The organism is Enterobacter sp. SST3 (assembly GCF_000286655.1).
In the GTDB taxonomy this organism is placed as follows: Bacteria; Pseudomonadota; Gammaproteobacteria; order Enterobacterales; family Enterobacteriaceae; genus Enterobacter; species Enterobacter roggenkampii.
Window position 1 is genome coordinate 114878 of record NZ_ALNS01000014.1, and the last position, 57314, is coordinate 172191.

The 57314-nt window shown below is 56.1% G+C and carries 54 protein-coding genes and 5 tRNA genes (2 of these 59 running past the window's edge); 40 read left to right on the forward strand and 19 right to left on the reverse strand.

Annotated features, from left to right (window positions below; all coding sequences use genetic code 11):
* From speF to kdpF, 8 genes are all read right to left on the reverse strand, one after another.
* Positions 1-19: the start of an ornithine decarboxylase SpeF gene (gene speF, locus B498_RS12550; protein ID WP_008501073.1), read on the reverse strand. 2180 nt of this gene lie to the left of the window's left edge; only the first 19 of its 2199 coding nucleotides appear in the window; its start codon is at positions 17-19; its stop codon lies off the left edge, out of view.
* A 254-nt stretch (positions 20-273) separates the two neighbouring features.
* A complete protein-coding gene (gene speFL / locus B498_RS22720; RefSeq protein WP_003858645.1) occupies positions 274-378 on the reverse strand; it encodes a leader peptide SpeFL in 105 nt (34 codons plus the stop codon).
* Positions 379-656: 278 nt separating this feature from the next.
* Complete coding sequence (gene kdpE, locus B498_RS12545; protein WP_008501074.1) at positions 657-1334, reverse strand: two-component system response regulator KdpE; 678 nt, start codon at positions 1332-1334, stop codon at positions 657-659.
* Positions 1331-4018: a two-component system sensor histidine kinase KdpD gene (gene kdpD / locus B498_RS12540; protein ID WP_008501075.1), complete on the reverse strand. Its 2688-nt coding sequence runs from the start codon at positions 4016-4018 to the stop codon at positions 1331-1333. The genes kdpE and kdpD overlap by 4 nt, the downstream gene beginning before the upstream one ends.
* Entirely contained in the window at positions 4019-4594 is a 576-nt protein-coding gene (gene kdpC / locus B498_RS12535) for a potassium-transporting ATPase subunit KdpC (RefSeq protein WP_008501076.1), read from the reverse strand.
* Between the two features lie 12 nt (positions 4595-4606).
* Complete coding sequence (kdpB, locus tag B498_RS12530) at positions 4607-6655, reverse strand: potassium-transporting ATPase subunit KdpB (protein WP_008501077.1); 2049 nt, start codon at positions 6653-6655, stop codon at positions 4607-4609.
* Between the two features lie 18 nt (positions 6656-6673).
* Positions 6674-8353, reverse strand: a complete 1680-nt coding sequence (kdpA, locus tag B498_RS12525) for a potassium-transporting ATPase subunit KdpA (protein ID WP_008501078.1) — start codon at positions 8351-8353, stop codon at positions 6674-6676.
* Positions 8353-8442 carry a K(+)-transporting ATPase subunit F gene (gene kdpF / locus B498_RS22240; RefSeq protein ID WP_014069365.1) on the reverse strand — a complete coding sequence of 30 codons (90 nt, stop codon included), beginning with the start codon at positions 8440-8442 and terminating at the stop codon, positions 8353-8355. Before kdpF ends, kdpA begins: the two co-directional genes overlap by 1 nt.
* Before the next feature lie 309 nt (positions 8443-8751).
* Here kdpF and B498_RS12520 point away from each other — a divergent pair, with 309 nt between their 5' ends.
* The 7 genes from B498_RS12520 to nei all read left to right on the forward strand — a co-directional run bounded on the left by B498_RS12520 (position 8752) and on the right by nei (position 14599).
* The gene (locus B498_RS12520; protein WP_008501079.1) at positions 8752-8958 is read left to right on the forward strand and encodes a YbfA family protein; all 207 of its coding nucleotides are present in this window, start codon (positions 8752-8754) and stop codon (positions 8956-8958) included.
* Positions 8959-9298: 340 nt separating this feature from the next.
* Positions 9299-10711 (forward strand): deoxyribodipyrimidine photo-lyase, encoded by a 1413-nt coding sequence (phrB, locus tag B498_RS12515; protein ID WP_008501080.1) that lies wholly within the window; start codon positions 9299-9301, stop codon positions 10709-10711.
* 10 nt (positions 10712-10721) lie between these two features.
* Positions 10722-11465 carry a type 2 GTP cyclohydrolase I gene (locus B498_RS12510; protein WP_008501081.1) on the forward strand — a complete coding sequence of 248 codons (744 nt, stop codon included), beginning with the start codon at positions 10722-10724 and terminating at the stop codon, positions 11463-11465.
* Between the two features lie 14 nt (positions 11466-11479).
* Positions 11480-12136 carry a 5-oxoprolinase subunit PxpB gene (gene pxpB, locus B498_RS12505; protein WP_021241020.1) on the forward strand — a complete coding sequence of 219 codons (657 nt, stop codon included), beginning with the start codon at positions 11480-11482 and terminating at the stop codon, positions 12134-12136.
* Complete coding sequence (gene pxpC, locus B498_RS12500; RefSeq protein WP_008501083.1) at positions 12130-13062, forward strand: 5-oxoprolinase subunit PxpC; 933 nt, start codon at positions 12130-12132, stop codon at positions 13060-13062. The genes pxpB and pxpC overlap by 7 nt, the downstream gene beginning before the upstream one ends.
* Positions 13049-13789 carry a 5-oxoprolinase subunit PxpA gene (gene pxpA, locus B498_RS12495; protein WP_008501084.1) on the forward strand — a complete coding sequence of 247 codons (741 nt, stop codon included), beginning with the start codon at positions 13049-13051 and terminating at the stop codon, positions 13787-13789. Before pxpC ends, pxpA begins: the two co-directional genes overlap by 14 nt.
* Positions 13790-13807: 18 nt before the next feature.
* Positions 13808-14599 carry an endonuclease VIII gene (gene nei / locus B498_RS12490; RefSeq protein WP_008501085.1) on the forward strand — a complete coding sequence of 264 codons (792 nt, stop codon included), beginning with the start codon at positions 13808-13810 and terminating at the stop codon, positions 14597-14599.
* Between the two features lie 85 nt (positions 14600-14684).
* Here nei and B498_RS12485 read toward each other — a convergent pair whose 3' ends face one another.
* Complete coding sequence (locus tag B498_RS12485; RefSeq protein WP_008501086.1) at positions 14685-15968, reverse strand: citrate synthase; 1284 nt, start codon at positions 15966-15968, stop codon at positions 14685-14687.
* 639 nt (positions 15969-16607) lie between these two features.
* Between B498_RS12485 and sdhC the strand changes: the two genes are divergently transcribed.
* The 8 genes from sdhC to sucD all read left to right on the forward strand — a co-directional run bounded on the left by sdhC (position 16608) and on the right by sucD (position 26273).
* Positions 16608-17012, forward strand: coding sequence for a succinate dehydrogenase cytochrome b556 subunit (sdhC, locus tag B498_RS12480; protein WP_020684965.1), 405 nt, complete (start codon positions 16608-16610; stop codon positions 17010-17012).
* Positions 17006-17353: a succinate dehydrogenase membrane anchor subunit gene (sdhD, locus tag B498_RS12475; RefSeq protein WP_008501088.1), complete on the forward strand. Its 348-nt coding sequence runs from the start codon at positions 17006-17008 to the stop codon at positions 17351-17353. Before sdhC ends, sdhD begins: the two co-directional genes overlap by 7 nt.
* Positions 17353-19119 (forward strand): succinate dehydrogenase flavoprotein subunit, encoded by a 1767-nt coding sequence (gene sdhA, locus B498_RS12470; protein WP_008501089.1) that lies wholly within the window; start codon positions 17353-17355, stop codon positions 19117-19119. The genes sdhD and sdhA overlap by 1 nt, the downstream gene beginning before the upstream one ends.
* 15 nt (positions 19120-19134) lie before the next feature.
* Positions 19135-19851, forward strand: coding sequence for a succinate dehydrogenase iron-sulfur subunit SdhB (sdhB, locus tag B498_RS12465; RefSeq protein WP_008501090.1), 717 nt, complete (start codon positions 19135-19137; stop codon positions 19849-19851).
* Positions 19852-20099: 248 nt separating this feature from the next.
* Positions 20100-22907 carry a 2-oxoglutarate dehydrogenase E1 component gene (sucA, locus tag B498_RS12460; RefSeq protein ID WP_008501092.1) on the forward strand — a complete coding sequence of 936 codons (2808 nt, stop codon included), beginning with the start codon at positions 20100-20102 and terminating at the stop codon, positions 22905-22907.
* A 14-nt stretch (positions 22908-22921) separates the two neighbouring features.
* Positions 22922-24142, forward strand: coding sequence for a 2-oxoglutarate dehydrogenase complex dihydrolipoyllysine-residue succinyltransferase (gene odhB, locus B498_RS12455; RefSeq protein WP_008501093.1), 1221 nt, complete (start codon positions 22922-22924; stop codon positions 24140-24142).
* A gap of 95 nt (positions 24143-24237) precedes the next feature.
* Positions 24238-25404 (forward strand): ADP-forming succinate--CoA ligase subunit beta, encoded by a 1167-nt coding sequence (gene sucC / locus B498_RS12450; RefSeq protein WP_006809579.1) that lies wholly within the window; start codon positions 24238-24240, stop codon positions 25402-25404.
* Positions 25404-26273 (forward strand): succinate--CoA ligase subunit alpha, encoded by an 870-nt coding sequence (gene sucD, locus B498_RS12445; protein WP_008501094.1) that lies wholly within the window; start codon positions 25404-25406, stop codon positions 26271-26273. Before sucC ends, sucD begins: the two co-directional genes overlap by 1 nt.
* 83 nt (positions 26274-26356) lie before the next feature.
* Here sucD and B498_RS12440 read toward each other — a convergent pair whose 3' ends face one another.
* Positions 26357-27073: a GntR family transcriptional regulator gene (locus tag B498_RS12440; RefSeq protein ID WP_008501095.1), complete on the reverse strand. Its 717-nt coding sequence runs from the start codon at positions 27071-27073 to the stop codon at positions 26357-26359.
* A 170-nt stretch (positions 27074-27243) separates the two neighbouring features.
* Between B498_RS12440 and mngA the strand changes: the two genes are divergently transcribed.
* The 20 genes from mngA (at position 27244) to pnuC (ending at position 44016) form a co-directional block, all read left to right on the forward strand.
* Positions 27244-29160, forward strand: a complete 1917-nt coding sequence (gene mngA, locus B498_RS12435) for a PTS 2-O-a-mannosyl-D-glycerate transporter subunit IIABC (RefSeq protein ID WP_008501096.1) — start codon at positions 27244-27246, stop codon at positions 29158-29160.
* Between the two features lie 23 nt (positions 29161-29183).
* Positions 29184-31814 (forward strand): mannosylglycerate hydrolase, encoded by a 2631-nt coding sequence (gene mngB, locus B498_RS12430; RefSeq protein WP_008501097.1) that lies wholly within the window; start codon positions 29184-29186, stop codon positions 31812-31814.
* Positions 31815-32494: 680 nt separating this feature from the next.
* On the forward strand, positions 32495-34063 hold the full coding sequence (gene cydA / locus B498_RS12425) for a cytochrome ubiquinol oxidase subunit I (RefSeq protein ID WP_008501098.1): 1569 nt from the start codon (positions 32495-32497) through the stop codon (positions 34061-34063).
* Between the two features lie 15 nt (positions 34064-34078).
* Positions 34079-35218 carry a cytochrome d ubiquinol oxidase subunit II gene (cydB, locus tag B498_RS12420; RefSeq protein WP_008501099.1) on the forward strand — a complete coding sequence of 380 codons (1140 nt, stop codon included), beginning with the start codon at positions 34079-34081 and terminating at the stop codon, positions 35216-35218.
* Positions 35219-35232: 14 nt separating this feature from the next.
* A complete protein-coding gene (cydX, locus tag B498_RS12415) occupies positions 35233-35346 on the forward strand; it encodes a cytochrome bd-I oxidase subunit CydX (protein WP_003858598.1) in 114 nt (37 codons plus the stop codon).
* A complete protein-coding gene (gene ybgE / locus B498_RS12410) occupies positions 35346-35636 on the forward strand; it encodes a cyd operon protein YbgE (protein WP_008501100.1) in 291 nt (96 codons plus the stop codon). The genes cydX and ybgE overlap by 1 nt, the downstream gene beginning before the upstream one ends.
* Positions 35637-35784: 148 nt before the next feature.
* On the forward strand, positions 35785-36189 hold the full coding sequence (ybgC, locus tag B498_RS12405) for a tol-pal system-associated acyl-CoA thioesterase (protein WP_003858593.1): 405 nt from the start codon (positions 35785-35787) through the stop codon (positions 36187-36189).
* Complete coding sequence (tolQ, locus tag B498_RS12400) at positions 36186-36878, forward strand: Tol-Pal system protein TolQ (protein ID WP_008501101.1); 693 nt, start codon at positions 36186-36188, stop codon at positions 36876-36878. The genes ybgC and tolQ overlap by 4 nt, the downstream gene beginning before the upstream one ends.
* Before the next feature lie 3 nt (positions 36879-36881).
* Positions 36882-37310: a colicin uptake protein TolR gene (tolR, locus tag B498_RS12395; RefSeq protein WP_003858589.1), complete on the forward strand. Its 429-nt coding sequence runs from the start codon at positions 36882-36884 to the stop codon at positions 37308-37310.
* Between the two features lie 28 nt (positions 37311-37338).
* Positions 37339-38607 carry a cell envelope integrity protein TolA gene (gene tolA, locus B498_RS12390; RefSeq protein ID WP_008501102.1) on the forward strand — a complete coding sequence of 423 codons (1269 nt, stop codon included), beginning with the start codon at positions 37339-37341 and terminating at the stop codon, positions 38605-38607.
* A 134-nt stretch (positions 38608-38741) separates the two neighbouring features.
* Entirely contained in the window at positions 38742-40034 is a 1293-nt protein-coding gene (tolB, locus tag B498_RS12385) for a Tol-Pal system beta propeller repeat protein TolB (protein WP_008501103.1), read from the forward strand.
* Between the two features lie 35 nt (positions 40035-40069).
* Positions 40070-40591, forward strand: a complete 522-nt coding sequence (pal, locus tag B498_RS12380; RefSeq protein WP_003858578.1) for a peptidoglycan-associated lipoprotein Pal — start codon at positions 40070-40072, stop codon at positions 40589-40591.
* A 9-nt stretch (positions 40592-40600) separates the two neighbouring features.
* Positions 40601-41398, forward strand: a complete 798-nt coding sequence (cpoB, locus tag B498_RS12375; RefSeq protein WP_008501104.1) for a cell division protein CpoB — start codon at positions 40601-40603, stop codon at positions 41396-41398.
* Between the two features lie 161 nt (positions 41399-41559).
* Positions 41560-41635: transfer RNA gene (locus B498_RS12370), tRNA-Lys, on the forward strand.
* Between the two features lie 27 nt (positions 41636-41662).
* Positions 41663-41738 (forward strand) — tRNA-Val (locus B498_RS12365).
* Between the two features lie 3 nt (positions 41739-41741).
* Positions 41742-41817, forward strand: a tRNA-Lys gene (locus tag B498_RS12360).
* A 46-nt stretch (positions 41818-41863) separates the two neighbouring features.
* Positions 41864-41939, forward strand: a tRNA-Lys gene (locus tag B498_RS12355).
* A 24-nt stretch (positions 41940-41963) separates the two neighbouring features.
* Positions 41964-42039, forward strand: a tRNA-Lys gene (locus B498_RS12350).
* A 191-nt stretch (positions 42040-42230) separates the two neighbouring features.
* A complete protein-coding gene (gene nadA / locus B498_RS12345) occupies positions 42231-43274 on the forward strand; it encodes a quinolinate synthase NadA (protein ID WP_008501105.1) in 1044 nt (347 codons plus the stop codon).
* Between the two features lie 22 nt (positions 43275-43296).
* Positions 43297-44016, forward strand: a complete 720-nt coding sequence (pnuC, locus tag B498_RS12340) for a nicotinamide riboside transporter PnuC (RefSeq protein WP_008501106.1) — start codon at positions 43297-43299, stop codon at positions 44014-44016.
* Here the strand turns inward: pnuC and zitB are convergent.
* Both zitB and B498_RS12330 read right to left on the reverse strand, forming a co-directional pair.
* The gene (gene zitB, locus B498_RS12335) at positions 44013-44945 is read right to left on the reverse strand and encodes a CDF family zinc transporter ZitB (protein WP_008501107.1); all 933 of its coding nucleotides are present in this window, start codon (positions 44943-44945) and stop codon (positions 44013-44015) included. The two genes, pnuC and zitB, sit on opposite strands and share 4 nt — an antisense overlap.
* A 106-nt stretch (positions 44946-45051) precedes the next feature.
* Positions 45052-45429, reverse strand: coding sequence for a YbgS-like family protein (locus B498_RS12330; protein ID WP_008501109.1), 378 nt, complete (start codon positions 45427-45429; stop codon positions 45052-45054).
* Positions 45430-45733: 304 nt separating this feature from the next.
* On the opposite strand from B498_RS12330, the gene aroG reads away from it, so the two are divergent.
* On the forward strand, positions 45734-46786 hold the full coding sequence (aroG, locus tag B498_RS12325; protein ID WP_008501110.1) for a 3-deoxy-7-phosphoheptulonate synthase AroG: 1053 nt from the start codon (positions 45734-45736) through the stop codon (positions 46784-46786).
* A 61-nt stretch (positions 46787-46847) separates the two neighbouring features.
* Here aroG and gpmA read toward each other — a convergent pair whose 3' ends face one another.
* From gpmA to modE, 7 genes are all read right to left on the reverse strand, one after another.
* Entirely contained in the window at positions 46848-47600 is a 753-nt protein-coding gene (gene gpmA / locus B498_RS12320) for a 2,3-diphosphoglycerate-dependent phosphoglycerate mutase (protein WP_008501111.1), read from the reverse strand.
* A gap of 206 nt (positions 47601-47806) precedes the next feature.
* Positions 47807-48847: a galactose-1-epimerase gene (galM, locus tag B498_RS12315; RefSeq protein WP_008501112.1), complete on the reverse strand. Its 1041-nt coding sequence runs from the start codon at positions 48845-48847 to the stop codon at positions 47807-47809.
* The gene (gene galK, locus B498_RS12310) at positions 48841-49989 is read right to left on the reverse strand and encodes a galactokinase (protein WP_008501113.1); all 1149 of its coding nucleotides are present in this window, start codon (positions 49987-49989) and stop codon (positions 48841-48843) included. The genes galM and galK overlap by 7 nt, the downstream gene beginning before the upstream one ends.
* A gap of 2 nt (positions 49990-49991) precedes the next feature.
* Complete coding sequence (galT, locus tag B498_RS12305) at positions 49992-51038, reverse strand: galactose-1-phosphate uridylyltransferase (RefSeq protein ID WP_008501114.1); 1047 nt, start codon at positions 51036-51038, stop codon at positions 49992-49994.
* Between the two features lie 9 nt (positions 51039-51047).
* Positions 51048-52064: a UDP-glucose 4-epimerase GalE gene (galE, locus tag B498_RS12300; protein ID WP_008501115.1), complete on the reverse strand. Its 1017-nt coding sequence runs from the start codon at positions 52062-52064 to the stop codon at positions 51048-51050.
* 201 nt (positions 52065-52265) lie between these two features.
* Positions 52266-53738 (reverse strand): molybdate ABC transporter ATP-binding protein ModF, encoded by a 1473-nt coding sequence (gene modF, locus B498_RS12295; protein ID WP_008501116.1) that lies wholly within the window; start codon positions 53736-53738, stop codon positions 52266-52268.
* A gap of 67 nt (positions 53739-53805) precedes the next feature.
* On the reverse strand, positions 53806-54594 hold the full coding sequence (gene modE, locus B498_RS12290; RefSeq protein ID WP_008501117.1) for a molybdenum-dependent transcriptional regulator: 789 nt from the start codon (positions 54592-54594) through the stop codon (positions 53806-53808).
* 127 nt (positions 54595-54721) lie between these two features.
* Here modE and B498_RS12285 point away from each other — a divergent pair, with 127 nt between their 5' ends.
* The 4 genes from B498_RS12285 to modC all read left to right on the forward strand — a co-directional run.
* Positions 54722-54871 (forward strand): AcrZ family multidrug efflux pump-associated protein, encoded by a 150-nt coding sequence (locus B498_RS12285; RefSeq protein ID WP_008501118.1) that lies wholly within the window; start codon positions 54722-54724, stop codon positions 54869-54871.
* A 178-nt stretch (positions 54872-55049) separates the two neighbouring features.
* Positions 55050-55823 (forward strand): molybdate ABC transporter substrate-binding protein, encoded by a 774-nt coding sequence (gene modA, locus B498_RS12280; protein WP_008501119.1) that lies wholly within the window; start codon positions 55050-55052, stop codon positions 55821-55823.
* Entirely contained in the window at positions 55823-56512 is a 690-nt protein-coding gene (modB, locus tag B498_RS12275; protein WP_008501120.1) for a molybdate ABC transporter permease subunit, read from the forward strand. The genes modA and modB overlap by 1 nt, the downstream gene beginning before the upstream one ends.
* Positions 56513-56514: 2 nt before the next feature.
* Positions 56515-57314 carry the 5' portion of a molybdenum ABC transporter ATP-binding protein ModC gene (gene modC, locus B498_RS12270; RefSeq protein ID WP_008501121.1) on the forward strand. 259 nt of this gene lie beyond the right edge of the window, so only the first 800 of its 1059 coding nucleotides appear in the window; it begins with the start codon at positions 56515-56517; its stop codon lies off the right edge, out of view.

The following is a 57314-nucleotide window of genomic DNA, read 5'->3' on the forward strand; positions in this document are numbered from 1 at the left end:
CGATTTTTAAACTTTTCATCTTTCTCTCTTTATTTTAGGTAATAAGCGTCCCTCGATTTCTTGCAAAAAAGAAATCGATAATTTTCCGGAAAAAAAGCAAAGGGTGGCCGCTGATTAAAATCAGTACATTGCTTTTTTGATGATTGAAATTCAGTCCGCCCGGTGAGGATGGGTCTGAATCAAAATGAATGAGCGCACGCGTTCACAGGCAATGGCCTGTAAAATAAGATGTTTCAGGGTAACCTGTAAGCGAATGCGCCAGAAGTCGAAGGACTACCGGGCATTAAAGAGATGAAAGTCAAAGCAGTTTCGGTGGGCAAACATCATGATATGTGTTGTCCGCCTTATATGGGGCATTAAACGATTGTTGTTTTCCATGATTTATTTTCCTTTCAGTAATTGAAAGCACGGTCATTTTATCCAGGAAAACGCGATTAACTGTGAAGGAGATCACTGTTAACCGATCATTTTAGAAATAAATAGTCGTTTTTGATGAATATCGCAGATCAAAATTCTGATTTGTTGGTATCGGGTTAACAGAATGTATTGCAAATGTTTTGAATGGGCATAAATAACCCAAAAAATATCGAGTGGATTATTTATGAAATATTTTCTGAGAGGTTTTTATTTTATTTAAAAATAAACTGAATAGTTATTCAGAGCATAAACCGATAACCGATACCGGTTTCAGTTAATAAATGGCGAGGGCGAGCGGGGTCGACTTCGAGTTTCTGACGAAGGTGCCCCATATATATGCGTAAATAGTGACTATGTTCCACGGCGTTGGGCCCCCACACCTGACTTAACAGCTGGCGCTGGGTGAGAACCTTGCCGTGATTGTTGAGCAGCACGGCGAGCAGGCGAAATTCGATGGGCGTGAGGTGAATTTCCTCTTCGCCGCGCACAATGCGCCGCGCGGCCAGGTCAACCCGGATATCCCCAAACGTGTAGGTTGGATCGGCAGGCGTGGTGGCGCTGTGGCGACGCAGCGCCACGCGCAGGCGAGCCTGTAGCTCGCCGATGCCAAACGGTTTAATCAGGTAGTCATCCGCCCCGGCATCCAGCGCGGCGATTTTATCCGTCTCTTCAGTACGGGCGGAGAGCACGAGGATCGGCATCTGGCTCCACTGACGGACTTCACGAATAAAATCGATGCCGTCACCGTCCGGGAGACCCAGATCGAGGATCACCAGGTCCGGCTTGCGGGTGGCGGCTTCAATTAACCCCCGCTGAAGCGTACCTGCATCATGGACGCGCAGACCGTCTCCTTCCAGCGCAGCGCGCAGAAAACGGCTAATGGCGATCTCATCTTCAACAATCAGAACGTTGATCACAAATCCTCTGGTAATTCATTAAGTTCTGGCGGGGTTTCCAGAGGAAGTGTAACACAAAAACGCGCACCGCCTTCCGGACGATTCTCCGCGGAAATGGAGCCGCCATGCACGTCAATGATCGCCTGGCAAATGGCCAGCCCCAGCCCCACGCCCGGAATGGCCGACTCCTTATTGCCGCGCGCGAATTTCTCGAAAATAGCCAACTCCTGCCCGGCAGGAATGCCCGGGCCGGTATCCCAGACGTTAAGGCGAAGCGCGCCGTCGTCCACCGTCGCATCCACCCCAATCTGCGCGCTGGCGCCCGCATATTTGGCGGCATTTTCCAACAGGTTGATCAGCACCCGTTCAAACAGCGGACCATCAACATGAATTAAGGTCAGGGGCTCGGGCATGTTCAGCGCAATATGTCGCCCGCCCAGGCCGGGTTCGAGCATTTTCAGCGCGCTGCCCACCACCTCTTCCAGCGTGAGCCACTCTTTTTTGAGGTTAAATCCGCCCGACTGGATACGCGCCATGTCGAGCAGGTTATTCACCAGGCGTGTGGTATTCAGCACGTGCTGGCGGATCTCGCTGGCCTGAAGTGCATGCTTCGAGCCTTCCGCCGCCAGGTCCAGCGTCAGAATTTCTGACTGACCGAACAGGACGGTGAGCGGGGTACGCAGATCGTGAGACAGCGCCGCCAGCAGCGAGTTACGAATGCTTTCACGCTCGCTCGCCAGCCGGGCCTGTTCCTCGCTGGCGGTGAGGGCCAGTCGTTCCAGCGCGCTGGCAACCAGCAGCGTAAACGTCTCCAGTAAACGCTGCTGTTCGGGGATCATCAGCTGGCGCAGGTTGGAAGGCTCCACGATGACCAGCCCCTGATTTTTATCGGCGCTGCGCAGAGGCAGAATTTGGTAGGGCACGCCGGGGAGGGTGTCGGTCCCTGCGCCCGCCGGTAAGCCTTTGTCAAAGCTCCAGCGCGCGATGGCTTCGTCCCAGGGCGTCATGCCTGTGGCGGACGTCAGCGGGCGCAGCTTGCCGTGTTCGTCCGGGAGTAAAATCAGGTTGCTGGCATGAAACGTCGAGCGAATAAACTGCTCGCTGGTCTGCACGATATCCAGCGGCGTGCGGCCCACCGCCAGCGATTTCGACATCTCATAGAGATGGCGCGTGCGCTGTTCGCGATAGCGGGCGATGCGCGCCTGATAGCGCACGCCCGCCGTCAGATTGCCGATCACCAGCCCGACGGTGAGCATGACGGCAAAGGTGAGGATGTACTGCACGTCCGAGACGGCGAGCGTCCCGCGGGGGGCAATAAAGAACAGATCGAAGCTGATGACGTTGATCACCGTCGCCAGGACCGACGGCCAGCGCCCGTAGAAGAGCGCCACCACCACCACGCCCAAAAGGTAGATCATCACCAGGTTGGCGGCATCAAACGCGATCAGCCACTGGCTGGCAATCACGGTAATCAGGGCGCAGAGCACGACGGCGACGAGACAGCCGCGAAGCTGAATGCGCCATTTATCGCTGAAGGTACGGCTGTCCGGCGCGCGATTGGGTAAAGGGGTAGGTTTGTCGTCCAGCGCCACGATCACCAGATCCAGATCCGGCGCGCGACGGGCCAGCTTGTCGGCAAAGGATTCTCGGCTAAACCAGCGCCGATGCTGACGACGGCCAATGACGATTTTCCCCAGGTTATGCTCGCGCGCGTAGCGCAGAATGGCTTTATCTTCCTGCGGATCGGAAAGGGTGGCGGTTTCCGCGCCCAGCTCCTGCGCCAGGCGCAGCGAACTCAGGATCGCGCGGCGCTGGTTTTCGGGCAGCGCGTGCAGCTGCGGCGTTTCGACATATACCGCATGCCAGACGCTGCCAAATTTGGCCGCCAGGCGCGCGGCGGTGCGGACAAGCTTTTCATTGCCGCTGCCGTGCCCCACGCACAGCAGGATGGCGTCCCGCGTGTGCCAGACGCGTTCCTGTCCCTGTAAATCGCGCCAGGCGCGCATCTGATCGTCCACACGGTCGGCGGTTCGGCGCAGAGCCAGCTCGCGCAGGGCAATCAGGTTGCCTTTACGGAAGAAATGTTCGATGGCGCGCTCGGCCTGGCCGGCGATGTAGACTTTGCCTTCATGCAGGCGCTGGCGTAAATCATCGGGGGGCAGGTCGACCAGCACCACCTCGTCCGCGGAATCAAAGAAGGGATCCGGCACCGTCTCTCGCACCTGAATGCCGGTCACGCCGCTGACCACGTCGTTCAGGCTTTCCAGATGCTGAACGTTAACCGTGGTGAACACATCGATACCGGCTTCAAGTAATTCTTCAACGTCCTGCCAGCGTTTGGGGTGGCGCGAGCCTGGCGCATTGCTGTGCGCCAGCTCGTCCATCAGGATAAGCGCGGGGCGGCGGGCGAGGGCGGCATCGAGATCGAATTCGGTGACTAACCGACCGCGGTGGCTGATGCGGCGGGGCGGCTGGGTAGCCAGCCCCTTCAGCAGTGATGCCGTCTCTTTACGTCCGTGGGTTTCAACCACGCCGATCAGAATATCGAGCCCCTGCGCCCGAAGCCGCTGGGCTTCCGTCAGCATGGCGAAGGTTTTCCCGACGCCCGCGCAGGCGCCGAAGAAAATTTTCAGTTTGCCGCGATGGGCTTCAGCTGTTTGTTCGAGCAGCCTGTCCGGATCCGGGCGCATGGGCTCGTCGGTCATTTAGTTTTTCCTTAGCGCGTCCAGCGCCAGATTCAGCTCAACAATATTAACCACGGGCATGCCGATGAAGCTGACCAGCGGCTTTTGCGTATGCTCTGCCACCAACTGGCTCAGCTGTTCGATGGTCAGCTGACGGGCAGCGGCGACGCGCGGGATCTGCCATGCCACGGCTGCCGGGGTCAGGCTGTAGTCCAGCCCGCTGGCCGAGGCGGTTACCAGCTCCACGGGAACGTCACGGCTGGCCTGCGGATTGGCGGCGCGCAGGGCTGCCACGCGCTCAGCGACGGCTTTGTCCAGCTCGGGGTTGCTGCCCGCCAGGTTGCTGCCGCCGGATGCCATCGGATTATACGGGCTTTCGGCAGTGGCGGAAGGGCGTCCCTGGAAGTAGCGGGCATCCGTAAAGTTCTGACCAATCAGGCGAGAGCCGCGGTTTTCACCGTTTTGCAGTATCAGCGAGCCGTTGGCCTGATCCTTAAACCACCACTGGCCCAGCGCGGTGGTCACCAGCGGGTACAGCCCGCCGGTAATGAGAGACAGCAGTATGAACAGAAGTATAGCGGGGCGTAACATGGTCATTTGATTCACCTTTTAAACCAGGCCGAACAGGGTCAACAGCAGATCGATAACCTTGATACCGACGAAGGGCACCACCAGCCCGCCCAGGCCGTAAATCCACAGGTTGCGGCGCAGCATGGCGGCCGCCGTGAGCGGCTTATAGCTCACGCCCTTCAGCGCCAGCGGGATCAGGAAGACAATAATCAAGGCGTTAAAGATGACTGCGCTCAGAATGGCCGAGGCCGGAGAGTGCAGGTGCATCACGTTCAGGGCGTTTAATTGCGGATAGGTCGCAGCAAACGCGGCCGGAATGATGGCGAAATACTTCGCCACGTCGTTGGCGATACTGAACGTGGTCAGCGAACCGCGCGTCATCAGCATCTGCTTGCCGATGTGCACCACTTCAATCAGCTTGGTCGGGTTAGAGTCGAGGTCGACCATGTTGCCCGCCTCTTTTGCGGCCTGGGTACCGGAGTTCATCGCCACCGCCACGTCGGCCTGCGCGAGGGCAGGAGCATCGTTGGTCCCGTCGCCGGTCATCGCCACCAGACGGCCTTCCGCCTGATACTGACGAATCAGTGCCAGCTTGGCTTCCGGTGTGGCTTCGGAAAGGAAATCATCCACGCCCGCTTCGGCAGCAATCGCCGCGGCGGTAAGACGGTTATCCCCGGTGATCATCACCGTTTTGATCCCCATTTTACGCAGTTGGGCAAAGCGCTCCTTGATGCCGCCTTTGACGATGTCCTTCAGGGCAATGACCCCGAGCACGCGCGCGCCTTCGGCCACCACCAGCGGCGTCGCCCCCTGACGGGCCACGCTTTCGACCAGGCTGTCCACTTCCGGCGGGAAATGACCGTTGTTGGCCTCAATGTGGCGGCGGATCGCGTCAACCGAGCCTTTACGGATCATGCGATCCTGAATGTTAATGCCGCTCATGCGGGTTTGCGCCGTGAAGGGCACGAACGTGGCGTGCAGGCTCTGCACGTCGCGCTGGCGCAGGTTAAAGCGCTGCTTGGCGAGGATCACAATGCTGCGGCCTTCCGGGGTTTCATCGGCAAGCGAGGAGAGCTGGGCGGCATCCGCCAGCGTTTTTTCATCCACGCCCGGGGCGGGTAAAAAATCCGACGCCTGGCGGTTACCGAGGGTGATGGTGCCGGTTTTATCCAGCAGCAACACATCCACGTCACCGGCGGCTTCCACCGCACGCCCGCTGGTGGCGATGACGTTGGCACCGAGCATACGGCTCATGCCGGCCACGCCGATGGCCGACAGCAGGCCGCCGATGGTGGTGGGGATCAGACAAACCAGCAGCGCCACCAGCACCGTGACGGTGACCGCGGTGCCGCCATAGGCAGAGAACGGCCACAGCGTCGCGGTTGCCAGCAGGAAGACAATGGTCAGGGCCACCAGCAGGATGGTCAGGGCAATCTCGTTTGGCGTTTTACGACGCTGTGCGCCTTCCACCATGGCGATCATCCTGTCGAGGAAGGTTTCACCCGGGTTAACGCTACACTGGATCACCAGCCAGTCGGAGAGAATGCGCGTCCCGCCCGTCACGGAGGCGAAATCGCCGCCGGACTCACGGATCACCGGCGCGGATTCGCCGGTGATGGCGCTCTCATCCACCGATGCGCCCCCTTCAATGACTTCGCCGTCGCAAGGGATGATGTCACCGGCTTCCACCAGCACCACATCGCCTTTACGCAGTTCATCTGCCGGAACGTGGTCCATCTGGGCACCGTACTTCGGTTCACGTAGCTTGCGTGCGAAGGCGGTCTTTTTCACCCCTTTCAGGCTGTTGGCCTGGGCTTTGCTCCGGCCTTCCGCCAGCGCTTCCGCAAAGTTGGCGAACAGCACGGTAAACCACAGCCACAGGCTGATGGCGCCGGTAAACATCGCATTTCCCGGCATATGGCCCGTTCCCATGGCAATCGCCAGGGCGGTGGTCAGGACGCTTCCCGCCCAGACGATAAACATCACCGGGTTGTGCCACTGCACGCGCGGGCTCAGCTTTTTCACCGCATCCATGAGCGCCTGGCGAACTAATGACGGTTCGAACAGGGCCAGTTGTTTACGACTCATGACAATTTCTCCGCAAAATCAGCGTAAAGAGAGGTATTCCGCGACCGGGCCTAACGCGAGGGCGGGGATAAAGGTCAGGGCGCCGACCAGCAACACGGTGCCCGTCAGCAGGCCGATAAACAGCGCGCCGTGGGTCGGTAACGTTCCGGTGGTGGTCGGTTGGATTTTTTTGTTCACCAGCGATCCGGCTATCGCCATAACCGGCACAATGATCCCGAAGCGGCCCACGAACATGCAGAACGCCAGCAGACAGTTCCAGAATGGAGAGTTGGCGCTTAGGCCTGCAAAGGCGCTGCCGTTGTTGTTGGCGGCAGAGGAGACGGCATACAGCACTTCGCTAAAACCGTGAATGCCAGGGTTAAAGATGCCGCTGCGTCCGGCCTCGGTCATCAACGCCAGCGCGGTGCCGAGCAGCACGAGGGCTGGGGTGACCAGAATTGCCAGCGCGGTTAATTTCATTTCGCGAACGTCGATCTTTTTACCCAGATACTCCGGGGTGCGGCCAATCATCAGACCGGCAATAAACACCGCCAGCAGCACGAACAGCAGCATGCCGTAAAGACCGGAGCCCACGCCGCCAAACACCACCTCGCCAATCTGCATCAGCCACATCGGGATCATGCCGCCCAGCGCCGTAAAGGAATCATGCATGGCATTGACGGCCCCGCACGACGCTGCCGTGGTGACCACCGCATACAGGCTGCTGGCGAGAATGCCAAAGCGGCTCTCTTTACCTTCCATGTTGATTGCGCTATCTGCACCCAGTGAGAGGAAGTGCGGATTACCCTGCCATTCGGCCCACATCACCAGCGCAACACAGACCACAAAGATCAGCGACATGGTCCAGAGCAGGGTGCGCCCCTGACGGCGATCGTTGACCACGTCGCCAAAGGCAAAGCAGAGCGCGGCGGGGATCAGGAAAATCGCCAGCATCTGCACAAAATTGGTCAGGGCGGTCGGGTTTTCGAACGGGTGCGACGAGTTGGCATTGAAGAAGCCGCCGCCGTTCGTCCCGAGCATTTTGATGGCTTCCTGCGACGCCACTGGCCCCATCGGCAGGAGCTGTTTTGCGCCTTCCAGCGAGGTATAAGGTGCGTAAGGCAGCAGGTTTTGCAGGCTGCCCTGCTGAATGAAGAACAGCGCGATCAGCAGCGCAATCGGCAGCAGGATCCACAGGGTAATGCGCGTCAGATCCACCCACGCGTTACCCAGCGTGCTCACTTTCTGGCGCGCAAACGCACGCGTTAGCGCGAAGATCACCGCAATACCGCTGGCGGCAGAGAGGAAGTTCTGCACGGTTAGCCCGACCATCTGGCTGAAGTAGCTGAGCGTGGTTTCACCGGCATAGGACTGCCAGTTGGTGTTGGTGACAAAACTGACCGCCGTGTTTAGCGCCAGATGCCAGGACAGGCCCGGTAACTGCTGCGGATTCAAAGGCAGGACACCCTGCAACATCAGCATGGCAAAAAGCGCGATGAGGCCAACAATATTCAGCAGCAGAATAGCGATCAGATAGTCACGCCAGTTCATCTCCCGATCGTCTATACCCAGTACGCGCCAGATCCCTTTTTCAACGCTTCCCGTGCCGGGCAGGGGAACGTTATTGATGAGCCGTGCCATCCCCGAGCCCAGTGGCCTTGCCAGGACGAACAACACCACTAAGAAACTGGCAATAAGCAAAAACGCCTGAGCAGCCATCAGAATGCCTCCGCATTAATCAGGGCATAAACCAGATAACCCAATAACAGGAACACCAGCACGATGCCGGCAATAAGACCTGCACTCACAATCCACCTCCGGGTGACTTTTGTTGTTGTGCTAACGGTAGGATTTATGGCGCAAAGATTTCGCAAAAATGAGAAGGGCGGGTGTAAAAAAAGTATAAAAATGGCAAAGCCCACAATTTAACTATTGATAAGTAAATCGTTAACTTTTTTGTAACTTAATTACGGCGTGAATGTAAATTTTGGCTAAACGGACGAAAATAAGTGGTCGGATGAGTAGTAAAATTACAAACAAAGCGATATTATTTTAGCCAGGTCACAGATTTTGAATTTTCCGGATGACGTTTCCGGCCAACTATAGGGGAGAAAAATATGGATCTTTATAAAGAGTTTCCGGCTCATATCGTGTTCATGCGCCGCGCTTTCGCCGTAGTGGCTGGCGTGCTGGCTCTGCCGGTGATGCTGTTCTGGAAAGATCGTGCACGTTTTTATAGCTATCTGCACCGCGTCTGGGCGAAAACCAGCGAGAAGCCGGTGTGGATGGATCAGGCCGAGAAAGCGACCTGCGATTTTTACTGATACTAAGACGACACCCAGAAAAAAACGCCGGGGGAGCGATAGCCCCTCGTCAGGGTTTACAGGCACATATTTGCCGTCTTTCTTGCCGGGTGACGCTGCGCTTACCCGGCCTACACAGGGCAAAGAGATCAATGCATTGCATGTTTCATTGTAGGCCCTTGCAAGCGTAGCGCCGCCGGGCGAAATGCACAGCATGCACCTTGTCATCAGTCTGTAAGGCCGCCTTGGGCGGCCTTTTTTATTTCATCCCGTCTACACTTCATGGCAAAGTAGTTCAATGCATGCTTTTTCCTTTTACGGCATGCCCTTATGGACATAATGGACAATAGCCTGGAGTTTTATGCCCACCCATCTGGTTTGGTTTCGCGCGGACCTGCGCGTACATGACAACTTCGCACTCGCGGCAGCCTGCCGTTCCGATGACGCCAGCGTGCTGGCGCTGTTTATCGCTACGCCTGAACAGTGGCAGCAGCATGATATGGCCCCGCGGCAGGCGGCTTACCTCAAATCGCATCTGAACGATCTGCAACACTCACTTGCTGAAAAAGGTATCCCGCTGATCTACAAAGAGGTCAGTGATTTTGCCGCGCAGCTTAAGATGTTGCGGGAGGTATGTCAGCAGAACGGCGTCACGCATCTTTTTTATAACTACCAGTACGAGCTGAACGAACGGCTGCGGGATCGCCAACTGGAGAACATTCTGGGCGAGGTGGTTTGTGAAGGATTTGATGACAGCGTAATGCTGGCACCGGGCAGCGTCATGACCGGCGGCCATGAAATGTATAAAGTGTTCACGCCGTTTAAAAATGCTTTTGTTAAACGTCTGAAAGAGGCGCTGCCGGAGTGCGTACCCGCACCCGCAGCCAGAGGGGAAGCTATAACCACGCTGCCTGAATTAACGTTTAACTATCCCCAACAGGCATTCGATGAGCTTCTGTTCCCCGCAAACGAGAAGGCAGCAATTGCGAAGCTGCGCCAGTTTTGCAAACAGGGCGCGGGAGAGTACGACGCGCGCAGGGATTTCCCGGCGATTGAAGGGACAAGCCGCTTATCGGCAAGCCTGGCGCTGGGCGTACTCTCTCCTCGCCAGTGTTTACATCGTCTTCTGGCCGAGCAGCCGCAGGCGATGGACGGTGGGGCGGGTTCGGTGTGGCTGAACGAACTCATCTGGCGTGAATTCTATCGCCATCTGATGACGTATCATCCCGATCTCTGTAAGCATCGTCCGTTCATCCCCTGGACCGACAACGTAAAATGGCAGCACGATGAGGCACGTTTACAGGCCTGGCAAAAAGGGGAAACGGGCTATCCGATTGTTGATGCTGCCATGCGCCAGCTGAATGAAACCGGGTGGATGCACAACCGCCTGCGAATGATTACCGCCAGCTTTCTGGTGAAGGATCTGCTTATCGACTGGCGTATCGGAGAGCGCTATTTTATCTCTCAGCTGATCGACGGCGATCTCGCTGCGAATAACGGCGGCTGGCAGTGGGCGGCCTCTACCGGCACCGATGCGGCTCCCTATTTCAGGATTTTTAATCCGACCACTCAGGGGCAAAAATTTGATGCCAACGGCGACTTTATCCGCCGCTGGTTGCCCGCGCTCAGGAACGTTCCTGCGAAAGCGATCCACGACCCGTGGACATGGGCGGATAAACAGGGCGTAAAGCTCGATTATCCCCGCCCGATTGTTGACCATAAACAGGCGCGCACCGCCACGCTGGCGGCGTACGAAGCCGCCCGAAAAGTTTGAGAGCATAAAGATGAAAAACAGTGAACTGGAACGCCTGATTAACGAAAAACTCAATATCGCCTCCTTCAGCGACTACGGCCCAAATGGCCTGCAGGTAGAAGGGCGCGAAACGGTGCAGAAAATTATCACCGGCGTCACGGCAAGCCAGGCGCTGCTGGACGAGGCTGTCCGTCAGGAAGCCGATGCGGTGATTGTCCATCACGGCTACTTCTGGAAAAACGAATCACCGATTATTCGCGGCATGAAGCGCAACCGCCTGAAAACGTTGCTGGCAAATGACATCAACCTGTACGGTTACCACCTGCCGCTGGACGCACACCCGGAACTGGGCAACAACGTTCAGCTTGCGCAGCTGTTGGGGATAACCGTAATGGGCGAAATCGAGCCGTTGGTGCCGTGGGGCGAGCTGGCGATGCCGGTTCCCGGACTGGAGCTGGCCTCGTGGATTGAAGCGCGCCTGGGGCGTCGCCCGCTGTGGTGCGGCGATACGGGCGCGGACCTGGTAAAACGCGTTGCCTGGTGCACCGGGGGCGGGCAGGGCTTTATCGACAGCGCCGCGCGTTTCGGTGTTGATGCCTTTATCACCGGCGAGGTTTCCGAGCAGACCATTCACTCGGCGCGTGAACAGGGTCTGCATTTCTACGCGGCCGGCCATCATGCCACCGAGCGCGGCGGCATTCGGGCCCTCAGCGAGTGGCTGACGGAAAATACCGATCTGGATGTAACCTTTATTGATATCCCTAATCCGGCCTGATGAGAGGTGCCTGAGTGCAGCGAGCGCGTTGTTATCTTCTGGGAGAAACGGCAGTGGTTCTGGAGCTCGAGCCGCCGGTGACCCTTGCCACGCAAAAGCGTATCTGGCGGCTAACCCAGCGTCTGGTCGATCTGCCGGACGTGGTTGAAGCCATTCCGGGGATGAATAACATCACGGTGGTGCTGCGTAGTCCGCATACGCTGGCGCTGGATGCCATCGAGCGTTTACAGCGCTGGTGGGAAGAGAGCGAGGCGCTGGAGCCGGAATCGCGTGCCATTGAGATCCCGGTCGTTTATGGCGGTACGGGGGGACCGGATCTTGGTGTGGTCGCAGACCATTGCGGGCTCACCGAAAAGCAGGTGGTTGAACTGCACAGTTCGGTGGATTACGTCGTCTGGTTCCTGGGATTCCAGCCCGGATTCCCGTATCTGGGGGGATTATCTCCCCGGCTGCATACGCCGCGCCGCGCTGAACCTCGCCTGAGCGTACCGGCGGGGACGGTCGCCATTGGTGGCGAGCAGACCGGCGTATATCCGCTGGCTTCGCCCGGTGGTTGGCAGCTTATTGGGCATACCGCCACCCCGTTATTTGACCCCGCGCTGGCGTCGCCAATACTCCTGCGCCCGGGCGACACCCTTCGCTTTATCCCGCAGAAGGAGGGGGTATGTTAACGCTTATTCGCGCCGGGCTTTACACCTCCGTAGAGGATGCCGGGCGCTTTGGCATGCGCCAGTCCGGCGTGAGCTATTGTGGCGCGCTGGACCGTCCTGCGCTGGAAATCGCTAACGTGCTGGTGGGCAACCCCGGCAGCACGGCGGCGCTCGAAATTACGCTCGGCCAGTGTGTCATTGAGTTTGGTCAGGAGACCTGGTTCGCGCTCACCGGCGCCGGCTGTGATGCCACGCTGGACGGCAAAGCGGTGTGGACCGGCTGGCGTCTGCGGGCGAAAGCCGGGCAGCGTCTGACCTTAAAGCGTCCTCTGCACGGCGTGCGTAGCTATCTCGCGGTGGCTGGCGGCATTGATGTGCCTGAGGTGCTGGGCTCATCCAGTACCGATCAGAAAGCCGGGATAGGCGGTCACGAAGGACGTCTGTTGCGCGACGGCGATCGCCTGGCGATTAAGCCCTCTTCGCGTCACTTCTCGACGGCTCAGGGGGTGAAACAACTTCTCTGGGGAAACCAGATCCGCGCCTTACCGGGGCCGGAATATCATGAGTTCGACGAGGCCTCAAAAGAGTCTTTCTGGCGCGCGCCGTGGAAGCTTAGTCCGCAGAGTAACCGAATGGGCTATCGTCTGCAGGGGCAGCCGCTGATCCGGACCACCGACCGGGAACTGCTCTCCCACGGTTTGTTGCCCGGCGTGATTCAGGTTCCAGGCAACGGGCAACCGATCGTCTTAATGAACGACGCGCAGACGACGGGGGGCTATCCGCGAATTGCCTGCATTATTGAAGCCGATCGCTACCATCTGGCGCAAATTCCCCTCGGTCAGCCGATTCACTTCGTACAGTGTTCGCTGGAGGAAGCGCTAAAGGCGCGGCAGGATCAGCAGCGCTATCTCGAACAGCTGGCGTGGAGGCTCGATGGTAAAGATTGATTTAAACGCCGATCTGGGCGAGGGCGGCAGCGCCGACGCGGCGCTAATGACGCTGGTCTCTTCGGTCAATATTGCCTGCGGCTTTCACGCGGGCGATGCGCAAACCATGCTGGAGAGCGTGCGTCATGCCATCAAAAATGGCGTGGCGATTGGCGCTCACCCGAGCTTCCCTGACCGGGAGAACTTTGGTCGCACCGCGATGGACCTGCCGCCTGAGACGGTCTACGCGCAGGTGCTCTACCAGACTGGCGCGCTGGAGGCGATGGTTCGCGCCGGGAAGGGCGTACTGCGTCACGTGAAGCCGCACGGTATGCTCTATAACCAGGCGGCAAAAGACCCGGTGCTGGCGGCGGCGATTGCCCGTGCGGTGCGGGACTGTAATCCGCAGCTGATTCTGGTCGGCCTGGCGGGCAGTGAGCTTATTCGTGCCGGAGAACGGCTGGGGCTGACCACGCGGCAGGAGGTGTTTGCCGATCGGGGATACATGCCGGACGGCAGTCTGGTTCCGCGCACGCAAGCCGGTGCGCTGATTACCGATGAAGCGAAAGCGCTGGCGCAGACGCTGGAGATGGTGCGCTACGGGCGAGTGACCGCCGTGGATGGCACAACGGCGCACGTTCAGGCGGATACGGTATGTTTACACGGCGATGGCGAGCATGCGCTCCAGTTCGCGCGCCGCCTGCGGGCCGCGTTCGCTGAAGAGGGCATTCTTGTCAGCGCAGATTAATGATAAAAGGACAGAAAAATGCCAGAAGGCCCGGAGATCCGCCGCGCGGCGGATAGCCTCGAGGCGGCGATAAAGGGCAAACCGCTGACGGAGGTCTGGTTTGCTTTTCCTCAACTGAAACCGTTTGAATCACAGCTGGTGGGGCAGTCGGTAACGCATATTGAAACGCGCGGCAAAGCGTTGCTCACGCACTTTTCCCATAACCTGACGTTATATAGCCACAACCAGCTTTACGGCGTGTGGCGCGTGGTGGAGGCGGGTAAACAGCCGCAAACGACCCGCGTGCTGCGCGTCAGGCTGCAAACGGCGGATAAGGCGATCCTGCTCTATAGCGCTTCTGATATCGAAATGTTAACGCCTGAGCAGTTGCTCACGCACCCGTTCTTACAGCGGGTTGGGCCGGACGTGCTGGATATGCGCCTGACGGCGAGCGACGTGAAGGCCCGACTGCTATCGCCCACATTCCGCAACCGGCAGTTTTCCGGCCTGTTCCTTGACCAGGCCTTTCTCGCCGGGCTTGGCAACTACCTGCGGGTGGAGATCCTCTGGGAAGTCGGGCTGGCACCGCAGCACAAAGCTTCTCAGCTGAGCGATGAACAGCTGGAGGCGCTGTCCCACGCGCTGCTGGACATCCCGCGGCTGTCGTACAACACGCGTGGCATCGTAGATGAAAACAAGCACCACGGGGCGCTGTTCCGGTTCAAGGTGTTTCATCGGGCGGGGAAGAAGTGCGAGCGGTGCGGCGGGATTATCGACAGGATTATGCTCTCTTCGAGACCCTTTTACTGGTGTCCACATTGTCAAAAATAAAAAAGCCGGGTGGCGGCTACGCCTTACCCGGCCTACGTTTCGCATTTGTAGGCCCGGTAAGCGGTAGCGCCACCGGGCTTAACTTTTAGCGCTTCAGGTCAGACTTAAAATCACGCTGCTCGTAGCCGGTATACAGCTGACGAGGACGGGCGATCTTCATGCCTTCGCTGTGCATTTCGTTCCAGTGCGCAATCCAGCCTACGGTACGCGCCATGGCGAAGATCACGGTGAACATGGAAGACGGAATGCCCATCGCTTTCAGAATAATGCCAGAGTAGAAATCGACGTTCGGGTAGAGTTTCTTCTCGATGAAGTACGGGTCGTTCAGCGCGATGTGTTCCAGCTCCATCGCCACTTCCAGCAGGTCATCTTTGGTACCCAGCTCTTTCAGCACTTCGTGGCAGGTTTCACGCATCACGGTGGCGCGCGGGTCATAGTTTTTGTAAACACGGTGACCGAAGCCCATCAGGCGGAAGGAGTCATTCTTGTCTTTCGCGCGACGCACGAACTCAGGAATGTGCTCAACGGTGCTGATCTCTTCCAGCATCTTCAGCGCCGCTTCGTTCGCGCCGCCGTGCGCCGGTCCCCACAGGGAGGCGATGCCCGCAGCGATACAGGCGAACGGGTTCGCGCCTGAAGAGCCTGCGGTACGAACGGTTGAGGTCGAGGCGTTCTGTTCGTGGTCAGCATGCAGGATCAGAATACGGTCCATCGCGCGTTCCAGAACCGGGTTCACTTCGTACTCTTCGCACGGCGTGGAGAACATCATGCGCAGGAAGTTGCCCGCGTAGGAGAGGTCGTTACGCGGATACACAAACGGCTGGCCGATGGAGTATTTGTAACACATCGCCGCCATGGTAGGCATTTTGGACAGCAGACGGTAAGCGGCGATTTCACGGTGACGCGGGTTATTCACGTCAAGGGAGTCGTGGTAGAACGCTGCCAGCGCACCGGTAATACCGCACATCACCGCCATTGGGTGAGAGTCACGACGGAACGCATGGAACAGACGGGTAATCTGCTCATGGATCATGGTGTGACGGGTCACGGTGGTTTTAAATTCATCGAACTGTGCCTGCGTCGGTTTTTCGCCGTTCAGCAGGATGTAGCACACTTCCAGATAGTTGGATTCGGTGGCTAACTGATCGATAGGGAAGCCGCGATGGAGCAGGATACCTTCGTCACCGTCGATAAAGGTGATTTTGGATTCGCAAGATGCGGTAGAGGTAAATCCAGGGTCAAAGGTGAATACCCCTTTGGAACCCAGCGTACGGATATCAATAACATCCTGACCGAGCGTGCCTTTTAGCACATCCAGTTCAATAGCAGTGTCACCATTTAGGGTGAGCGTTGCCTTTGTATCAGCCATTTACGGTCTCCTTAGCGCCTTATGCTTAAGACTGCGCTTTACCGGATTTGCTTTCAGCTGTTAATCACCGTTACCAGATTGTTATTTGGCTTACCGCTCAGCTCACGAGGACAAACCAGGGTACAGAGCTATGGCGCCTTGCAGGTAAACGAATGAAATTTCAGTGAAACAACAGCAAATCAGCGTTTTTGCAGTCCGAATTATTCAAACCTGTATATCACTAATAACTGTCCTGATAACTTCGGTCAATACCATCACACTGTTACATAACTATTTGTCAGGTGAAAGAGAGACCTCATAACTTTTGCGCATTATATGCCTTTTCTGATGACGTTTGTAACAATATTGTTTAACATTTGTCAAATCAGATGATTAAAAATTAAAAAGATGTTGTTATCGTGACCCTGATCACTGTTCCAGAGAAAACCCGACAAACTGTATGTAGGTTAATTGTAATGATTTTGTGAACGGCCTATACTGCCGCCAGGTCTCCGGAACACCCTGCAATCCCGAGCCACCCAGCGTTGTAATGTGTCGTTTAAGCATCTGGAAGCACTGTTTTGCATGACGCGCAGTTATAGAAAAGGAACGCTGTCTGACCCGCATCGCAGTCCGGAGGAAGGAAACAATAAGAACAGCATGTGGGCGTTATTCATGATAAGAAATGTGAAAAAACAAAGACCTGTCAATCTGGATCTCAAAACGATCCGGTTCCCCGTAACAGCAATAGCGTCCATTCTGCACCGTGTTTCTGGTGTGATTACGTTTGTGGCGGTCGGTATTCTGCTGTGGTTACTGGGCACCAGCCTCTCTTCCCCTGAAGGATTCCTCCAGGCCTCTGCCATCATGAACAGCTTCTTCGTGAAATTCATCATGTGGGGCATTCTGACCGCACTGGCGTACCACGTTGTGGTGGGTGTTCGCCATATGCTGATGGACTTTGGCTACCTGGAAGAGACCTTCGAAGCCGGGAAACGCTCCGCTAACATTTCATTTGTGATTACAGTCGTGCTTTCACTTCTCGCAGGAGTTCTCGTATGGTAAGCAACGCCTCCGCATTAGGACGCAACGGCGTACATGACTTCATTCTGGTCCGTGCTACCGCCATCGTTCTCACCCTCTACATCATCTATATGATCGGTTTCTTCGCGACCAGCGGCACGCTGACGTGGGAAATCTGGAGTGGGTTCTTCGGATCCGCCTTCACCAAAGTGTTCACCCTGCTGGCCCTTTTCTCCATCCTTATTCATGCCTGGATTGGCATGTGGCAGGTGTTGACCGATTACGTTAAACCGCTGGCGATTCGCCTTCCACTGCAGCTGGCCATTGTCGTTGCACTGGTGGTTTACGTTATTTATGGATTCGTTGTGGTGTGGGGTGTGTAATGAAACTGCCAGTCAGAGAATTTGATGCTGTTGTGATTGGTGCCGGTGGCGCAGGTATGCGTGCCGCACTGCAAATTTCCCAGAGTGGCCAGAGCTGTGCGCTGCTCTCTAAAGTCTTCCCAACCCGTTCCCATACTGTGTCTGCGCAGGGCGGTATTACCGTTGCGCTGGGTAACTCCCATGAAGATAACTGGGAATGGCACATGTATGACACGGTAAAAGGTTCCGATTACATCGGTGACCAGGATGCCATCGAATATATGTGTAAAACCGGCCCGGAAGCGATTCTGGAGCTGGACCACATGGGGCTGCCGTTCTCCCGTCTGGAAAATGGCACCATCTATCAGCGTCCGTTTGGCGGCCAGTCGAAAAACTTCGGCGGCGAGCAGGCGGCACGCACCGCGGCGGCGGCTGACCGTACCGGTCACGCGCTGCTGCACACCCTGTATCAGCAGAACCTGAAAAACCACACCACCATCTTCTCCGAATGGTATGCGCTGGATCTGGTGAAAAACGCCGATGGTGCCATCGTTGGTTGTACCGCGCTGTGCATCGAAACCGGTGAAGTGGTCTACTTCAAAGCCCGTGCAACCGTGCTGGCGACCGGCGGTGCAGGCCGTATTTACCAGTCCACTACCAACGCCCACATCAACACCGGTGACGGTGTCGGTATGGCTATCCGCGCGGGCGTGCCGGTGCAGGATATGGAGATGTGGCAGTTCCACCCAACCGGCATCGCCGGTGCAGGCGTGCTGGTAACAGAAGGCTGCCGTGGTGAAGGTGGCTACCTGCTGAATAAACACGGCGAGCGCTTCATGGAGCGTTATGCCCCGAATGCGAAAGACCTGGCGGGTCGTGACGTGGTGGCGCGTTCCATCATGATCGAAATCCGTGAAGGCCGCGGCTGTGACGGCCCTTGGGGTCCACACGCGAAGCTGAAGCTCGACCACCTGGGTAAAGAAGTGCTGGAGTCCCGCCTGCCGGGCATCCTGGAACTGTCCCGCACCTTCGCGCACGTCGATCCGGTGAAAGAGCCGATTCCGGTTATCCCAACCTGCCACTACATGATGGGCGGTATTCCGACCAAAGTGACCGGTCAGGCGCTGACCGTGAACGAGCAGGGCGAAGACGTGGTCATTCCTGGCCTGTTCGCGGTGGGCGAAATTGCCTGCGTATCCGTACACGGCGCAAACCGTCTGGGCGGCAACTCGCTGCTGGATCTGGTGGTGTTTGGTCGCGCAGTGGGTCTGCATCTGCAGGAATCCATTGCCGAGCAGGGCGCGCTGCGTGACGCGACCGACGACGAAATTGATGCCTCTCTTGAGCGCCTCAACCGCTGGAACGGCAACCGTAACGGCGAAGATCCGGTGGAAATCCGTAAAGCGCTGCAGGAATGCATGCAGCACAACTTCTCGGTATTCCGTGAAGGCGACGCGATGGCCAAAGGTCTTGAGCAGCTGAAAGCGATCCGCGAGCGTCTGAAAAATGCCCGTCTGGACGACACCTCCAGCGAGTTCAACACCCAGCGCGTTGAGTGCCTGGAGCTGGATAACCTGATGGAAACCGCGTTCGCGACCGCGATGTCGGCAAACTTCCGTACCGAAAGCCGTGGCGCGCATAGCCGCTTCGACTTCCCGGAGCGTGATGACGAAAACTGGCTGTGCCATTCCCTGTATCTGCCAGAGTCGGAAACCATGACGCGTCGTAGCGTCAACATGGAACCGAAACTGCGTCCGGCGTTCCCGCCGAAGATTCGTACTTACTAATGCGGAGACAGGATAATGAAACTCGAATTCTCAGTTTATCGTTATAACCCGGATGTTGATGACGCTCCGCGCATGCAGGACTACACCCTCGAAGCGGAAGAAGGTCGCGACATGATGCTGCTGGATGCCTTAATCCAGCTGAAAGAAAAAGATCCAACCCTGTCGTTCCGTCGCTCCTGCCGTGAAGGGGTGTGTGGTTCTGACGGTGTGAACATGAACGGCAAAAATGGCCTGGCCTGCATCACGCCAATTTCAGCGTTGCAGCGTCCTGGTCAGAAAATTGTTATCCGTCCTCTGCCAGGCCTGCCGGTCGTGCGTGATTTGGTGGTAGACATGGGGCAATTCTATGCACAATATGAGAAGATTAAGCCTTACTTATTGAATAATGGGCAAAATCCACCGGCTCGTGAGCACTTACAGTCTCCTGAGCAGCGTGAAAAACTCGATGGTCTGTACGAGTGTATTCTCTGCGCATGCTGTTCTACGTCCTGCCCGTCGTTCTGGTGGAACCCGGACAAGTTTATCGGCCCGGCCGGTCTGCTGGCTGCCTATCGCTTCCTGATCGATAGCCGCGACACCGAAACCGACAGCCGTCTGGAAGGACTGAGTGACGCTTTCAGCGTATTCCGCTGCCATAGCATCATGAACTGCGTCAGTGTGTGTCCGAAGGGGCTGAACCCGACGCGCGCCATCGGCCATATTAAGTCGATGCTGCTGCAGCGCAGTGCGTAAGTAACGTTGCCGGATGGCGCTGCGCTTATCCGGCCTACGAAACTGTAGGCCCGGCAAGCGTAGCGCCACCGGGCAAAATGCAGAAACCTTTAAAAACTGCCCTGTACTACCCTGAAGTCCAGACAGTTTCTAAAGGTTCCTTCGCGGGCCAAATGAAAAGAGCTCGCAGGTGAACCCCGGCACGTACACGTGGTGTGCGTGGTAGTTTCTACGGCGAAAGTAAGCATAAAAATGCTTAAGGGATCACGATGCAGAACGGCGCAATGAAAGCCTGGCTGGACTCTTCTTACCTCTCTGGTGCCAACCAGAGCTGGATAGAACAGCTCTATGAAGACTTCTTAACCGATCCTGACTCAGTGGACGCAAACTGGCGTTCCATGTTCCAGCAGTTGCCTGGTACAGGGGTCAAACCGGATCAATTCCATTCCAAAACACGTGATTATTTCCGTCGTCTGGCGAAGGATGCCTCACGTTACTCTTCTGCGATTTCCGACCCTGACACCAATGCGAAGCAGGTTAAAGTCCTGCAGCTTATCAACGCTTATCGCTTCCGTGGTCACCAGCATGCGAATCTCGATCCGCTGGGACTGTGGAAACAAGACCGTGTGGCCGATCTCGATCCGGCGTATCACGATCTGACCGAGGCCGATTTCCAGGAAAGCTTTAACGTAGGTTCCTTTGCCATCGGCAAAGACACGATGAAGCTGGGCGATCTGATTGACGCGCTCAAGCAAACCTACTGCGGCTCCATCGGCGCGGAATACATGCACATTACCTCTACCGAAGAGAAGCGCTGGATCCAGCAGCGCATCGAATCCGTAGCGGGCCACGCGACCTTCTCGGCTGACGAGAAAAAACGCTTCCTCAGCGAACTGACCGCAGCGGAAGGCCTTGAGCGCTATCTGGGCGCGAAGTTCCCGGGCGCAAAACGCTTCTCGCTGGAAGGCGGTGACGCCCTGGTGCCGATGCTGAAAGAGCTGATTCGTCACGCAGGCAAGAGCGGCACCCGTGAAGTGGTGCTGGGCATGGCACACCGTGGTCGTCTGAACGTACTGGTCAACGTGCTGGGTAAAAAACCGCAGGACCTGTTCGACGAATTCGCAGGCAAACATAAAGAACACCTCGGTACCGGTGACGTGAAGTACCACATGGGCTTCTCGTCAGATATCGAAACCGAAGGCGGTCTGGTTCACCTGGCGCTGGCGTTTAACCCGTCGCACCTGGAAATCGTCAGCCCGGTGGTTATCGGTTCCGTGCGCGCGCGTCTGGATCGTCTGGACGAGCCGAGCAGCAACAAAGTTCTGCCAATCACCATCCACGGTGATGCGGCGGTGACAGGGCAGGGCGTGGTGCAGGAAACCCTGAACATGTCCAAAGCGCGTGGTTATGAAGTGGGCGGTACCGTTCGCATTGTGATCAACAACCAGGTGGGCTTCACCACCTCTAACCCGCTGGACGCACGTTCTACCCCGTACTGCACCGACATCGGTAAGATGGTTCAGGCGCCGATCTTCCACGTTAACGCGGATGATCCGGAAGCCGTGGCTTTTGTGACCCGTCTGGCGCTGGACTTCCGTAATACCTTCAAACGCGATGTGTTCATTGACCTCTTCTGCTACCGCCGTCACGGCCACAACGAAGCGGATGAGCCAAGTGCAACCCAGCCGCTGATGTACCAGAAAATCAAAAAACACCCGACCCCGCGCAAAATCTATGCTGACAAGCTGGAAAGCGACAAAGTGGCGACGCTGGAAGATGCGACCGAAATGGTCAACCTCTACCGCGACGCACTGGATGCGGGTGAATGCGTAGTGAAAGAGCTGCGCCCGATGAACATGCACTCCTTTACCTGGTCGCCGTACCTCAACCACGAGTGGGATGAGAGCTATCCGAACAAGGTGGAGATGAAGCGCCTGCAGGAGCTGGCTAAACGCATCAGCACCGTGCCGGACGCTATCGAGATGCAGTCTCGCGTGGCGAAAATTTATGCTGACCGTCAGGCCATGGCGGCAGGCGAGAAGCTGTTCGACTGGGGCGGCGCGGAAACGCTGGCTTACGCGACGCTGGTTGACGAAGGCATTCCTGTTCGTCTGTCCGGTGAAGATGCGGGCCGTGGCACCTTCTTCCACCGTCACGCGGTGGTTCACAACCAGTCTAACGGTTCAACCTACACCCCGCTGCAGCACGTGCACAACGGTCAGGGCCAGTTCAAGGTCTGGGACTCCGTACTGTCTGAAGAAGCGGTACTGGCTTTCGAATACGGTTACGCCACGGCAGAACCGCGCACCCTGACCATCTGGGAAGCGCAATTCGGCGACTTCGCCAACGGTGCGCAGGTGGTGATCGACCAGTTCATCTCCTCCGGCGAACAGAAATGGGGCCGTATGTGTGGCCTGGTGATGCTGCTGCCGCACGGCTATGAAGGCCAGGGTCCGGAGCACTCCTCCGCGCGTCTGGAACGTTATCTGCAGCTCTGCGCCGAGCAGAACATGCAGGTTTGCGTACCGTCCACCCCGGCTCAGGTTTACCACATGCTGCGTCGTCAGGCGCTGCGCGGTATGCGTCGTCCGCTGGTGGTCATGTCGCCGAAATCCCTGCTGCGTCACCCGCTGGCGGTGTCCAGCCTGGAAGAGCTGGCAAATGGTACCTTCCTGCCGGCCATCGGTGAAATTGACGAGCTGGATCCACAGGCCGTGAAGCGTGTGGTGATGTGTTCTGGTAAGGTTTATTACGACCTGCTAGAACAGCGCCGTAAGAACGATCAGAAAGATGTCGCCATCGTGCGTATCGAACAGCTTTATCCGTTCCCGCACCAGGCGGTGCAGGAAGCGCTGAAACCGTACGCTCACGTTCATGATTTTGTCTGGTGCCAGGAAGAGCCGCTCAACCAGGGCGCATGGTACTGCAGCCAGCATCATTTCCGTGAAGTGATTCCATTTGGGTCAGCCCTGCGCTATGCAGGTCGCCCGGCCTCCGCCTCTCCGGCGGTAGGGTATATGTCCGTTCACCAGAAGCAGCAACAAGATCTGGTCAATGACGCGCTGAACGTCGATTAATTAAAGGATACATAATGAGTAGCGTAGATATTCTTGTTCCCGACCTGCCTGAATCTGTAGCAGATGCGACCGTCGCTACCTGGCACAAAAAACCAGGCGATGCCGTTAAGCGCGATGAAGTGCTGGTAGAAATCGAAACTGACAAAGTGGTACTGGAAGTACCGGCTTCGGCGGATGGCGTTCTGGACGCGGTGCTGGAAGATGAAGGTACCACCGTTACTTCTCGTCAGATCCTGGGTCGCCTGCGTGAAGGCAACAGCGCGGGCAAAGAGTCCAGCGCGAAGTCTGAAGAGAAAGCGTCGACGCCAGCGCAGCGCCAGCAGGCCTCTCTGGAAGAGCAGTCTAACGACGCCCTCAGCCCGGCGATCCGTCGCCTGCTGGCGGAACACAGCCTTGACCCGGCAGCCATTAAAGGCACCGGTGTAGGCGGTCGTCTGACCCGCGAAGACATCGACAAACACCTGGCGAAAGCGCCTGCTCAGGCCGAAGCGAAAGCCCCTGCGGCAGCACCGGCAGCACAGCCTGCTCTGGGTGCCCGCAGCGAAAAACGCGTGCCAATGACCCGCCTGCGCAAGCGCGTGGCCGAGCGTCTGCTGGAAGCGAAAAACTCTACCGCGATGCTGACTACCTTCAACGAAGTGAACATGAAGCCAATCATGGACCTGCGTAAGCAGTACGGTGACGCGTTCGAAAAACGTCACGGTATCCGTCTGGGCTTTATGTCCTTCTACGTGAAGGCGGTGGTTGAAGCGCTGAAACGCTACCCGGAAGTGAACGCGTCCATTGATGGCGATGACGTGGTTTACCACAACTACTTCGACGTCAGCATGGCGGTTTCTACCCCACGTGGCCTGGTGACCCCGGTTCTGCGTGATGTGGATACCCTGGGTATGGCCGACATCGAGAAAAACATCAAAGAGCTGGCGGTGAAAGGCCGCGACGGCAAGCTGACCGTAGACGACCTGACCGGCGGTAACTTCACCATTACCAACGGCGGCGTCTTCGGATCGCTGATGTCTACCCCGATCATTAACCCGCCGCAGAGCGCGATCCTGGGTATGCATGCCATCAAAGATCGTCCTATGGCGGTAGACGGTAAAGTTGAGATCCTGCCGATGATGTACCTGGCGCTCTCTTACGACCACCGCCTGATCGACGGCCGCGAGTCCGTGGGCTTCCTGGTAGCCATTAAAGAGCTGCTCGAAGATCCAACGCGTCTGCTGCTGGACGTCTAGTCACGATTTAGCATCACCTGCCCCGTAGACCGGCACACGCTGCGCCGGTCTACAGGTTTGAAGATAACGATTACCCTGAAGGATGGATAGAACACATGAACTTACATGAATATCAGGCCAAACAGCTGTTTGCCCGGTATGGCTTACCGGCTCCGGTGGGTTATGCCTGTACTACCCCGCGTGAAGCAGAAGAAGCCGCATCTAAAATCGGTTCCGGCCCGTGGGTAGTTAAGTGTCAGGTTCACGCTGGTGGCCGTGGTAAAGCGGGCGGTGTGAAGGTTGTTAAGAGCAAAGAAGAGATTCGTGCGTTTGCTGAACATTGGCTCGGCAAGCGTCTGGTAACGTACCAGACAGACGCGAACGGCCAGCCGGTTAACCAGATCCTGGTTGAAGCGGCAACCGATATCGCGAAAGAGCTGTACCTGGGCGCGGTGGTTGACCGTAGCTCCCGTCGCGTGGTGTTCATGGCATCTACCGAAGGCGGCGTGGAAATCGAAAAAGTGGCGGAAGAGACCCCGCACCTGATCCACAAAGTGGCTATCGATCCGCTTGCAGGCCCAATGCCTTACCAGGGTCGCGAGCTGGCGTTCAAACTGGGTCTGGAAGGCAAGCTGGTTCAGCAGTTCACCAAGATTTTCATGGGCCTGGCGACCATTTTCCTGGAGCGCGATCTGGCGCTGATCGAGATCAACCCGCTGGTGATCACGACCCAGGGCGATCTGATCTGCCTCGACGGCAAGCTGGGCGCTGACGGCAACGCGCTGTTCCGCCAGCCGGATCTGCGCGAAATGCGCGACCAGTCTCAGGAAGACCCGCGTGAAGCGCAGGCTGCTCAGTGGGAGCTGAACTACGTGGCGCTGGACGGTAACATCGGCTGCATGGTTAACGGTGCGGGCCTGGCGATGGGCACCATGGACATCGTTAAGCTGCACGGCGGTGAGCCAGCGAACTTCCTCGACGTGGGCGGTGGCGCAACCAAAGAGCGCGTAACCGAAGCGTTCAAAATCATTCTCTCCGACGACAACGTGAAGGCCGTTCTGGTTAACATCTTCGGCGGCATCGTCCGTTGCGACCTGATCGCCGACGGTATCATCGGCGCGGTAGAAGAAGTGGGTGTTAACGTTCCGGTGGTTGTGCGTCTGGAAGGTAACAACGCTGAACTCGGCGCGAAAAAACTGGCTGACAGCGGCCTGAATATTATTGCAGCGAAAAGTCTGACGGATGCAGCTCAGCAGGTTGTTGCCGCAGTGGAGGGGAAATAATGTCAGTTTTAATTAATAAAGATACCAAGGTTATCTGCCAGGGCTTCACCGGTAGCCAGGGGACTTTCCACTCCGAACAGGCGATTGCCTACGGCACGCAGATGGTTGGCGGCGTAACGCCAGGTAAAGGTGGCACCACCCACCTGGGCCTGCCGGTGTTCAACACCGTGCGTGAAGCCGTAGAAGCGACGGGCGCAACCGCGACCGTGATCTACGTTCCGGCGCCGTTCTGCAAAGACTCTATTCTGGAAGCGATCGACGCAGGCATCAAACTGATCATCACCATCACCGAAGGCATCCCGACGCTGGATATGCTGACCGTGAAGGTGAAGCTGGATGAAGCTGGCGTGCGTATGATCGGCCCGAACTGCCCGGGCGTGATCACCCCGGGCGAATGCAAAATCGGCATCATGCCGGGCCACATTCACAAGCCGGGTAAAGTGGGCATCGTGTCCCGTTCCGGTACCCTGACCTATGAAGCGGTTAAGCAGACCACCGACTACGGTTTCGGCCAGTCCACCTGCGTGGGCATCGGCGGTGACCCGATCCCGGGTTCTAACTTCATCGACATCCTGAAGCTGTTCCAGGAAGATCCACAGACCGAAGCGATCGTGATGATCGGTGAGATCGGTGGTAGCGCGGAAGAAGAAGCGGCTGCTTACATCAAAGAACACGTGACCAAGCCAGTTGTGGGTTACATCGCGGGTGTGACCGCGCCGAAAGGCAAGCGTATGGGTCACGCAGGCGCGATCATCGCCGGTGGTAAAGGTACGGCTGATGAGAAATTCGCAGCGCTGGAAGCCGCAGGCGTGAAGACCGTTCGCAGCCTGGCGGATATCGGCGAAGCACTGAAATCCATCATTAAGTAAGTCCTCTCTGCTCCCCGAAAGGGGGGCGTTGCAGTAAAAAAATGTCCGTTTCGACATGGTTGGCCGCTGTAAAGCGGCCTTTTTTATTGCCTGCGTCTGGCGACTAGCGTGAACTTGTAATCATCGGTATTGAACACGTTGCGGCTGTATTCAAATACCCGCCCGTCCCTCAGAAACCCGCGGGAGACTTTTTCCAGGATCGGCTTTGCCGGATCGAGCGACAGCGCGCCGATCGCCTCCTCTGACGGCATGATCGGCACCAGCTCCTGCTCGCTGCGATCGATAACCAGCTTTTTGATCTGCTCAACGTAGTGGTATTTCGAATTCTCCATCACTTCCCAGGTGAGGTCGGGGAACAGGGCCAGCGGCATCCACGTTTCTTCCAGATTTACCGGTTTTTGTTTGATAAAGCGGACGCGTTTAACGTGCCAGACTTTATCGTCATGAGAGAGATTCAGCTTTTCGGCAAGTTTTGCATCGGCTTTCAGCACTTCGAAAATGCTCACCTCACTGTGGGTATCCACGTTCCGGTCCGCCAGTTTTTCGTAAAACCCGGTGAGCTGGTAAATGTCGTAATTGACGCGCTCTTCTTTTACGTAGGTGCCGCTGCCCTGAATGCTCTCGACGATCTGCTCTTCCGTAAGCAGCTTCAGCGCCTGTCTCACCGTGACGCGACTCACGTTGAATGCCTCCTGAAGGCTGGATTCCGTCGGTAACGCATCGCCAGGCTTTAACTCTCCCGCACTGATTTTTTCGCGAAGCGCATCGGCTATTTGCCGGTACATCGGTTTGTTACCCATCGAATCTGCCTTTCTAATACCTTTTCATGGAATTATGCCTCCCGCTTAAAATTTGTAAATAATACAACTTAAATACAAATTTTCGTTGTTAGTGAAAATGATCACATAAATGTATTGTATGACCTGCCACAATTGCCGCCAGACAATGACAACGTATGTGTGAGGATCTTATGAACCTGACGACCCTGACCCACACCAGTGCTGTCTGCGTGCAGGCGCACTATGCCAGCCGTGATGAGGCCATTCGCCAGCTTACAATGCGGCTGGTGGCGCTGGGCAAAATTTCAGATGGCGAGGTATTTCTGGCGGAGGTCTACCGCCGCGAATCTCAGGGGCCTACCGCGCTGGGTGAAGGGCTGGCTGTCCCGCATGGTAAATCGAGCGCGGTGAACGAAGCGGCTTTTGCGGTTGCTACGCTGCGCGAACCGCTGGAGTGGGAGGGGGTGGACGGCCCTGAACAGGTAGAGCTGATCGTCCTGCTTGCCATCCCGCCAGCTGAAGCGGGATCCACGCATATCCAGGTGCTGACGGCGCTGACGTCTCGCCTGGCCGATGATGCCCTCCGGGAACGCGTTATGGCTGCCGGGACGGCAGAGGATCTGCTTGATGCGCTGAACGGTGTCTCGAAGGAAGACGAGGCTGATACGCCGGTGAATGCACCAACCGTCGTCTGTGTCACCGCCTGTCCGGCGGGGATCGCGCATACCTATATGGCCGCAGAGTACCTGGAAAAAGCGGGACGTAAGCTCGGCGTCAACGTGGTGGTCGAAAAGCAGGGGGCGAATGGTATAGAAGGGCGCATTACTGCCCAGCAGTTGCTGGAGGCGAAAGCGTGTATTTTTGCCGCAGAAGTGGCGATCAAAGAGAGTGAGCGCTTTCAGGGGATCCCCGCCATTTCCGTGCCCGTTGCGGAACCCCTGCGTCATGCTGAAGCGTTGATTGAGCGCGCGCTGGCGCTAAAGCCTTCTACCGATGCTCACCATGCGCAGGTCGATACCGAAACGAAAAAGCGCGTTAAAACTGAACTCAAGCAGGCGCTTCTCAGCGGCATCTCTTTTGCGGTGCCGCTGATCGTCGCCGGCGGTACGGTGCTGGCCGTATCGGTACTGCTGGCGCAGATCCTTGGCCTGCAGCACCTGTTTGACCAGGAAAACTCGTGGCTGTGGATGTACCGCAAGCTTGGCGGCGGCATGCTCGGCATTTTGATGGTGCCTGTCCTGTCGGCCTACACCGCCTACTCGCTGGCGGATAAACCCGCGCTGACACCGGGCTTTGCGGCCGGTCTGGCTGCCAACATGATCGGCTCCGGTTTTCTCGGCGCTATCGTCGGTGGGCTGATCGCGGGCTATCTGATGCGCTGGGTGAAAAACCACATCCGGCTCAGTAGCCGCTACAACGGCTTTCTGACTTTTTATCTCTATCCGGTGATTGGCGTGCTGGGCGCGGGCAGCCTGATGCTGTTTGTGATTGGCGAACCGGTGGCCTGGCTCAATAACACGCTCACCGTCTGGCTTGACGGTCTGTCCGGCGCGAATGCGCTGCTTCTGGGGGCAATCCTCGGGTTTATGTGCTCATTCGATTTGGGCGGCCCGGTCAACAAAGCCTCTTACGCGTTTTGCCTGGGGGCGATGGAGAACGGGGTATACGGTCCCTATGCGATCTTTGCTTCCGTCAAAATGGTCTCAGCCTTCACCGTCACGGCGTCAACGATGCTGGCACCGAAGCTGTTTAAGTCGTTTGAAATTGAAACCGGTAAATCGACCTGGCTGCTCGGCCTCGCGGGCATTACCGAAGGGGCGATTCCGATGGCGATTGAAGATCCGCTTCGCGTCATTGGCTCATTTGTACTCGGATCCATGGTGACAGGCGCGGCTGTCGGTGCGATGGGGATCGGGCTGTCTACGCCGGGGGCCGGGATTTTCTCTCTTTTTTTACTTCACGATGCCGGGTTGGGCGGTGTGGTTGCGGCGGCGGGCTGGTTTGGCGCGGCGCTGGTGGGTACCGCTATCTCCACCCTGGTTCTGCTGCTCTGGCGACGCCAGGCGGTAAAAAAGGGCAACTACGTCACTGAAGACGCCTTATCGTAAAAACGCACAAACAGGAAACGAAGATGAAAGCTGTATCTCGCGTTCATATCACGCCGCATATGCACTGGGACCGTGAGTGGTACTTCACCACCGAAGAGTCGCGTATTCTTCTGGTCAATAATATGGAAGAAATCCTGACCCGGCTGGAGCAGGATGATGAGTACAAATACTATGTTCTCGATGGACAGACGGCTGTTCTGGAGGATTATTTTGCCGTTGTGCCCGAAAACCGCTCTCGCGTGAAGGCGCTTGTCGAGCGCGGAAAGCTGATTATCGGCCCCTGGTATACCCAGACCGATACCACGATCGTGAGCGGCGAGTCGATTGTCCGCAACCTGATGTACGGCATCCGGGATTGTATGGCCTTCGGCGAGCCGATGAAGATCGGCTATCTGCCGGATTCGTTTGGCATGTCCGGCCAGCTTCCGCATATCTATAACGGGTTTGGCATTACCCGCACGATGTTCTGGCGCGGTTGTTCTGAACGCCACGGGACCGATAAAACCGAATTTCTCTGGCAGAGCCAGGACGGCAGTGAAGTGACGGTACAGGTGCTGCCGCTGGGCTACGCGATTGGTAAGTACTTACCGGAGGACGAAGCGGGGCTGCGAAAACGGCTCGACAGCAATTTCGAGGTTCTGGAAAAGGCGTCCGTCACCAAAGCGATTTTGCTGCCCAACGGACACGACCAGATGCCGCTGCAGCAGAACATTTTCGCGGTGATGGAGAAGCTGCGTGAAATCTATCCGCAGCGTCAATTTGTGATGAGCCGGTTTGAGGAGGTCTTTGATTGCATCGACGCGCACCGCGATGACCTGGCGACCTTAAAAGGTGAGTTTATCGACGGGAAATACATGCGCGTGCACCGGACCATCGGCTCCACGCGCATGGATATCAAAATCGCCCATGCGCGTATTGAGAACAAAATTGTCAACATCCTCGAGCCGCTGGCGACGCTTGCCTGGACGCTGGGCTTCGACTACCACCACGGCCTGCTGGAGAAGATGTGGAAAGAGATCCTCAAAAACCACGCTCACGACAGCATCGGCTGCTGCTGCAGCGACAAGGTGCATCGCGAGATTGTCTCCCGCTTCGAGCTGGCTGAGGATATGGCAGACAACCTGGCGCGTTTCTATATGCGCAAGATTGTCGACAACATGCCGCAAAGCGATGCCGATAAGCTGGTGATGTTCAACCTGATGCCCTGGCCGCGTGAGGAGGTGATGAACACCACGATTCGACTGCGCGCCAGCCAGTTCCGTCTGCGGGATGACAAAGGCAACGAGATCCCGTATTTCATCCGCAGCGCGCGCGAGCTCGACCCGGGCCTCATTGACCGACAGATTGTCCACTACGGCAATTACGAACCGTTTATGGAGTTTGATATTCAGCTCAGCCAGATATTGCCGTCGATGGGCTACCGTACGCTGTTTATCGAACCTAACGTGGCCGGGAAGGTGCTCTCTCCGGGGGAAAATACCGCCTCCTTACTTGAAAACGCCTTCTGGCAGATTGACGTAAATGACGACGGTTCGCTGCGCCTGCGCGACAAAGAAACCGGGCTTATTTATGACCGCGTGCTGGAAATCGAAGAGAGCTCGGATGATGGCGATGAGTACGACTACTCGCCTTCGCGGGAAGAGTGGAGACTCACTTCCGCGCAGGGCGAGCATGAATTTGAGGTTACGCATGAAGGCTGGCAGAGCAGGGCAGTTATCCGCCATCGAATCGCCGTTCCGGCGAACCTGGCGGAACGCGCGGCGCGCCAGCGAAACGGCTACCTCGACGCTGAATTTGAAATTACGCTAAGCCGCAACAGCAGACGCATTGACGTGGCGGTGCGCCTGGATAATCAGGCCGACGACCACCGCGTTCGCGTGCTCATCCCAACGCCGTTTGCGACCCGGGAGGTGTTAGCGGATACGCAGTTTGGCACGATCTCTCGTCCGGTGCAGGACGCGGCGATGCAAAACTGGCAGGAGGAGGGGTGGAAAGAAGCGCCGGTTCCCGTCTGGAATTTACTCAACTACGCCGTCCTGCAGGAAAAACGAAACGGGCTTGCGCTATTTACCGAGGGGCTGCGTGAATTTGAAGTCGTGGGCGATGAACAAAAGGCATTTGCCCTGACTTTGCTGCGCGGCGTGGGGGTACTCGGCAAAGAAGATCTGCTCCTGCGCCCCGGCAGACCATCCGGTATCAAAATGCCGGTCCCGGACGCTCAGGTGCGTGGTCCGCTAAGCTGTCGCTTTAGCCTCTTCAGCTTCAGCGGCACGCCGGAAAACGCGGGTGTCGCGCAGCAGGCTCAATCGTGGTTAACGCCGGTGCAGTGTTATAACAAGATCCCCTGGGATGCAATGAAGCTGAATCGCGCGTCGTTGACCACGCCGGAAAGTTACAGCCTGTTAGCGCTTTCGCCAACGGGATGCGTACTCAGTGCGATCAAAAAAGCGGAAGATCGTGATGAGCTCATTCTTCGTCTGTTCAACCCTTCGCAGTCCAGCGCATGTGACGCGACGCTATCCGTCAATCCGGCGGTGAAGCGGTGCTGCGAAACGGACATGAATGAACGGCTGATGGACCACGGTGAAGGCGAAGGCATTGTCGGGGCGTTCAGACCGGGACAGTCGCGAACCTTTAGCCTTCTTCTTGCCTGAGAACCGCTGATATCATTAAAAGGCTGCACTGTTTGCGGCCTTTTTCATTAAATAGTCACTCCGCGGTGTTAAGTTATGGGGTGACAAAAGTAAAATAAATGTAATTACGAAGGGTTGCATAAATACCATGGAAAAATAACCCGGCCCGGCTATGCTTTATTGTTTGCCGCGCATCGAAATGAGGCTTTTGTTTCGCGTTAATTAAAATCACTTCTGTTTATATTTTTTTTCGTCTTCGATAACCAATCACATCTTTACATGCACATATCATTAACATGGTTTTTACCATTCTCACCACGATTAAACATAGTTAACATCAAGGTTTGTTTTTGATTTAAATCAAAGTTTAATCCTTGGAAAAAGGTGCTGAAAAGCGCTAAATTGTTCCCGATCAAAATGGCCGAAAAGTGGTAATTTTGCTATAAATTGATCACCGTCGAAAAACGTAAATGTGATTCAATAAAAACCTGTTTATTGTAAGGGTTTTGCAGCGTATTATATTTGCGGTATCAATTTGAGTTTTTTATTAACGTATTTGTAACCTCACGTCATCGTTTTTATCCTCCTTCAGGGTAATAACGACGACAAGGATGCGAATAATTTGTATTGGGGCATGCGTGTGGATCTCTTTCTGACGGGGTTCACTCTCGGAGTCTTCATGCGATGAGCAAGGAGTCATGATGTTAGATATAGTCGAACTGTCGCGCTTACAGTTTGCCTTGACCGCGATGTACCACTTCCTGTTTGTGCCACTGACGCTCGGTATGGCGTTCCTGCTGGCCATCATGGAAACGGTATACGTTCTCTCCGGCAAACAGATTTATAAAGATATGACCAAGTTCTGGGGCAAGTTGTTTGGTATCAACTTCGCACTGGGCGTGGCAACCGGTCTGACCATGGAGTTCCAGTTCGGGACTAACTGGTCTTACTATTCCCACTATGTAGGGGATATCTTCGGTGCGCCGCTGGCCATTGAAGGTCTGATGGCATTCTTCCTTGAATCCACCTTTGTAGGTCTGTTCTTCTTCGGTTGGGACCGTCTGGGTAAAGTCCAGCATATGGCGGTGACCTGGCTGGTGGCATTAGGTTCGAACCTGTCCGCGCTGTGGATTCTGGTCGCGAACGGCTGGATGCAGAACCCTATCGCGTCTGATTTCAACTTCGAAACCATGCGTATGGAGATGGTCAGCTTTGCCGAGCTGGTCCTGAACCCGGTTGCTCAGGTTAAATTCGTTCACACCGTCGCTTCTGGCTATGTGTGCGGCGCGATGTTTGTACTGGGTATCAGTTCTTACTACATGCTGCGCGGTCGTGACTTCGCGTTCGCCAAGCGCTCCTTTGCTATCGCTGCAAGCTTCGGTATGGCTGCGATTCTCTCCGTTATTGTTCTGGGTGATGAATCCGGTTACGAAATGGGCGACGTGCAGAAAACCAAACTGGCCGCTATCGAAGCCGAATGGGAAACCCAGCCGGCACCTGCTGCCTTTACGCTGTTCGGTATTCCCGATCAGGACGCGCAGGAAAACCGCTTCGCTATTCAAATCCCTTACGCGCTGGGTATCATCGCCACCCGTTCTGTTGATAAGCAGGTGACGGGTCTGAAAGAGCTGATGGTGCAACACGAAGAGCGTATCCGTAACGGTATGAAAGCCTACTCGCTGCTGGAACAGCTGCGTGCCGGTTCTACCGACCAGGCCGTTCGCGATCAGTTTAACGACGTGAAGAAAGATCTGGGTTACGGTCTGCTGCTGAAGCGTTATACCCCGAACGTTTCTGATGCGACGGAAGCGCAGATCCAGATGGCAACCAAAGACTCAATTCCACGCGTTGCGCCACTGTACTTCGCATTCCGTATCATGGTGGGCTGCGGCATCATCATGCTGCTGATCATTGCGGCGTCCTTCTGGTCCGTGATTCGCAACCGCATCGGCGAGAAAAAATGGCTGCTGCGCACTGCGCTGTACGGTATTCCACTGCCGTGGATCGCGATTGAGTCCGGCTGGTTTGTGGCGGAATATGGCCGTCAGCCATGGGCGATCGGTGAGGTGCTGCCAACGGCGGTAGCGAACTCGTCCCTGACCGCAGGCGACCTGATCTTCTCCATGCTGCTGATTTGTGGTCTGTACACCCTGTTCCTGGTGGCTGAACTGTTCCTGATGTTCAAGTTCGCGCGCCTTGGCCCAAGCAGCCTGAAAACCGGTCGCTATCACTACGAGCAGTCCACTGCGACTACTCAGCCGGCACGCTAAGACAGGAGTCATCAAATGATCGATTATGAAGTATTGCGTTTTATCTGGTGGCTGCTGGTTGGCGTTCTGCTGATCGGTTTCGCCGTCACGGATGGTTTCGACATGGGGGTGGGGATGCTCACCCGTTTCCTCGGTCGTAATGACACCGAGCGTCGAATCATGATCAACTCCATCGCCCCGCACTGGGACGGTAACCAGGTGTGGCTGATCACCGCAGGCGGCGCGCTGTTCGCTGCCTGGCCGATGGTCTACGCGGCTGCGTTCTCCGGTTTCTATGTGGCGATGATTCTGGTGCTGGCCTCTTTATTCTTCCGTCCGGTCGGTTTCGACTACCGTTCGAAGATTGAAGATACCCGCTGGCGCAACATGTGGGACTGGGGCATCTTCATCGGTAGCTTCGTTCCACCGCTGGTGATCGGCGTGGCGTTCGGTAACCTGCTGCAGGGCGTACCGTTCCACCTGGACGAATACATGCGTCTTTACTACACCGGTAACTTCTTCCAGCTGCTGAATCCGTTTGGTCTGCTGGCCGGTGTCGTCAGCGTGGCGATGATCATCACTCAGGGCGCAACCTACCTGCAGATGCGTACCGTAGGCGAGCTGCATCTGCGCTCCCGCGCGACGGCTCAGGTTGCTGCGCTGGTTACGCTGGTCTGCTTCGCGCTGGCCGGTGTGTGGGTGGTGTACGGCATTGATGGCTACGTGGTGACGTCTGCCATTAACCACACCGCACCGTCTAACCCGCTGACCAAAGAAGTGGCGCGTCAGGCGGGAGCATGGCTGGTGAACTTCAACACTACCCCTGTGCTGTGGGCGATCCCGGCGCTGGGCGTGCTGCTGCCGCTGCTGACCATGTTGACGTCTCGTCTGGAAAAAGGCGCGCTGGCGTTCGTGTTCTCTTCACTGACTCTGGCATGCATTATCCTGACGGCGGGTATTGCGATGTTCCCATTCGTCATGCCATCCAGCACCATGCTGAATGCTAGCCTGACCATGTGGGATGCAACGTCCAGCCATATGACGCTGAACCTGATGACGTATGTTGCTTGCGTGTTCGTTCCGATTGTTCTGGCTTACACCATCTGGTGTTACTGGAAAATGTTCGGCCGCATCACGAAAGAACATATCGAAAGCAACACCCACTCTATGTATTAAGTAAGGAGCTGAATATGTGGTATTTCGCATGGATTTTAGGGACGCTTCTTGCCTGTGCATTTGGTGTCATCACTGCCCTGGCGCTTGAGCACGTAGAAGCGACCAAAGCGGGTGAAGAAAAACACTGATGAATATTATCGCGAAACTTTACGCGGTAATGGACAAGCGCCCGTTACGGGCGCTTTCTTTAGTGATGGCATTACTGCTGGCAGGCTGTATCTTCTGGGACCCTTCGCGCTTTGCAGCGAAAACCAGCGAGCTTGAAATCTGGCACGGCTTCCTCATCATGTGGGCGGTGTGCGCAGGTGTGATCCACGGCGTGGGCTTTCGTCCGAAAGCCGTTCACTGGCAGGGAATTTTTTGCCCGCTAATCGCCGATCTGGTGCTACTCGCCGGTTTGATTTTCTTCTTCTTCTGAATAAGAAATGTCCGTTAACGTTATGGGCTTACCCGAGCCCATAAAAATTTACTCTCCGTTTACTTTCCCCCATTCCAAACCATCTTTCCCGCGCGTATAGTAGCGAAGTTTAAAAGCTCTAACTTTTGTTGCATTACTGGGATGTAAAGTGAATACAACGCTGTTTCGATGGCCGGTTCGTGTCTATTACGAAGATACCGATGCCGGTGGTGTGGTTTACCACGCCAGCTACGTTGCTTTTTATGAACGGGCACGCACAGAGATGCTGCGCCATCATCACTTTAGTCAACAGGTGCTGTTGGCTGAGCGAGTTGCCTTCGTGGTACGCAAGATGACGCTTGAGTATTTTGCGCCTGCCAGACTCGACGATATGCTCGAAGTCCAAACTGAAATTACATCAATGCGCGGGACCTCACTGGTTTTCACGCAGCGGATAGTCAACGCAGAGAATACCGTACTGAACTCAGCTGAAGTGCTGATTGTTTGTGTTGATCCAACCATAATGAAGCCTCGTGCGCTTCCTAAGTCTATTGTCGCGGAGTTTAAGCAGTGACTGACATGAATATCCTTGATTTGTTCCTGAAGGCAAGCCTTCTGGTTAAACTTATCATGTTGATTTTGATTGGTTTTTCAATCGCATCCTGGGCCATCATCATCCAGAGAACGCGTATCCTCAATGCCGCTGGCCGTGAGGCTGAAGCGTTTGAAGATAAGTTCTGGTCGGGCATTGAGCTTTCTCGTCTGTACCAGGAGAGCCAGGGGCGTCGTGAAAACCTGACCGGCTCCGAACAAATTTTCTACAGCGGTTTCAAAGAGTTCGCCCGTCTGCATCGTGCAAACAATCATGCGCCGGAAGCGGTGGTGGAAGGTGCCTCGCGTGCGATGCGCATTTCGATGAACCGCGAGCTGGAAAACCTTGAAACGCATATTCCGTTCCTCGGTACTGTCGGCTCCATCAGCCCGTATATCGGTCTGTTTGGTACCGTGTGGGGGATCATGCACGCCTTTATCGCGCTGGGCGCGGTGAAGCAGGCCACGTTGCAGATGGTTGCACCGGGTATCGCTGAAGCACTGATTGCGACCGCTATCGGTCTGTTTGCGGCAATTCCTGCGGTTATGGCTTACAACCGTCTGAACCAGCGCGTGAACAAACTGGAACTGAACTACGACAACTTTATGGAAGAGTTCACTGCGATTCTGCACCGTCAGGCGTTTACCAGCACCGAGAGCAACAAGGGGTAAACCATGGCCAGATCGCGTGGACGAGGTCGTCGCGAGCTCAAGTCCGAAATCAATATCGTTCCACTGCTGGACGTCCTGCTGGTACTGCTGCTGATCTTCATGGCAACAGCGCCAATCATTACCCAGAGCGTGGAAGTGGATCTGCCGGATGCGACAGAATCACAGGCGGTGAGCACCAATGACGATCCTCCGGTTATCATTGAGGTTTCCGGCGTAGGGCAATACAGCGTCGTGGTAGAAAAAGATCGTATGGATCAGCTGCCACCTGAGCAGGTTATTGCCGAAGCGCAGCGTCGCCTGGAGTCAAATCCGAAAACGGTCTTCTTAATCGGTGGCGCGAAAGACGTACCCTACGATGAAATTATTAAAGCGCTGAACTTGCTACATAGTGCGGGTGTTAAGTCAGTTGGCTTAATGACCCAACCTATTTGATCATCCGCGTAGTTTTTGGGAACCGATAGTGTCAAAGGCAACCGAACAGAACGACAAGCTTAAGCGAGCGATAATCGTCTCCGCAGTGCTGCACGTTATTCTCTTTGCAGCGCTGATCTGGAGTTCGTTCGACGAGCATATTGATGCATCAGCCGGCGGCGGTGGAGGATCTTCCATTGACGCCGTCATGGTGGATCCCGGTGCGGTAGTACAGAACTATAATCGCCAACAGCAGCAGAAGGCGAGTGCAAAACGGGCTGAAGAGCAGCGTGAAAAACAGGCGCAACAGCAGGCGGAAGAGCTGCGTGAAAAGCAGGCTGCCGAGCAGGAACGTCTGAAGCAGCTTGAAAAAGAACGTTTGCAGGCGCAGGAAGCTGCGAAAGCGCAGGCAGAGCAGCAGAAACAAGCCGAAGAGGCCGCGAAAAAAGCACAGGAACAGCAAAAGCAGGCGGAAGAGGCGGCAGCAAAAGCCGCAGCGGACGCGAAAGCACAGGCTGATGCCCAGGCGAAATTAGCGGCAGAAGCGGCGAAGAAAGCGGCTGCCGACGCCCAGAAGAAAGCGGAAGCCGAAGCGGCGAAGAAAGCGGCCGCTGATGCTCAGAAGAAAGCGGAAGCCGAAGCCGCGAAGAAAGCCGCAGCTGATGCTCAGAAGAAAGCAGAAGCGGAAGCCGCGAAAAAGGCCGCTCAGGAAGCAGAGAAGAAAGCTGCTGCCGAGGCCGCGAAGAAAGCGGCTGCTGCAGAGAAAGCAGCAGCAGAAAAAGCCGCGGCAGAAAAAGCGGCAGCCGCCGAAAAAGCCGCTGCTGACAAAAAAGCTGCAGCTGAGAAGGCCGCTGCCGATAAGAAAGCAGCAGCTGAAAAAGCGGCTGCTAAAAAGGCTGCCGCCGCTGAAAAAGCCGCTGCTGCCGCAGGGGTTGACGATCTGCTCGGCGATTTGAGCTCCGGTAAGAATGCGCCGAAAACGGGCGGTGGGGCGAAAGGAAACAACGCAGCGCCGACCGGAAGTGGTAACACTAAGAGTAACGGTGCGACAGGGGCTGAAATCAACGGTTATGCCGCGCAGATTAAATCCGCTATTGAAAGCCGATTCTATGATGCGTCTTCCTATACCGGTAAAACGTGTACGTTGCGTATAAAACTGGCTCCGGACGGCATGCTGCTGGATATTAAGTCTGAAGGTGGCGACCCGGCTTTATGTACTGCGGCCCTGGCTGCAGCGCGTCAGGCGAAGATGCCTAAACCGCCTTCGCAGGCAGTCTACGAAGTCTTCAAAAATGCGCCGCTGGACTTCAAACCTTAAGTTACATTTTCCCCGTGCAAACGGGGAAAAATAGACCAGGTTTAGTCACAGGGTTCGGGTAGTTTTGTCTATTTGAGTTTGTTAACATTCTGCTAAATTATCGTGGGTAAGGTTACCCGGATAAGGGAGATATGATGAAGCAGGCATTACGTGTAGCATTTAGTTTTTTAATGCTGTGGGCAGCAGTACTGCACGCAGAAGTACGTATCGAGATCACCCAGGGGGTGGACTCGGCTCGCCCAATCGGTGTTGTTCCGTTCCAGTGGGCCGGTCCTGGCGCTGCACCTGAAGATGCCGGTGGCATCGTGGCGGCTGACCTGCGTAACAGCGGTAAATTCAACCCGTTAGATCGTTCTCGCCTGCCACAGCAGCCGGGTAGCGCGCAGGAAGTTCAGCCTGCAGCATGGTCTGCACTGGGTATTGATGCCGTGGTTGTGGGTCAGGTTACCCCTAATCCGGACGGTTCTTACAACGTGGCCTGGCAGCTGGTGGATACCGGCGGTGCACCAGGTACCGTTCTGGCCCAGAACTCTTACAAGGTCACTAAGCAGTACCTGCGCTACGCGGCACACGCTGCCAGCGATGCGGTATTTGAAAAACTGACCGGCATTAAAGGTGCGTTCCGTACCCGTATCGCGTACGTGGTGCAGACCAACGGCGGTCAGTTCCCGTATGAGCTGCGCGTATCTGATTACGATGGCTACAACCAGTTCCTGGTGAAACGCTCTTCGCAGCCACTGATGTCTCCAGCCTGGTCTCCGGACGGTTCTAAGCTGGCGTATGTCACCTTCGAAAGCGGCCGTTCTGCGCTGGTTATCCAGACGCTGGCAAACGGTGCGGTTCGTCAGGTGGCGTCTTTCCCACGTCACAACGGTGCGCCTTCGTTCTCTCCAGACGGCTCTAAACTGGCCTTTGCGTTGTCTAAAACCGGTAGCCTGAACCTGTACGTGATGGACATTGGCTCTGGCCAGATCCGTCAGGTGACCGACGGTCGCAGCAACAACACCGAACCTTCATGGTTCCCGGACAGTCAAAACCTGGCGTTTACCTCTGACCAGGCCGGCCGTCCACAAATTTATAAAGTCAACATCAACGGCGGTGCTCCGCAGCGTATTACCTGGGAAGGTTCTCAGAACCAGAACTCAGACGTGAGCAGCGACGGTAAATTTATGGTAATGGTCAGCTCCAACGGCGGGCAGCAGCACATTGCCAAACAAGATCTGGTAGCGGGTGGCGTGCAAGTTCTGTCGTCAACGTTCCTGGATGAAACGCCAAGTCTGGCACCTAACGGCACTATGGTAATCTACAGCTCTTCTCAGGGGATGGGATCTGTGCTGAATCTGGTTTCTACAGATGGGCGTTTCAAAGCGCGTATTCCGGCAACTGATGGACAGGTAAAATCACCTGCCTGGTCGCCGTATCTGTAAATAATAATTAATTGATTACTAAAGGAATCATAGAAATGCAACTGAACAAAGTGCTGAAGGGGCTGATGATCGCTCTGCCTGTAATGGCAATCGCAGCGTGTTCTTCTAACAAGAACGCCAGCAATGACCAGAGCGGCGAAGGCATGATGGGTGCCGGCACCGGTATGGACGCGAACGGCAATGGCAACATGTCTTCTGAAGAGCAGGCGCGTCTTCAGATGCAGCAGCTGCAGCAGAACAACATCGTTTACTTCGATCTGGATAAATACGACATCCGTTCTGACTTCGCTGCGATGCTGGATGCGCACGCTAACTTCCTGCGTAGCAACCCATCTTACAAAGTCACCGTAGAAGGTCACGCGGACGAACGTGGTACCCCAGAGTACAACATCTCCCTGGGTGAACGTCGTGCTAACGCTGTTAAAATGTACCTGCAGGGTAAAGGCGTTTCTGCTGACCAGATCTCCATCGTTTCTTACGGTAAAGAAAAACCTGCAGTACTGGGTCACGACGAAGCGGCTTACTCCAAAAACCGTCGTGCCGTACTGGTTTACTAAGAGAATTGCATGAGCAGTAACTTCAGACATCATCTGTTGAGTCTGTCGTTACTGGTTGGAATAGCGGCCCCCTGGGCCGCTTTTGCTCAGGCACCAATCAGTAGTGTCGGCTCAGGCTCGGTAGAAGACCGGGTCACTCAACTCGAGCGTATTTCTAACGCTCACAGCCAGCTTTTAACCCAACTCCAGCAACAACTTTCCGATAACCAGAATGATATTGACTCTCTCCGCGGTCAGATTCAGGAAAGCCAGTATCAGCTTAATCAGGTTGTTGAACGTCAGAAGCAAATCTTGTTGCAGATAGATAGCCTGAGCAGCGGTGGTGGTGCAGCAGCGCAGCCTGCCGCAGGCGATCAGAGCGGTGCGGCGACGTCTACGCCAGCGCCATCTGCTGATACGTCAGCCTCAACAGGCGCGCCTGTACAGAGCGGTGACGCGAATACGGATTACAATGCGGCCATTGCCCTGGTGCAGGATCAATCTCGTCAGGATGACGCGATTGCTGCGTTTCAGAGCTTTGTTAAGAAATACCCTGATTCCACTTATCAGCCAAATGCCAATTACTGGCTCGGTCAGTTGAATTACAACAAGGGTAAAAAGGACGATGCGGCGTTTTATTTTGCCTCAGTGGTGAAAAATTACCCAAAATCGCCGAAAGCGCCAGATGCGATGTATAAGGTTGGCGTGATCATGCAGGACAAAGGCGACGCGGCGAAAGCCAAAGCGGTTTATCAGCAGGTGGTCGCAAAATTCCCGGGTACCGAAGGTGCTAAGCAGGCGCAAAAACGTCTGAATTCGATGGGATGATTATCGCATGACCAGAAATCGCGTTATTTCTGGTCGTGCAGCATGATTACTAAGCAGTTAAGTGATCTTCATCGAAATTTTTGTTGCGCAGAATTCTTAAATCAGTAATATATGCCGCCGTTGCCACGGGATATCAAACAACGTGAAAGCAGCATAAAAGTGGGTCGTTAGCTCAGTTGGTAGAGCAGTTGACTTTTAATCAATTGGTCGCAGGTTCGAATCCTGCACGACCCACCACTTAACGCAGTTCCGGCAGTACAGAGTGGGTGATTAGCTCAGTTGGTAGAGCATCTCCTTTACACGGAGGGGGTCGGCGGTTCGAGCCCGTCATCACCCACCACTCGGGTCGTTAGCTCAGTTGGTAGAGCAGTTGACTTTTAATCAATTGGTCGCAGGTTCGAATCCTGCACGACCCACCACTTTAAAGTGGTACCGAGTAAAAATCTTCGAAGTCAGCACCCGAATGGGTCGTTAGCTCAGTTGGTAGAGCAGTTGACTTTTAATCAATTGGTCGCAGGTTCGAATCCTGCACGACCCACCACTTCGAAGAAAAAAATCCCGCAAGGGGTCGTTAGCTCAGTTGGTAGAGCAGTTGACTTTTAATCAATTGGTCGCAGGTTCGAATCCTGCACGACCCACCAGTGTAGAAAGGCGCCCTAAAGGCGCCTTTTTGCTATCTGCGGTACAACAAATGCTCCGCCCATCTATTCCCGGTGACTTTTCACGCCAGATTCGCTATCTTGTTTAGTATACAAAACACAATTGCCACGCGTTTTGCTATGTCAGGCAAATGAAAGGCAATATTGTTAAGCCCGTAAAACGAGAAGCCATAATGAGTGTGATGTTTGATCCTGAAGCCGCAATCTATCCGTTTCCGCCTAAGCCTGTCCCACTGAGCCAGGACGAAAAGCAGTTCTACCGCGAGAAGATTAAACGTCTTCTTAAAGAGCGCGACGCGGTGATGGTGGCCCATTACTACACCGACCCGGAAATTCAGCAGCTGGCGGAAGAGACCGGCGGCTGCATTTCTGACTCACTGGAGATGGCGCGCTTCGGTGCACGACATCCCGCTTCCACGCTGCTGGTGGCCGGCGTGCGTTTTATGGGCGAAACGGCAAAGATCCTGAGCCCGGAAAAAACCATTCTGATGCCCACGCTTAACGCGGAGTGTTCCCTGGATCTCGGCTGTCCGATTGACGAATTCACGGCCTTCTGTGATGCCCACCCTGACCGGACCGTGGTGGTTTACGCGAACACGTCGGCAGCAGTGAAAGCGCGGGCAGACTGGGTGGTCACGTCAAGCATCGCCGTTGAGCTGATTGAACATCTGGATAGTCTGGGGGAGAAAATTATCTGGGCGCCTGATCGCCATCTCGGCAATTATGTTCAGAAGCAGACGGGGGCTGACGTACTCTGCTGGCAGGGCGCCTGTATCGTTCATGATGAGTTCAAGACGCAGGCGCTGGCGCGCATGAAGGCGCTTTATCCTGACGCCGCCATTCTTGTGCACCCTGAATCTCCGCAGTCGATTGTCGACATGGCGGATGCCGTGGGTTCAACCAGCCAGCTTATTAACGCGGCCAGAACGTTGCCTCACAAGCAGCTCATCGTGGCGACCGATCGCGGTATCTTCTACAAGATGCAGCAGGCCGTGCCGGAGAAAGAGCTTCTCGAAGCGCCTACGGCAGGCGAGGGAGCAACGTGCCGCAGCTGTGCGCATTGCCCGTGGATGGCGATGAACGGCCTGAAAGCGATTGCCGAAGGGTTAGAAACCGGTGGTGCGGCGCATGAAATCCACGTGGATGCTGCCCTGCGTGAAGGCGCGTTAATTCCGCTTAACCGCATGCTGGATTTTGCGGCTACACTACGTACTTAATTCACTACGCCCCGGGGAAAAGATGGATTTTTTTAGCACACAGAACATTCTGGTTCATATACCGATTGGTGCAGGTGGCTATGACCTGTCATGGATTGAGGCCGTTGGTACGCTGGCGGGATTATTGTGTATCTGGCTGGCAAGCCTTGAGAAGATCAGCAACTATGCGTTCGGGCTGATTAACGTCACGCTGTTTGCGATTATCTTCTTCCAGATCCAGCTGTACGCCAGCCTGCTTTTGCAGCTGTTCTTCTTCGCCGCCAATATTTACGGCTGGTATGCGTGGTCGCGTCAGAACAGCCAGCAGGAAGCAGAGCTGCAGATTCGCTGGCTGCCCTTGCCGAAAGCCATCGCCTGGTTTGTCGCCTGCGTGGTCGCCATTGGCTTAATGACCGTCTACATCAATCCGGTGTTTGCGTTCCTGACCCGCATTGCCGTTTCGGTCATGTCCGGCATCGGCCTGAACGTGACGATGCCAGAACTCCAGCCGGATGCTTTCCCGTTCTGGGATTCCTGCATGATGGTGCTGTCGATTGCGGCGATGATTCTGATGACCCGTAAATACGTTGAGAACTGGCTGCTGTGGGTCATCATCAACGTTATCAGCGTGGCGATCTTCGCCCTGCAGGGCGTCTATGCCATGTCGCTGGAATATCTGTTGCTGACCTTCATCGCGCTGAACGGTAGCCGGATGTGGATTAACAGCGCGCGTGAGCGAGGCTCTCGCGCGCTTTCCAGCTAGTGGTCATGATGATGTGAATGACCGGACTGCGCCTCGTTAAGGTGGCAGTCCGGTCCGCTACAGGGCTGATACTCCATCTGAACGGTGGCATGGCTAATGTCGTAGTGATGTTCCAGGAAGTGCTGGATGCGATCGAGCAGCGCATCGTGGTCGTGAGGCGGGATCACCTGGACATGAAGCGTCATGACCGGTTTCTCCCCCACCAGCCAGACGTGCACGTGGTGGACATTGCGGACTTCCGGAACAGTACGGCGCAGGTTGCGCTTCAGCTCGTCGATGTCCATGGATGCCGGAGCCCCTTCAAGCAGTTCATTCACGCTCTCCTTCAGCAGCCGCCAGGCGCTGCGCAAGACCAGACACGACACCAGCACGGACAAAATCGGATCGACAGGCGTCCAGCCGGTATAGAGGATCACCAGCGCGGCGACAATTGCCCCGACTGAACCGAGCAGATCCCCCAGCACATGCAGAGCCGCCGCGCGCACGTTGAGGTTCTTTTCCTCGCTGCCGCGGTGCAAAATCCAGAAGGCCAGGATATTCGCCACCAGCCCTGCCACGGCAATCACCATCATTGTCGCCCCGGCAATCGGCTGAGGATGTCTGAAGCGCTGAATGGCCTCCCAGACGATAAGAATGGTAATGACCACCAGGGCAATCGCGTTAACAAAGGCGGCAAGGGTCGTCAGCCTCAGCCAGCCGAAGGTATGGCGTGTATTGGGGGGACGACGGGCAAACTGTACGGCCAGAAGGGCGAAAAGTAGCGCCGCTGCATCGGTAAGCATATGCCCGGCGTCAGCCAGTAGCGCCAGAGAGCCGGAGACCAGACCGCCGATGACCTCAATAATCATGAAGGTTGCGGTGACGCCGAAGGCCAGCAGCAATCGTTTAGCGTTGTCGTCGCCGGCGGCGTGGGAATGTGTGTGTGCCATGTTATCTTTCCTGATTCGTTATCGTTTTTAGTGTAGCGTTTTTAATAGGTTACTCAAAAAGAAAGGAGAGCCTTATCTCTCCTTTTATCATTAATTTCACAGCCGGTTACTGAGTCGTACCATCTGTTTTGGTATTGGCATCATCCCCCACTTTGTCATTCGGGTCGGGACATTTGCCATCTTTACACATGGAGTTCTTATGAACTTCATCTTTGCTCATGCTGTCATGATTCATGGTGCCGGAGTCGGTACCGTTGGGGTGCAGCATGGTGCCGCCGGTGTTGGTGTTTCCATTATTGATCTGACTATTATCGACATTGTTCGGGGCGACGTTCTGTTTGGCATCAGGGGCGACCTGGCCTGCTGACGCAGCCGCGTTTGCATCACCGTTACCCGATGAGCCCGTTTCGGCCGCAAGAACGCTACCGCTGGCCAGGGTGAGGGTGGCGGTCAGGAAGAGGGTTGCCAGTTTTGTCATTTTCATCATGGTGCTCCTGTTCTTGTCGTTACGCTGGATAACTTTTTCCAACAGTGCATCTTTTTCAGAGGCGAAAGATTCCGCCATACGGACTTACGTCAGTCGGGAATCGCGTTTAAGCGTTTAAAAATGGTTGTTACAGTTAAAAAGCTTAGGTTAGATCTCGTTTTTCGCTATTTTGTGGCGATTTTTAGGCGAATTCCAGGAATTATCTGCGTGAAGTGTAAAACCGTGTTTACACTTCCTGAGCGACAAGATAGATTGAAAGGATTGCTTTCATTACTAAAGATATGGCAGAGCTGGAACGAAGATGAATTATCAGAACGACGATTTACGTATTAAAGAGATCAATGAGTTATTACCTCCTGTAGCACTCCTTGAGAAATTCCCCGCCACTGAAAATGCCGCAAACACGGTTTCTCATGCTCGTAAAGCGATCCATAAGATCCTGAAAGGTAATGACGATCGTCTTCTGGTGGTGATTGGCCCATGCTCTATCCACGATCCTGCTGCCGCGAAAGAATACGCAGCCCGTCTGCTCACCCTGCGTGAAGAGCTGAAGGATGAGCTGGAAATCGTGATGCGCGTCTATTTTGAAAAACCGCGCACTACCGTTGGCTGGAAAGGGCTGATTAACGATCCGCACATGGATAACAGCTTCCAGATCAACGACGGTCTGCGCATTGCGCGCAAGCTGCTGCTGGAGATTAACGACAGCGGGCTGCCTGCGGCCGGTGAGTTCCTGGATATGATTACGCCCCAGTATCTGGCAGACCTGATGAGCTGGGGGGCAATTGGTGCCCGCACTACTGAATCTCAGGTTCACCGCGAGCTGGCGTCCGGTCTCTCTTGTCCGGTTGGCTTCAAAAACGGCACTGACGGCACCATTAAGGTGGCTATCGACGCCATCAACGCAGCGGGCGCACCGCACTGCTTCCTGTCCGTGACCAAATGGGGCCACTCGGCCATCGTTAACACCAGCGGTAACGGTGACTGCCATATCATTCTGCGCGGCGGCAAAGAGCCGAACTACAGCGCAAAGCATGTGGCCGAAGTCAAAGTCGGGCTGGAAAAAGCCGGGCTGCCACCGCAGGTGATGATCGATTTCAGCCACGCCAACTCAAGCAAGCAGTTTAAAAAGCAGATGGAAGTGGGCGCAGACGTCTGTCAGCAGATTGCCGGCGGTGAGAAGGCGGTAATTGGGGTGATGATCGAAAGCCATCTGGTTGAAGGTAACCAGAACCTGGAAGGCAGCGAGCCGCTGGTGTACGGCAAGAGCGTGACCGATGCCTGCATCGGCTGGGATGACACCGACGCCATCCTGCGCCAGCTGGCGAATGCGGTGAAAGCGCGTCGCGGTTAATTCTGACGGCTCAAATAAAAAAGCGCGGACGGTTCCGCGCTTTTTTTATGGTCAGCGAAAATTACTTCGCTTTACCCTGGTTCGCAACGGCCGCCGCTTTCGCTGCGATTTCGTCCGCGTTACCCAGGTAGTAGTGTTTGATTGGCTTGAAGTTTTCGTCGAACTCATACACCAGCGGTACGCCAGTTGGGATGTTCAGTTCGAGAATTTCGTCTTCACCCATGTTGTCCAGGTATTTCACCAGCGCACGCAGGGAGTTACCGTGAGCGGCGATAATCACGCGCTCGCCGCTTTTCAGACGTGGCAGAATGGTTTCGTTCCAGTAAGGCACAACGCGGTCGATGGTCAGCGCCAGGCTCTCGGTGGTTGGCAGCTCAGCGTCGGTCAGTTTCGCGTAACGCGGGTCGTGGCCCGGGTAGCGCTCGTCATCTTTGGTCAGCTCTGGTGGGGTGACCGCGAAGCCGCGACGCCACTGTTTAACCTGCTCGTCACCGTATTTCTCAGCGGTTTCCGCTTTGTTCAGGCCCTGCAGCGCACCGTAGTGACGCTCGTTCAGTTTCCAGGATTTCTCAACCGGCAGCCAGGCCTGGTCCAGTTCGTCCAGCACGTTCCACAGGGTATGGATGGCACGTTTCAGCACAGAGGTGTAAGCAAAATCAAAGCTGAAGCCTTCTTCCTTCAGCAGTTTACCTGCTGCTTTTGCTTCGCTTACGCCTTTCTCGGACAGATCAACGTCGTACCAACCGGTAAAGCGGTTTTCGTTGTTCCACTGGCTTTCGCCGTGACGCACCAGAACCAGCTTAGTAATAGCCATCTCTTACTCCTCAAGCATTTTTAGAATGATAACAATTCTCATTATATTGCCGTGGCCGTGCCAGCAGCAACGCTTAACCCTAACCATAGCGAAAATAGTCTCTGAGTGTAAGATGCTTGTGAATCCAGGGTTATGATTTTGTCTGCGATCGGCGCTATTTTCAGCAAGGCGCACAGAAAAAAGCCCTCCAGAAGGAGGGCTGAATATTAATGTGGAATAAAATGATATTCCGTCACGCTAACGTACTCTTCACCCGGGCGCAGCACGCAGTCCGGCTGCGGCCATTCCGGATGATTCGGGCTGTCCGGCAGGAACTCGCTCTCCAGCGCCAGGCCTTGCCAGTCGCTGTACTCTTCGTGTTCGCGCGCCGTCGTGCCGCCGAGATAGTTACCTGAGTAGAACTGCAGGGCAGGAGCGGTGGTATAAACCGTCATCTGCAGCTTCTCATCGGTGGACCAGACCTGTGCGGCAGGTTGTTTCACATAGCCTTTAGCCTGCAGCAGGAACGCGTGGTCGTAGCCTTTCACCTTGCGCTGGTCGTCATCGCTCAGGAAATCCTGGGCGATGGATTTCGCGCTGCGGAAGTCAAAGCTGGTGCCGCTCACGTCTTTGAGGCCCTGGTACGGAATGCCCATCTCATCAACCGGCAGATACGCATCCGCCAGGATCTGAAGCTTGTGGTTCCGCACGTCGCACTGGTTACCGTCCAGATTAAAGTACGCGTGATTGGTCAGGTTGACCGGACACGGCTTGTCGACCGTCGCACGGTATTCAATGGCGATACGGTTGTCGTCGGTCAATGTAAAGCGCGCGGAGGCGATAAGGTTACCCGGGAAGCCCTGATCGCCGTCCTGCGAATCCAGCGAGAACAGCACTTCGCCGTCGTTTTGACGAACAATCTTCCAGCGGCGTTTATCAAACCCGTCCGGGCCGCCGTGCAGCTGGTTCTCACCCTGGCTTGGCAGCAGGGTGTACTGCACGCCGTCGAGTTCAAAACGGCTCTTCGCGATGCGGTTCGCATAGCGCCCTACGGATGCGCCCAGATAGGCAGACTGATTAACATACTGCTCGGGTGAGGCGCAGCCGAGCAGGGTTTCGCGCACGCTGCCGTCCGGCATCGGTACGCGTGCTGAAAGAAGGGTTGCACCCCAGTCCATTAGCGTAACCACCATCCCCGCGCGATTGCGCAGGGTTAACAGGCGATACGGCAGACCATCCGGTGCGAGGGTAGGTGTTTCGTTTAGCACTGTCCGGCTCCTTGTGATGCTTTGCAAACATAGAAGGTTTCTTTGATACCTGTTTTTGCTTCGTACTGCTTCGCCACGGCGTCCTGTACAGCAGGGACCAAATCCTCAGGCACCAGCGCAACGATGCAGCCGCCAAAACCACCGCCCGTCATGCGCACGCCGCCTTTGTCGCCAATGACCGCTTTGACGATCTCCACCAGGGTGTCGATCTGCGGCACGGTGATTTCAAAATCATCGCGCATGGAGGCGTGAGATTCCGCCATCAGTTCACCCATGCGTTTCAGGTCACCTTTCGCCAGCGCGGACGCGGCTTCAACGGTACGGGCATTTTCCGTCAGCACGTGACGAACGCGTTTGGCGACGATCGGATCCAGCTCGTGCGCCACTTTGTTAAATTCATTGAGCGTGACGTCGCGCAGGGCGGGCTGCTGGAAGAAGCGGGCGCCGGTTTCGCACTGCTCGCGGCGGGTGTTGTACTCGCTGCCCACCAGCGTGCGCTTAAAGTTGCTGTTGACGATCACGACAGCCGCGCCTTTTGGCAGGGGAACGGCTTTGGTGCCCAGCGAGCGGCAGTCGATCAGCAGCGCGTGCTCTTTTTTGCCCAGCGCGGAGATCAGCTGGTCCATGATGCCGCAGTTGCAGCCCACGAACTGGTTTTCCGCTTCCTGGCCGTTCAGGGCGATTTGCGCGCCATCCAGCGACAAATGATAGAGCTGCTGGAACACGGTGCCCACGGCGACCTCCAGAGACGCAGAGGAGCTTAAGCCCGCCCCCTGCGGCACGTTGCCGCTGATGACCAAATCGGCGCCGCCGAAGTTTTTATTACGCTTCTGCAGATGCTTCACCACGCCGCGCACGTAGTTAGACCACTGCTGGCTGTCGTGCGTCACAATCGGGGCATCGAGGGAAAACGCGTCCGTTTCATTACCGTAATCCGCCGCAATCACGCGAACCTGGCGATCGTCGCGCTTCGCGCAGCTGATGACCGTCTGGTAATCGATAGCGCACGGCAGCACAAAGCCGTCGTTGTAGTCGGTGTGTTCACCAATCAGGTTGACGCGGCCAGGTGCCTGAATTACGTGGGTGGCAGGGTAGCCAAATTTCTCAGCAAACAGGGATTGTGTTTTATCTTTCAGACTCATTTTTAGACTCCTGATTCGCGATAGTGGACGTCGCTAACGGCACGCAGACGTTCAGCCGCCTGTTCCGCCGTCAGATCACGCTGGGTTTCTGCCAGCATTTCGTAGCCCACCATAAATTTACGCACCGTCGCAGAGCGCAGCAGCGGCGGATAGAAATGGGCGTGCAGCTGCCAGTGCTGATTCTCTTCCCCGTTAAACGGTGCGCCGTGCCAGCCCATGGAGTACGGGAAGGAGCACTGGAACAGGTTGTCGTAACGGCTGGTCAGCTTTTTCAGCGCCAGGGCAAGGTCGTCGCGCTGCGCGTCGCTGAGTTCGGTGATGCGCTGCACGTGCGCTTTCGGCAGCAGCAGCGTCTCAAACGGCCAGGCGGCCCAGTAAGGCACGACGGCCAGCCAGTGTTCGGTCTCCACCACGGTACGGCTGCCGTCGGCCAGCTCACGCTGCGCGTAATCCACCAGCATCGGCGAGCCGTTTTCCGCGTAATACGCTTTTTGCAGGCGGTCTTCACGCTCAGCTTCGTTAGGCAGGAAGCTGTTCGCCCAGACCTGGCCGTGCGGGTGCGGGTTAGAGCAGCCCATGGCCGCACCTTTATTTTCAAACACCTGCACCCATGGGTAAGTTTGACCCAGCTCGGCGGTTTGCGCCTGCCAGGTGCTGACCACCTCTTTCAGTGCCTCAACGCTCAGCTCCGGCAGCGTTTTGCTGTGATCGGGGGAGAAGCAGATCACGCGGCTGGTACCGCGCGCGCTTTCACAGCGCATCAGCGGATCGTGGCTTTCCGGCGCGTCCGGCGTGTCGGTCATCAGGGCGGCAAAATCGTTGGTAAACACGAAGGTGCCTTTGTAGTCCGGGTTTTTATCCCCGGTGACGCGCGTGTTGCCCGGACAGAGGAAGCAGTCCGGGTCGTGCTGCGGCAGCGTCTGTTTTGCAGGCGTCTCCTGCGCCCCCTGCCAGGGGCGCTTGGCGCGATGCGGAGAAACTAAAATCCATTGCCCGCTTAACGGGTTAAAACGACGATGCGGATGATCGACGGGATTAAATTGCGTCATGACGGATCCTTAGTCCGGATAGCCTTGCGGGTGGCGTGACTGCCAGTGCCAGGTATCCTGTGCCATTTCATCAAGCGTGCGCGTAACACGCCAGTTAAGCTCTTTGTCGGCTTTGGTGGCGTCGGCCCAGTAAGCAGGCAGATCGCCCTCACGACGCGGTGCGAAGTGGTAGTTCACCGGCTTGCCGCAGGCTTTGCTGAAGGCGTTAACCACGTCCAGCACGCTGCTGCCGACGCCGGCGCCGAGGTTGTAAATATGCACGCCCGGTTTATCCGCCAGTTGCTGCATGGCCGCAACGTGGCCGTCGGCCAGATCCATCACGTGGATATAGTCGCGCACGCCGGTGCCGTCTTCGGTCGGGTAGTCATTGCCAAAAATCGCCAGCGACTCGCGGCGGCCTACGGCAACCTGGGCGATATACGGCATCAGGTTGTTCGGAATGCCCTGCGGATCTTCCCCCATATCGCCAGACGGATGCGCACCGACCGGGTTGAAGTAGCGCAGCAGCGCGATGCTCCACTCCGGCTGGGCTTTTTGCAGGTCGGTCAGGATCTGCTCCACCATCAGCTTGCTTTTGCCGTACGGGCTTTGCGGCGTCCCGGTCGGGAAGCTTTCAACGTAAGGGATTTTAGGCTGATCGCCGTAGACGGTGGCGGAAGAGCTAAAGATGAAGTTTTTGACGTTGGCCGCACGCATGGCGGAGATGAGACGCAGGGTGCCGTTGACGTTGTTGTCATAATACTCAAGCGGCTTAGCAACGGATTCACCGACCGCTTTCAGACCCGCGAAGTGGATCACCGCTTCAATGGCGTGGTCGTGAAGGATCTCGGTCATCAGCGCTTCGTTACGGATGTCGCCTTCCACGAACGTCGGGTGTTTACCGCCAAGACGTTCAATCACAGGCAGCACGCTGCGCTTACTGTTGCACAGGTTGTCGAGAATGATGACGTCATGGCCGTTTTGCAGCAGCTGCACGCAGGTATGACTACCGATGTAACCGCTACCACCTGTTACCAGAACTCGCATATTTCGCTCCATTGGGCTTATGGTATGTAATAACCATAGCATAACAGAGACGCGAAAAGTGTGACATGGGATAAAATAGTGGAATCGTTTACACTGTTTTTAAAATCCGATTTTCAGCTACCGTGAGGCATTGTAGATCAACGGGATAGCAATGTATTAGTGCAGGTTATCTGAAAAACGGAGGGCGGTGCCCTCCGGGGATTAATCGATTTTGCTTTGCCGATAGTAATAGTGCTCACCGTCCGGAACAAACTCCAGGCGGTGGGTGATGCAGGAGGGGGCATCTTCGGCATGATGTGAAACGAACAGCAGCTGCGTTTCACCTTCGCTAATCAGGACATCCACAAAGCGACGGATAAGCTGGCGGTTCAACGGGTCGAGTCCCTGCAGCGGTTCGTCGAGGATCAGCAGCGTAGGGTGTTTCACCAGCGCGCGAACGATCAGCGCCAGACGCTGCTGCCCCCACGAAAGACTATGAAACGGCGCGTCAGCCACCCGGTTGTCCATGCCCAGAATGTCCAGCCACTGCTGGGCCAGCTTGTGCTGTTTGTCCGACACCGCCTGATAAATGCCGATGGAGTCAAAATACCCGGAGAGGATCACGTTACGTACCGTGGTACTGACCCGGTAATCCAGATGCAGGCTGCTGCTGACGTAGCCGATATGTTTTTTGATATCCCAGATGGTTTCGCCGCTGCCGCGACGCCGACCGAACAGCGTGAGGTCGTTGCTGTAGCCCTGCGGATGATCGCCGGTAATCAGGCTCAGCAGCGTGGATTTTCCCGCGCCGTTGGGGCCGACAATCTGCCAGTGCTCACCTGGATTGACCGTCCAGCTGAGGTGATTAAGGATCGGGCGATCGTCATAAGAGACCACCCCATCGCGCAGCACGATGCGCGGCTGGTGGGGATCAAGCGCGTGGCGCGCCGACGGGGCGTCGGGTTCCGGAAGGGTAATACCGTCGAGCTGTTCGCTGTGCGCGAGCTGGGCAATCAGCGCCTGCTTAAGCAGCGCGGTTTTTTCGCCGGTCTCTGTCAGGTTACAGTCGGCCAGGACGCCCGCGTGCTGGATAAAGTCCGGAATTTCATCAAAACGGTTAAGCACCAGCACGAGGGTATATCCCTGCTGATTCAGCGATGCCAGCAGAGACGCCAGCTGCGCCCGGGACTGCACGTCAAGACCGTCGAACGGTTCGTCCAGAATAAGCAGTTCAGGTTCGCTCATCAGCGCCTGACAAAGCAGCGTTTTTCGCGTCTCGCCGGTCGAAAGGTATTTAAAGCGCCGGTTCAGCAGAGGGGTGATACCGAACTGTTCTGCCAGGCGCTGGCAGCGGGCGGGATCCTTCACTTCATCCTGAATAATTTCCGCCGTCGTACGGCCGGTATCCTCTTCGCCAGGGCTGAGCAAATCGGTGTTGTTGCGCTGCCACTCGTCGCTGACCAGCTTTTGCAGTTGTTCAAACGACAGGCGCGTCAGGCGCGTAAAGTCGCTCTGGTATTCGCCCTTGAGGAGGTTGAGCTCTCCGGCCAGCGCGCGGGCCAGCGCGGATTTACCGCTGCCGTTTGTGCCGACAAACGCCCAGCTTTCACCCGCGCGTAGCGTCAAATCAGCAATTGTCAGCGTTCGGGTATCGCTAAGACGAAACGTGCCTTGCGAAATATGCAATGATGACATGGTTTATCCCTGTTTTTGCAGCACCAGATATCAGGGATACGCACTGTCGGTACGATTGTCAATGTGCTCAGCACAAAGTGGCGATAATCACCCGGTCCGCGTTGAAATACGCGGTGACGGCAGCACCTTCTTCTACGTTGTCCGACTCGCTGAGCGGTACGGTCGCGCAAAGCGGCTGCCCATCTGCCAGGGTCATCTGCACTTCGCACTGCGTCTGGCCGCGTTCGATATGGCTGATGGTGCCCTGCAGCTGGTTATCTGCTGTCTTTGCCGCGTCGGGATCGCGTGTAATACTGACCCACGGCGCCTTCAGGAGCACCAGCACCTCTTTCCCTTCATCCAGTTCAAGACGTTCCGCGCTTTGCGCCGTTATGGCGGCCTTCAGACGGGTGGTGCCATCGGCAAGCAGGATCTCAATATGCTGCTGTATCTGCAGATTGTCGCGCGCCGTCACCGTACCAAACCACTGGTTGCGGGCGCTGGTTTGTAGCGAGAAGCGGGAAATGGCGGCCAGCAGACTGTCCAGCGGAACGTTATCGTCATCGCTTAACGCATCGAACGCTTTTTGCTGAATCTGGGCCAGCAGATCGTAAAGCTGAATAAGGCGCTGGCCATAACGCGTCACGATTGCACCGCCGCCGCCTTTGCCGCCCGTGGCTCTGTCCACCAGCGGCTGTTCGCTCAGGGTGTTCATGTCGTTGATGGCGTCCCAGGCACTTTTGTAGCTGATGCCCGCGTTTTTCGCCCCCTGGCTAATCGAGCCCGTTTGTTCTATTTGTTTAAGCAGGGCGATACGTCGCGGATCGGCGAAAAGCTTTTGCTGAAGTCGGAGTGTGAGAAGAATTTCGGCCTGCATAACAGTGTCCTGGCAAAAAGGGTATTGTGACCCAAATGGTGCAGGGCGCAAAGGGTACCGCACAAAAGGGGATGTTTTTCTCAGTTGAAAGGGTAGAATAAGCTGTTCACAATATCTGGAGAAAACCATGTTAGAGTTGTTGAAAAGTCTGGTATTCGCCGTGATCATGGTACCAGTAGTGATGGCCATCATCCTCGGTGCCATCTACGGCCTGGGTGAAGTGTTCAACGTCTTTTCGAACATTGGTCACAGAGACCAGGCTAAAAAGCAGCATTGATTCCCCCCAAAACGCCCGGCTTGCCCGGGCGTTTTGCTCTCAAGATTTTCCCGTTTTCGCCGATACTCTTTAACGCACTACGCCGGTTTACCTCTTCAGCGGTACGATTAAACGCTGGGATCTCCCTGACGTTACCGTTATATTAATGTGTATATAACGCTACTCACAGGAGTTACAGATGGCACGTACATGGGTACGCCTTTTTGCAGGGGCAACATTGACGCTTTCCCTTACCGGACACGCGCTGGCGGATGAGGGTAAAATCACGGTCTTTGCGGCGGCGTCGCTGACCAACGCGCTGCAGGATATCGCGGCGGCGTATAAAAAAGAGAAAAACGTCGAGGTGGTCTCCTCTTTTGCCTCTTCTTCGACGCTCGCTCGCCAGATAGAAGCGGGCGCGCCGGCGGATCTGTTCATCTCGGCTGACCAGAAGTGGATGGATTACGCGGTGGAGAAGAAAGCGATTGATGCGGCAACCCGCGAAACGCTGCTGGGGAATAGCCTGGTTGTCGTGGCGCCAAAAGCCAGCGCCCAGGCTGACTTCACCATCAACAAAGAGACCCACTGGATAAGCCTGCTGAACGGCGGGCGTCTGGCGGTGGGCGATCCGGAGCACGTTCCGGCCGGGATCTACGCCAAAGAAGCGCTGCAAAAATTGGGCGCATGGGAGACATTGTCACCGAAGCTGGCCCCGGCGGAAGATGTCCGCGGCGCGCTGGCGCTGGTGGAACGCAACGAAGCCCCGCTGGGCATTGTGTATGGCTCTGATGCCATTGCCAGTAAGGGTGTGAAAGTGGTGGCAACGTTCCCGGAAGACTCCCACAAGAAAGTGGAATATCCTGTTGCGATTGTTGATGGACATAAAAATGCGACCGTGACGGCCTTCCGCGATTATCTGAAGGGGCCGGAGGCGTCCGCGATCTTTAAACGTTACGGATTTACGACTCACTGATGATATTGACCGATCCTGAATGGCAGGCTGTTCTGCTGAGCCTTAAAGTCTCTTCCCTGGCGGTTGCGCTGAGTTTGCCCTTTGGGATCTTCTTTGCCTGGCTACTGGTTCGCCGTCGGTTTCCCGGCAAAGCGCTGCTCGACAGCGTGCTTCATCTTCCGCTCGTGTTGCCGCCCGTGGTGGTCGGTTATCTGCTGTTAATTTCCATGGGGCGACGCGGTTTTATTGGCGAAAAACTTTACGACTGGTTTGGACTGACCTTTGCGTTTAGCTGGCGCGGTGCGGTGCTGGCGGCGGCGGTAATGTCATTCCCGCTGATGGTGAGGGCGATCCGCCTCGCGCTGGAAGGCGTGGACATGAAGCTCGAACAGGCGGCCCGTACGCTGGGTGCCGGGCGCTGGCGCGTTTTTTTCACCATCACGCTTCCCCTGACGTTACCCGGCATTATTGTTGGGACGGTACTGGCCTTCGCCCGCTCGCTGGGCGAGTTTGGCGCGACCATCACCTTCGTCTCGAACATCCCCGGCGAGACGCGAACGATTCCGTCGGCCATGTATACCCTGATTCAAACGCCGGGCGGAGAGGCCGCGGCGGCGCGGCTGTGTATCATTTCAATCGTATTAGCCCTGGTATCGCTGCTGGTGTCGGAATGGCTGGCGCGGCTGAGCCGCGAGCGGATGGGGAAATAAGCATGCTGGAACTGAATTTCACCCAGACGCTGGGAAACCATACCCTGACGCTTAACGAGACGCTGCCTGCAAGCGGTATCACTGCCATCTTCGGCGTCTCGGGAGCGGGAAAAACGTCGCTGATAAATGCCATCAGCGGCCTGACGCGCCCGCAGTCAGGACGGATTGTATTGAATAACCGCGTCTTAAACGACGTGGAAAACAAGGTTTATCTCACGCCGGATAAACGCCGCATTGGCTATGTTTTCCAGGACGCGCGCTTATTCCCGCACTACAGCGTGCGCGGCAACCTGCGTTACGGCATGGCGAAAAGCATGGCCGGGCAGTTTGATAAGCTGGTGACGCTTTTAGGCATTGAGCCACTGCTCGACAGACTGCCCTCGTCGCTTTCCGGCGGAGAAAAACAGCGCGTAGCCATTGGCCGCGCGTTGCTGACCGCGCCCGAACTGCTGCTGCTCGACGAACCGCTGGCCTCGCTGGATATTCCGCGCAAGCGTGAGCTTTTGCCCTACCTGCAGCGCCTGACGCGGGAAATTAATATTCCAATGCTCTACGTCAGCCATTCGCTGGATGAGATCCTCCATCTGGCCGACAAAGTGCTGGTGCTGGAAGAGGGCAGCGTCAAGGCCTTCGGCAACCTGGAAGAGGTGTGGGGCAGCAGCGTAATGCACCCGTGGTTACCCCGGGAACAGCAGAGCAGCATTCTGAAGGTGAGCGTGCTGGAACACCATCCGCACTACGCGATGACGGCGCTGGCGCTCGGCGATCAGCACCTGTGGGTCAATAAGATCGACAAGCCGTT

What these genes read in the sequence shown, in the direction of transcription:
- speFL (WP_003858645.1), bottom strand. Translation starts at nt 378, where the DNA reads ATGGAAAACAACAATCGTTTAATGCCCCATATAAGGCGGACAACACAT.
- kdpD (WP_008501075.1), bottom strand. Translation starts at nt 4,018, where the DNA reads ATGACCGACGAGCCCATGCGCCCGGATCCGGACAGGCTGCTCGAACAA.
- kdpC (WP_008501076.1), bottom strand. Translation starts at nt 4,594, where the DNA reads ATGACCATGTTACGCCCCGCTATACTTCTGTTCATACTGCTGTCTCTC.
- kdpB (WP_008501077.1), bottom strand. Translation starts at nt 6,655, where the DNA reads ATGAGTCGTAAACAACTGGCCCTGTTCGAACCGTCATTAGTTCGCCAG.
- kdpA (WP_008501078.1), bottom strand. Translation starts at nt 8,353, where the DNA reads ATGGCTGCTCAGGCGTTTTTGCTTATTGCCAGTTTCTTAGTGGTGTTG.
- B498_RS12520 (WP_008501079.1), top strand. Translation starts at nt 8,752, where the DNA reads ATGGATCTTTATAAAGAGTTTCCGGCTCATATCGTGTTCATGCGCCGC.
- phrB (WP_008501080.1), top strand. Translation starts at nt 9,299, where the DNA reads ATGCCCACCCATCTGGTTTGGTTTCGCGCGGACCTGCGCGTACATGAC.
- B498_RS12510 (WP_008501081.1), top strand. Translation starts at nt 10,722, where the DNA reads ATGAAAAACAGTGAACTGGAACGCCTGATTAACGAAAAACTCAATATC.
- pxpC (WP_008501083.1), top strand. Translation starts at nt 12,130, where the DNA reads ATGTTAACGCTTATTCGCGCCGGGCTTTACACCTCCGTAGAGGATGCC.
- pxpA (WP_008501084.1), top strand. Translation starts at nt 13,049, where the DNA reads ATGGTAAAGATTGATTTAAACGCCGATCTGGGCGAGGGCGGCAGCGCC.
- nei (WP_008501085.1), top strand. Translation starts at nt 13,808, where the DNA reads ATGCCAGAAGGCCCGGAGATCCGCCGCGCGGCGGATAGCCTCGAGGCG.
- B498_RS12485 (WP_008501086.1), bottom strand. Translation starts at nt 15,968, where the DNA reads ATGGCTGATACAAAGGCAACGCTCACCCTAAATGGTGACACTGCTATT.
- sdhC (WP_020684965.1), top strand. Translation starts at nt 16,608, where the DNA reads ATGTGGGCGTTATTCATGATAAGAAATGTGAAAAAACAAAGACCTGTC.
- sdhD (WP_008501088.1), top strand. Translation starts at nt 17,006, where the DNA reads ATGGTAAGCAACGCCTCCGCATTAGGACGCAACGGCGTACATGACTTC.
- sdhA (WP_008501089.1), top strand. Translation starts at nt 17,353, where the DNA reads ATGAAACTGCCAGTCAGAGAATTTGATGCTGTTGTGATTGGTGCCGGT.
- sdhB (WP_008501090.1), top strand. Translation starts at nt 19,135, where the DNA reads ATGAAACTCGAATTCTCAGTTTATCGTTATAACCCGGATGTTGATGAC.
- sucA (WP_008501092.1), top strand. Translation starts at nt 20,100, where the DNA reads ATGCAGAACGGCGCAATGAAAGCCTGGCTGGACTCTTCTTACCTCTCT.
- odhB (WP_008501093.1), top strand. Translation starts at nt 22,922, where the DNA reads ATGAGTAGCGTAGATATTCTTGTTCCCGACCTGCCTGAATCTGTAGCA.
- sucC (WP_006809579.1), top strand. Translation starts at nt 24,238, where the DNA reads ATGAACTTACATGAATATCAGGCCAAACAGCTGTTTGCCCGGTATGGC.
- sucD (WP_008501094.1), top strand. Translation starts at nt 25,404, where the DNA reads ATGTCAGTTTTAATTAATAAAGATACCAAGGTTATCTGCCAGGGCTTC.
- B498_RS12440 (WP_008501095.1), bottom strand. Translation starts at nt 27,073, where the DNA reads ATGGGTAACAAACCGATGTACCGGCAAATAGCCGATGCGCTTCGCGAA.
- mngA (WP_008501096.1), top strand. Translation starts at nt 27,244, where the DNA reads ATGAACCTGACGACCCTGACCCACACCAGTGCTGTCTGCGTGCAGGCG.
- mngB (WP_008501097.1), top strand. Translation starts at nt 29,184, where the DNA reads ATGAAAGCTGTATCTCGCGTTCATATCACGCCGCATATGCACTGGGAC.
- cydA (WP_008501098.1), top strand. Translation starts at nt 32,495, where the DNA reads ATGTTAGATATAGTCGAACTGTCGCGCTTACAGTTTGCCTTGACCGCG.
- cydB (WP_008501099.1), top strand. Translation starts at nt 34,079, where the DNA reads ATGATCGATTATGAAGTATTGCGTTTTATCTGGTGGCTGCTGGTTGGC.
- cydX (WP_003858598.1), top strand. Translation starts at nt 35,233, where the DNA reads ATGTGGTATTTCGCATGGATTTTAGGGACGCTTCTTGCCTGTGCATTT.
- ybgE (WP_008501100.1), top strand. Translation starts at nt 35,346, where the DNA reads ATGAATATTATCGCGAAACTTTACGCGGTAATGGACAAGCGCCCGTTA.
- tolR (WP_003858589.1), top strand. Translation starts at nt 36,882, where the DNA reads ATGGCCAGATCGCGTGGACGAGGTCGTCGCGAGCTCAAGTCCGAAATC.
- tolB (WP_008501103.1), top strand. Translation starts at nt 38,742, where the DNA reads ATGAAGCAGGCATTACGTGTAGCATTTAGTTTTTTAATGCTGTGGGCA.
- pal (WP_003858578.1), top strand. Translation starts at nt 40,070, where the DNA reads ATGCAACTGAACAAAGTGCTGAAGGGGCTGATGATCGCTCTGCCTGTA.
- cpoB (WP_008501104.1), top strand. Translation starts at nt 40,601, where the DNA reads ATGAGCAGTAACTTCAGACATCATCTGTTGAGTCTGTCGTTACTGGTT.
- nadA (WP_008501105.1), top strand. Translation starts at nt 42,231, where the DNA reads ATGAGTGTGATGTTTGATCCTGAAGCCGCAATCTATCCGTTTCCGCCT.
- pnuC (WP_008501106.1), top strand. Translation starts at nt 43,297, where the DNA reads ATGGATTTTTTTAGCACACAGAACATTCTGGTTCATATACCGATTGGT.
- zitB (WP_008501107.1), bottom strand. Translation starts at nt 44,945, where the DNA reads ATGGCACACACACATTCCCACGCCGCCGGCGACGACAACGCTAAACGA.
- B498_RS12330 (WP_008501109.1), bottom strand. Translation starts at nt 45,429, where the DNA reads ATGAAAATGACAAAACTGGCAACCCTCTTCCTGACCGCCACCCTCACC.
- aroG (WP_008501110.1), top strand. Translation starts at nt 45,734, where the DNA reads ATGAATTATCAGAACGACGATTTACGTATTAAAGAGATCAATGAGTTA.
- gpmA (WP_008501111.1), bottom strand. Translation starts at nt 47,600, where the DNA reads ATGGCTATTACTAAGCTGGTTCTGGTGCGTCACGGCGAAAGCCAGTGG.
- galK (WP_008501113.1), bottom strand. Translation starts at nt 49,989, where the DNA reads ATGAGTCTGAAAGATAAAACACAATCCCTGTTTGCTGAGAAATTTGGC.
- galT (WP_008501114.1), bottom strand. Translation starts at nt 51,038, where the DNA reads ATGACGCAATTTAATCCCGTCGATCATCCGCATCGTCGTTTTAACCCG.
- galE (WP_008501115.1), bottom strand. Translation starts at nt 52,064, where the DNA reads ATGCGAGTTCTGGTAACAGGTGGTAGCGGTTACATCGGTAGTCATACC.
- modF (WP_008501116.1), bottom strand. Translation starts at nt 53,738, where the DNA reads ATGTCATCATTGCATATTTCGCAAGGCACGTTTCGTCTTAGCGATACC.
- modE (WP_008501117.1), bottom strand. Translation starts at nt 54,594, where the DNA reads ATGCAGGCCGAAATTCTTCTCACACTCCGACTTCAGCAAAAGCTTTTC.
- B498_RS12285 (WP_008501118.1), top strand. Translation starts at nt 54,722, where the DNA reads ATGTTAGAGTTGTTGAAAAGTCTGGTATTCGCCGTGATCATGGTACCA.
- modA (WP_008501119.1), top strand. Translation starts at nt 55,050, where the DNA reads ATGGCACGTACATGGGTACGCCTTTTTGCAGGGGCAACATTGACGCTT.
- modB (WP_008501120.1), top strand. Translation starts at nt 55,823, where the DNA reads ATGATATTGACCGATCCTGAATGGCAGGCTGTTCTGCTGAGCCTTAAA.